Source organism: Stenotrophomonas sp. (assembly GCF_032103445.1).
In the GTDB taxonomy this organism is placed as follows: Bacteria; Pseudomonadota; Gammaproteobacteria; order Xanthomonadales; family Xanthomonadaceae; genus Stenotrophomonas.
In genome coordinates, this window is sequence record NZ_DAMDFR010000036.1 from 1 (window position 1) to 43,557 (window position 43,557).

Annotated in this window: 42 protein-coding genes; 20 read left to right on the forward strand and 22 right to left on the reverse strand. The window is 65.5% G+C overall.

Annotated elements, in window-relative coordinates; all coding sequences use genetic code 11:
* Positions 1-898, forward strand: an 898-nt coding sequence (gene sucB, locus RT551_RS13490; RefSeq protein WP_313459521.1) for a dihydrolipoyllysine-residue succinyltransferase, incomplete at its 5' end; no start/stop codon positions are given.
* Positions 899-960: 62 nt separating this feature from the next.
* Positions 961-2,397, forward strand: coding sequence for a dihydrolipoyl dehydrogenase (gene lpdA, locus RT551_RS13495; RefSeq protein WP_313459524.1), 1,437 nt, complete (start codon positions 961-963; stop codon positions 2,395-2,397).
* A gap of 201 nt (positions 2,398-2,598) precedes the next feature.
* Here the strand turns inward: lpdA and RT551_RS13500 are convergent, their stop codons facing one another.
* The 6 genes from RT551_RS13500 to RT551_RS13525 all read right to left on the reverse strand — a co-directional run bounded on the left by RT551_RS13500 (position 2,599) and on the right by RT551_RS13525 (position 10,367).
* On the reverse strand, positions 2,599-2,811 hold the full coding sequence (locus RT551_RS13500; protein ID WP_313459527.1) for a hypothetical protein: 213 nt from the start codon (positions 2,809-2,811) through the stop codon (positions 2,599-2,601).
* A 104-nt stretch (positions 2,812-2,915) separates the two neighbouring features.
* On the reverse strand, positions 2,916-4,340 hold the full coding sequence (locus RT551_RS13505; protein WP_282298589.1) for a replicative DNA helicase: 1,425 nt from the start codon (positions 4,338-4,340) through the stop codon (positions 2,916-2,918).
* A gap of 129 nt (positions 4,341-4,469) precedes the next feature.
* Positions 4,470-5,021 carry an NAD(P)H-dependent oxidoreductase gene (locus RT551_RS13510; RefSeq protein ID WP_313459529.1) on the reverse strand — a complete coding sequence of 184 codons (552 nt, stop codon included), beginning with the start codon at positions 5,019-5,021 and terminating at the stop codon, positions 4,470-4,472.
* Between the two features lie 139 nt (positions 5,022-5,160).
* Complete coding sequence (gene asnB / locus RT551_RS13515) at positions 5,161-7,098, reverse strand: asparagine synthase (glutamine-hydrolyzing) (RefSeq protein ID WP_313459531.1); 1,938 nt, start codon at positions 7,096-7,098, stop codon at positions 5,161-5,163.
* Positions 7,099-7,101: 3 nt separating this feature from the next.
* Positions 7,102-9,381: a thiamine pyrophosphate-dependent enzyme gene (locus RT551_RS13520; RefSeq protein WP_313459533.1), complete on the reverse strand. Its 2,280-nt coding sequence runs from the start codon at positions 9,379-9,381 to the stop codon at positions 7,102-7,104.
* 170 nt (positions 9,382-9,551) lie between these two features.
* A complete protein-coding gene (locus RT551_RS13525; protein ID WP_313459540.1) occupies positions 9,552-10,367 on the reverse strand; it encodes a glycine zipper 2TM domain-containing protein in 816 nt (271 codons plus the stop codon).
* Positions 10,368-10,528: 161 nt separating this feature from the next.
* Between RT551_RS13525 and RT551_RS13530 the strand changes: the two genes are divergently transcribed.
* Both RT551_RS13530 and RT551_RS13535 read left to right on the forward strand, forming a co-directional pair.
* Positions 10,529-10,753, forward strand: a complete 225-nt coding sequence (locus RT551_RS13530; RefSeq protein WP_125359283.1) for a DUF6116 family protein — start codon at positions 10,529-10,531, stop codon at positions 10,751-10,753.
* Entirely contained in the window at positions 10,750-11,523 is a 774-nt protein-coding gene (locus tag RT551_RS13535) for a TatD family hydrolase (RefSeq protein ID WP_313459544.1), read from the forward strand. Before RT551_RS13530 ends, RT551_RS13535 begins: the two co-directional genes overlap by 4 nt.
* Before the next feature lie 63 nt (positions 11,524-11,586).
* Here RT551_RS13535 and RT551_RS13540 read toward each other — a convergent pair whose 3' ends face one another.
* Positions 11,587-12,378, reverse strand: coding sequence for a tRNA threonylcarbamoyladenosine dehydratase (locus tag RT551_RS13540; RefSeq protein ID WP_313459546.1), 792 nt, complete (start codon positions 12,376-12,378; stop codon positions 11,587-11,589).
* A gap of 149 nt (positions 12,379-12,527) precedes the next feature.
* Between RT551_RS13540 and RT551_RS13545 the strand changes: the two genes are divergently transcribed.
* A complete protein-coding gene (locus RT551_RS13545) occupies positions 12,528-13,022 on the forward strand; it encodes a glycine zipper 2TM domain-containing protein (protein WP_313459548.1) in 495 nt (164 codons plus the stop codon).
* 76 nt (positions 13,023-13,098) lie between these two features.
* On the opposite strand, the gene RT551_RS13550 is transcribed toward RT551_RS13545, so the two are convergent.
* Positions 13,099-13,311 (reverse strand): cold-shock protein, encoded by a 213-nt coding sequence (locus RT551_RS13550; protein ID WP_313459551.1) that lies wholly within the window; start codon positions 13,309-13,311, stop codon positions 13,099-13,101.
* Positions 13,312-13,543: 232 nt separating this feature from the next.
* Between RT551_RS13550 and RT551_RS13555 the strand changes: the two genes are divergently transcribed.
* The 3 genes from RT551_RS13555 to arsC all read left to right on the forward strand — a co-directional run bounded on the left by RT551_RS13555 (position 13,544) and on the right by arsC (position 15,737).
* The gene (locus tag RT551_RS13555) at positions 13,544-14,029 is read left to right on the forward strand and encodes a DUF456 domain-containing protein (RefSeq protein ID WP_313459553.1); all 486 of its coding nucleotides are present in this window, start codon (positions 13,544-13,546) and stop codon (positions 14,027-14,029) included.
* 203 nt (positions 14,030-14,232) lie between these two features.
* On the forward strand, positions 14,233-15,396 hold the full coding sequence (locus RT551_RS13560; protein WP_313459555.1) for a phospholipase A: 1,164 nt from the start codon (positions 14,233-14,235) through the stop codon (positions 15,394-15,396).
* Entirely contained in the window at positions 15,396-15,737 is a 342-nt protein-coding gene (gene arsC, locus RT551_RS13565) for an arsenate reductase (glutaredoxin) (protein ID WP_313459557.1), read from the forward strand. The genes RT551_RS13560 and arsC overlap by 1 nt, the downstream gene beginning before the upstream one ends.
* 129 nt (positions 15,738-15,866) lie before the next feature.
* On the opposite strand, the gene RT551_RS13570 is transcribed toward arsC, so the two are convergent.
* From RT551_RS13570 to RT551_RS13580, 3 genes are all read right to left on the reverse strand, one after another.
* Positions 15,867-16,208 carry a hypothetical protein gene (locus tag RT551_RS13570; protein ID WP_313459560.1) on the reverse strand — a complete coding sequence of 114 codons (342 nt, stop codon included), beginning with the start codon at positions 16,206-16,208 and terminating at the stop codon, positions 15,867-15,869.
* A 173-nt stretch (positions 16,209-16,381) separates the two neighbouring features.
* Positions 16,382-17,017: a glutathione S-transferase family protein gene (locus RT551_RS13575; protein WP_313459562.1), complete on the reverse strand. Its 636-nt coding sequence runs from the start codon at positions 17,015-17,017 to the stop codon at positions 16,382-16,384.
* 174 nt (positions 17,018-17,191) lie between these two features.
* Positions 17,192-18,709: a fumarate hydratase gene (locus tag RT551_RS13580; protein ID WP_125359291.1), complete on the reverse strand. Its 1,518-nt coding sequence runs from the start codon at positions 18,707-18,709 to the stop codon at positions 17,192-17,194.
* A 184-nt stretch (positions 18,710-18,893) separates the two neighbouring features.
* Between RT551_RS13580 and RT551_RS13585 the strand changes: the two genes are divergently transcribed.
* From RT551_RS13585 to RT551_RS13595, 3 genes are all read left to right on the forward strand, one after another.
* Positions 18,894-19,337, forward strand: coding sequence for a carboxymuconolactone decarboxylase family protein (locus RT551_RS13585; protein WP_313459566.1), 444 nt, complete (start codon positions 18,894-18,896; stop codon positions 19,335-19,337).
* Between the two features lie 54 nt (positions 19,338-19,391).
* Positions 19,392-21,248: an ABC transporter ATP-binding protein gene (locus RT551_RS13590; protein ID WP_313459569.1), complete on the forward strand. Its 1,857-nt coding sequence runs from the start codon at positions 19,392-19,394 to the stop codon at positions 21,246-21,248.
* A 68-nt stretch (positions 21,249-21,316) separates the two neighbouring features.
* A complete protein-coding gene (locus RT551_RS13595; RefSeq protein WP_282298522.1) occupies positions 21,317-22,096 on the forward strand; it encodes a ferredoxin--NADP reductase in 780 nt (259 codons plus the stop codon).
* Positions 22,097-22,225: 129 nt separating this feature from the next.
* On the opposite strand, the gene RT551_RS13600 is transcribed toward RT551_RS13595, so the two are convergent.
* Positions 22,226-22,708 (reverse strand): glutathione peroxidase, encoded by a 483-nt coding sequence (locus tag RT551_RS13600; RefSeq protein WP_313459572.1) that lies wholly within the window; start codon positions 22,706-22,708, stop codon positions 22,226-22,228.
* Between the two features lie 204 nt (positions 22,709-22,912).
* Here RT551_RS13600 and RT551_RS13605 point away from each other — a divergent pair, with 204 nt between their 5' ends.
* Positions 22,913-25,078 (forward strand): M3 family metallopeptidase, encoded by a 2,166-nt coding sequence (locus tag RT551_RS13605; protein WP_313459573.1) that lies wholly within the window; start codon positions 22,913-22,915, stop codon positions 25,076-25,078.
* A 216-nt stretch (positions 25,079-25,294) separates the two neighbouring features.
* Here RT551_RS13605 and RT551_RS13610 read toward each other — a convergent pair whose 3' ends face one another.
* From RT551_RS13610 to RT551_RS13625, 4 genes are all read right to left on the reverse strand, one after another.
* The gene (locus RT551_RS13610) at positions 25,295-26,842 is read right to left on the reverse strand and encodes an MASE1 domain-containing protein (RefSeq protein WP_313459576.1); all 1,548 of its coding nucleotides are present in this window, start codon (positions 26,840-26,842) and stop codon (positions 25,295-25,297) included.
* 356 nt (positions 26,843-27,198) lie between these two features.
* Entirely contained in the window at positions 27,199-28,422 is a 1,224-nt protein-coding gene (cfa, locus tag RT551_RS13615) for a cyclopropane fatty acyl phospholipid synthase (protein WP_313459607.1), read from the reverse strand.
* A complete protein-coding gene (locus RT551_RS13620) occupies positions 28,331-29,194 on the reverse strand; it encodes a DUF4163 domain-containing protein (protein ID WP_313459579.1) in 864 nt (287 codons plus the stop codon). The genes cfa and RT551_RS13620 overlap by 92 nt, the downstream gene beginning before the upstream one ends.
* A 64-nt stretch (positions 29,195-29,258) precedes the next feature.
* Positions 29,259-29,564: a GNAT family N-acetyltransferase gene (locus RT551_RS13625; protein ID WP_313459581.1), complete on the reverse strand. Its 306-nt coding sequence runs from the start codon at positions 29,562-29,564 to the stop codon at positions 29,259-29,261.
* Positions 29,565-29,887: 323 nt separating this feature from the next.
* On the opposite strand from RT551_RS13625, the gene RT551_RS13630 reads away from it, so the two are divergent.
* Positions 29,888-30,064: a hypothetical protein gene (locus tag RT551_RS13630; protein ID WP_313459584.1), complete on the forward strand. Its 177-nt coding sequence runs from the start codon at positions 29,888-29,890 to the stop codon at positions 30,062-30,064.
* Positions 30,065-30,106: 42 nt separating this feature from the next.
* Here RT551_RS13630 and RT551_RS13635 read toward each other — a convergent pair whose 3' ends face one another.
* Complete coding sequence (locus RT551_RS13635; protein WP_311191843.1) at positions 30,107-30,733, reverse strand: rhomboid family intramembrane serine protease; 627 nt, start codon at positions 30,731-30,733, stop codon at positions 30,107-30,109.
* An 8-nt stretch (positions 30,734-30,741) separates the two neighbouring features.
* The gene (locus tag RT551_RS13640; RefSeq protein ID WP_313459585.1) at positions 30,742-32,304 is read right to left on the reverse strand and encodes an oligopeptide:H+ symporter; all 1,563 of its coding nucleotides are present in this window, start codon (positions 32,302-32,304) and stop codon (positions 30,742-30,744) included.
* A gap of 202 nt (positions 32,305-32,506) precedes the next feature.
* On the opposite strand from RT551_RS13640, the gene RT551_RS13645 reads away from it, so the two are divergent.
* On the forward strand, positions 32,507-33,301 hold the full coding sequence (locus tag RT551_RS13645; RefSeq protein ID WP_313459587.1) for an endonuclease/exonuclease/phosphatase family protein: 795 nt from the start codon (positions 32,507-32,509) through the stop codon (positions 33,299-33,301).
* A gap of 125 nt (positions 33,302-33,426) precedes the next feature.
* Here RT551_RS13645 and RT551_RS13650 read toward each other — a convergent pair whose 3' ends face one another.
* The gene (locus RT551_RS13650) at positions 33,427-34,038 is read right to left on the reverse strand and encodes a superoxide dismutase (protein WP_313459590.1); all 612 of its coding nucleotides are present in this window, start codon (positions 34,036-34,038) and stop codon (positions 33,427-33,429) included.
* Between the two features lie 190 nt (positions 34,039-34,228).
* Here RT551_RS13650 and RT551_RS13655 point away from each other — a divergent pair, with 190 nt between their 5' ends.
* Positions 34,229-34,681 carry a ribonuclease domain-containing protein gene (locus RT551_RS13655; RefSeq protein WP_313459592.1) on the forward strand — a complete coding sequence of 151 codons (453 nt, stop codon included), beginning with the start codon at positions 34,229-34,231 and terminating at the stop codon, positions 34,679-34,681.
* The gene (locus RT551_RS13660; protein ID WP_313459594.1) at positions 34,678-35,109 is read left to right on the forward strand and encodes a barstar family protein; all 432 of its coding nucleotides are present in this window, start codon (positions 34,678-34,680) and stop codon (positions 35,107-35,109) included. The genes RT551_RS13655 and RT551_RS13660 overlap by 4 nt, the downstream gene beginning before the upstream one ends.
* 85 nt (positions 35,110-35,194) lie before the next feature.
* On the opposite strand, the gene RT551_RS13665 is transcribed toward RT551_RS13660, so the two are convergent.
* Positions 35,195-37,171, reverse strand: coding sequence for a hypothetical protein (locus RT551_RS13665; protein WP_313459596.1), 1,977 nt, complete (start codon positions 37,169-37,171; stop codon positions 35,195-35,197).
* Positions 37,172-37,180: 9 nt separating this feature from the next.
* Positions 37,181-37,780 (reverse strand): NfuA family Fe-S biogenesis protein, encoded by a 600-nt coding sequence (locus tag RT551_RS13670; RefSeq protein ID WP_313459599.1) that lies wholly within the window; start codon positions 37,778-37,780, stop codon positions 37,181-37,183.
* 91 nt (positions 37,781-37,871) lie between these two features.
* Here RT551_RS13670 and RT551_RS13675 point away from each other — a divergent pair, with 91 nt between their 5' ends.
* From RT551_RS13675 to zupT, 3 genes are all read left to right on the forward strand, one after another.
* Entirely contained in the window at positions 37,872-38,213 is a 342-nt protein-coding gene (locus tag RT551_RS13675; protein ID WP_313459601.1) for a 4a-hydroxytetrahydrobiopterin dehydratase, read from the forward strand.
* An 11-nt stretch (positions 38,214-38,224) separates the two neighbouring features.
* The gene (locus tag RT551_RS13680) at positions 38,225-38,635 is read left to right on the forward strand and encodes an energy transducer TonB (protein WP_313459609.1); all 411 of its coding nucleotides are present in this window, start codon (positions 38,225-38,227) and stop codon (positions 38,633-38,635) included.
* A 96-nt stretch (positions 38,636-38,731) separates the two neighbouring features.
* The gene (zupT, locus tag RT551_RS13685) at positions 38,732-39,541 is read left to right on the forward strand and encodes a zinc transporter ZupT (protein ID WP_282298447.1); all 810 of its coding nucleotides are present in this window, start codon (positions 38,732-38,734) and stop codon (positions 39,539-39,541) included.
* A gap of 538 nt (positions 39,542-40,079) precedes the next feature.
* Here zupT and RT551_RS13690 read toward each other — a convergent pair.
* Positions 40,080-41,057: an RluA family pseudouridine synthase gene (locus RT551_RS13690; RefSeq protein ID WP_313459604.1), complete on the reverse strand. Its 978-nt coding sequence runs from the start codon at positions 41,055-41,057 to the stop codon at positions 40,080-40,082.
* Positions 41,058-41,460: 403 nt separating this feature from the next.
* On the opposite strand from RT551_RS13690, the gene rne reads away from it, so the two are divergent.
* The coding region (gene rne / locus RT551_RS13695; protein WP_313459605.1) for a ribonuclease E at positions 41,461-43,557 on the forward strand (2,097 nt) is incomplete at its 3' end.

A 43,557-nucleotide genomic window follows, 5' to 3' on the forward strand; every position in this document is an offset into this window, starting at 1 on the left:
TGCCCCGGCGGCCGCCGCCGCTCCGGCTCCGGCTGCCAAGTCGGCTGCCGATGCCCTGCCCCCGGGTGCCCGCTTCACCGCCATCACCGAAGGCGTGAACCCGGCCGACGTCGACGGCACCGGCCGTCGCGGCGCGGTCACCAAGGAAGACATCGTCAACTTCGCCCGTAACGGCGGTGCCGGCAAGGCCGGTGGCGCACGTCCGGAAGAACGCGTGCCGATGACCCGCATCCGCAAGCGCATTGCCGAACGCCTGATGGAGTCCAAGAACTCCACCGCCATGCTGACCACCTTCAACGAAGTCGACCTGAGCAAGGTGTCGGCCGCGCGCAAGGAACTGCAGGACGAGTTCGTCAAGGCCCACGGCATCAAGCTGGGCTTCATGAGCTTCTTCGTGAAGGCCGCCGCCAACGCGCTGCAGCGCTTCCCGCTGGTGAACGCTTCGATCGATGGTGACGACATCATCTATCACGGCTACGCCGACGTCTCGATCGCCGTGTCGACCGAAAAGGGCCTGGTGACCCCGGTGCTGCGCAACGTCGAGCGCATGTCGTTCGCCGACATCGAAAAGACCATTGCCGAGTACGCCAAGAAGGCGCGCGACGGCAAGCTGGGCCTGGACGAACTGCAGGGCGGCACCTTCACCGTGACCAACGGCGGCACCTTCGGTTCGCTGCTGTCCACCCCGATCATCAACCCGCCGCAGAGCGCCATCCTGGGCATGCACGCCATCAAGGAGCGTCCGATCGCCCAGAACGGCCAGGTCGTGATCGCGCCGATGATGTACCTGGCGCTGTCCTACGACCACCGCATCATCGACGGCAAGGACTCGGTGCAGTTCCTGGTGGACATCAAGAACCAGCTGGAAAACCCGGGCCGCATGCTGTTCGGCCTGTAAGACCTTCCCGCCCCTCCGTGCTCCGCCCGGAGGGGTTCTGGTAAAGCAACAAGGAATTATCAATGGCTGAACAATTCGACGTCGTCGTCATCGGTGCCGGCCCGGCCGGCTACCATGCCGCCATCCGCGCCGCCCAGCTGGGCCTGAAGACTGCCTGCATCGACGCCGCACTGGGCAAGGACGGCAAGCCGGCCCTGGGTGGCACCTGCCTGCGCGTGGGCTGCATTCCGTCCAAGGCGCTGCTGGACTCCTCGCGCCAGTACTGGAACATGGGCCACATCTTTGGCGACCACGGCATCAGCTTCAAGGACGCCAAGATCGACGTCGAAGCGATGGTGGGCCGCAAGGACAAGATCGTAAAGCAGTTCACCGGCGGCATCGGCATGCTGTTCAAGGCCAACAAGGTCACCGCCTACTACGGTTTCGGTGAGCTGCAGCCGGGCAAGATCGTCAAGGTCACCCAGCACGACGGCACCGTGGTCGAGCTGGCCGGCACCAACATCATCATCGCCGCCGGTTCGGATTCGATCGAACTGCCGTTCGCCAAGTTCGACGGCGAGACCATCGTCGACAACGTCGGCGGTCTGGACTTCACCGAAGTGCCGGCCCGTCTGGCCGTCATCGGTGCCGGCGTGATCGGCCTGGAACTGGGCAGCGTGTGGAAGCGCCTGGGTTCGGAAGTGACCATTCTGGAAGCGCTGCCGGACTTCCTGGCCGCAGCTGACGCCGAAGTGGCCAAGGTCGCTGCCAAGGAATTCAAGAAGCAGGGTCTGGACATCCGCCTGGGTGCCAAGGTCTCCAAGGCTGAAGTCACCGGTAAGGGCAAGAAGAAGGAAGTCGCCCTCACCTACGCCGACGCCGAAGGCGAAAAGAGCCTCACCGTCGACAAGCTGCTGGTCGCCGTGGGCCGTCGTGCTGCCACCAAGGGTCTGCTGGCCGAAGGTACCGGCGTCAAGATCAACGAACGCGGCCAGATCGAAGTGGACGCCCACTGCCACACCGGCGTGGACGGTATCTGGGCGGTCGGCGACTGCGTGCGCGGCCCGATGCTGGCGCACAAGGGCTTCGAGGAAGGCATCGCGGTGGCCGAGCTGATCGCGGGCCTGCCGGGTCACGTCAACTTCGACACCATTCCGTGGGTGATCTACACCGAACCGGAACTGGCCTGGGTCGGCAAGACCGAACAGCAGCTGAAGGACGAAGGCATTCCGTACAAGGCCGGCAGCTTCCCGTTCGCCGCCAACGGCCGTGCCGTCGCCATGATCGAGCCGGCTGGCTTCGTCAAGGTGCTGGCCCACGCTGAAACCGACCGCATCCTCGGCATGCACCTGGTCGGTGCCAACGTCTCCGAGCTGGTGCACGAAGGTGTGCTGACCATGGAGTTCAGCGGCTCGGCCGACGACCTGGCCCGCATCTGCCACGCGCACCCGTCGCTGTCAGAAGTGGTCCACGACGCCGCCATGGCCGTCAGCAAGCGCGCCATCCACAAGGCCAATTGACCGGTCATTGTGTGAGGTAACAAAAAACCCCGCCTCGGCGGGGTTTTTTGTGTGTGATTGATGGCCCCGGATTGAGCGTAGAGCCACGACCTGCGTGGCTTCGCGGCGCCAGATCTCCCGTAGTGACGCGCCATGCGCGTCATCGCGGTGCCCGAACAGGGTCGAAGCCACGCAGGGCGTGGCTCTACGGCACGCTATTCGTCACGCCATCGCGCGCCCGCCACCCAGCATCCGTGCCGGCAGCATGAACAGCGCGCGCAGGAAGGCGAACAGCGCCGAGAAGGTGATCCCGACCAGCCGGAACGGCAGGCTCAGCAGCCACACAAACGGCCAGGCCATCAGGGCCAGGATCGCCAGCGGCCAGCACAGCACGAACAGCAGGCACCACACACCGAGCGCGAACAGGGTCTTCATGACGGGGGCTCCATGCGCGGCACCATGCCGCATGGAAACAAAGTGCCGCCCTGCCCCGCCCGGGGCAAGGGGTTTGCGACGAAACCCCGGATACGGGCGATGAATTATTCGAACGAACCCACCGAATCGTGGGACAGGTTGTCGAACCGGGTGTACTCGCCAAAGAACTTCAGCTTGCACGAGCCGGTCGGGCCGCCTCGGTGCTTGCCGATGATGATCTCGGCCAGGCCTTTGTCCGGCGAGTTTTCCTTGTTGTAGTAATCGTCGCGGTAGATGAACACGATCATGTCCGCGTCCTGCTCGATTGCGCCGGATTCGCGAAGGTCAGCCATCACCGGGCGCTTGTCGGTTCGTGTTTCCAGCGAGCGGTTCAACTGCGACAGCGCGATCACCGGCACGTTCAACTCCTTGGCCAGGCCCTTGAGCCCTCGCGAGATCTCCGAAATTTCGGTGGCGCGGTTTTCACTGTTGCCTGGCACGCTCATCAGCTGCAGGTAGTCGATCACCACCAGGCCGAGGTCGTGCTCGCGCTTGAGGCGGCGGCACTTGGAGCGCAGCACTTCCGGCGACACGCCCGGGGTGTCGTCGATGAAGATCTTGGTTTCCTTCAGCATCCGGATCGCGCCGGTGACACGGCTCCAGTCTTCATCTTCCAGCTGACCGGTACGCAGGCGCTGGGCGTTGATGCGGCCGTTCGAGGAGATCAGACGCATCGCCAGCTGCGACGCCGACATTTCCATCGAGAACACCGCCACGCCCTTCTTCGACTTGATCGCCGCGTACTCGGCGATGTTCAGGGCGAACGTGGTCTTGCCCATGGCCGGTCGCGCCGCCAGGATGATCAGGTCGGTCGGCTGCAGGCCGGCGGTCATCGCGTCGAAGTCGGCGTAGCCGGTCGGCAGACCGGTGATGTTGCCGCCGTTCTCGAAGCGGTTGCGCAGCTCCTCGAAGGCGTCCTTCAGCGCGCCCGGCATGGCCACGAAGTCGGTGCGGCCACGTGCGCCCTGTTCGGCAATGGCGAACACGGACTTTTCCGCGGCCGACAGCAGCTCGGAGCTGTCTCGACCTTCCGGCTGGAAACCGTCGTTGACGATATCCGTGCCAACCTGGATCAGCTGGCGCAGCACCGCCTTGTCGCGCACGATCTCCGCGTAAGCGGCGATGTTGGCCGCCGACGGCGTGGTGCTGGCCAGTTCAATCAGATAAGCCCCGTCGCCGACCAGCTCCAGCTTGCCCTGCGATTCAAACCACTCGCCCAGGGTCACCGCGTCGAACGGGCGGTCGCGCTCGGACAGCTCGCGGATCGCCCGGTAGATCATCTGATGGTCGCGACGATAGAAGTCCGTCTCGTTGAGCTGGTCATTGACCCGGTCGTAGCTTTCCGGGGCCAGCATCAGCCCGCCCAGCACCGCCTGCTCGGCTTCGATCGAATGCGGCGGCACGCGCAACTGGTCCATGCGCGATTCATCGCGCTCGAAGCGGTCGCCGCGTTCTTTGCGGTCGTTACGGAAGCCGGAGCGGGCAGACATGTAGGACGGGGTTCCTGCGGCGTGGAGCGTGCTACATGGTACCGCCAACCGCCCGGCACAACCGGAACAACCTTGTGGATAAGCCGTGGACAATCGCACGCGGGTGCCGGCACGACCAACGGTCGTGCCCTACCGGTGCGTGGCGATCCACGCCAGGAACTTGTCGGTGAACCCCTGCAGGAAGCCGCGGGTGCTGTCATTGCCGATTTCACCGTCGGCGTCGATCAGGCCTTCCTTGAAGTGCAGGAACACTTCCGGCTGGCCCAGCACCGGCATGTCCAGGTAGGCCAGCACATTGCGCAGGTGCTGCTGGGCCAGCGCGGTGCCGATCACCCCGATGGAGGCACCGACCACAGCGGCGGGCTTGCCGGCGAAGGCGCTGTCGCCGTAGGGGCGCGATGCCAGGTCGATGGCGTTTTTCAGCACGCCCGGAATGGAGCGGTTGTATTCGGGGGTGACGAACAGCACCGCGTCGGCGCTGCGGATCTGGTCTTTCAGGCGCACGCCTTCCGCCGGGTAGTGCTTGTCGAAGTCCTGGTTGTACAGCGGCAGGTCGCCGATCTGCACATAGTCAAAGGTCGCCTTGTTGCCGGCGAGTTTTTCCAGCGCGTGGGCCAGGGCGAGGTTGTGCGAGCCGGTGCGCAGGCTGCCGACGAGGACGGCGATTTTGGGGGTGGCCATGGGGGGCTTCCTGTCGAGGGAATCCCCAGCGTAGAGCCACGCCCTGCGTGGCTGCGTGAACGGGTCCAGCACCGCGCAGCCACGCAGGGCGTGGCTCTACGTCTGTTTCCTGCACCGCGAAGCCACGCAGGGCGTGGCTCTACCGAACCTGGGCCCGCACCTGCTTCCAATGCGCCTGCCAGGCCTGGAACATCAACACATTCCACAGATGCGTGTGCCACTTGCGCTCGCCCTGCTGGAACTGCTGCCACAGCGGGGCGACCGCATTCACCTGGAACACGCCCTCGCCCGCCAGCCGCGCCGGGTCCAGCAGATCGTCGGCCCAGCCGCGCAGGTCGCCCTTCAACCACGCACTTACCGGTGCGCCAAAGCCACGCTTGGGCCGGTGCACCATGTCCTGCGGCACATACCGCCCCAGCACCCGCTTGAGCAGGTACTTGCTGACGCCATCGCGCTGCTTCAGGTGCAGCGGCAGCGACCACGCAAACTCGGCCACCCGCCAGTCCAGCAGCGGTGCACGCGCCTCCAGGCTGACCGCCATGCTGGTGCGGTCCACCTTGCACAGCAGATCATCGGGCAGATAGGTGCTGAAGTCGGCCAGCATCATCGCGTCGGCCGGTGAACCGGCTCCGTGCAGCGGATCGGCCAGGTCATAGAAGCTGCCCGCGCCCTTGGCACCAATCACCGCGGCGACCGGGTCGCGCCAGCGCGAAATGCGGTTGCGGTACACATCGCCGATGCCACGCGCCCCGGTTTCGGCCAGCAACGCGGCCAACCCTCCTGTGCGCGAGGCCTCGCCCTGGGTGTGCGCATGGGCGGCCAGCCAGCGCCGCAGCGGGGCCGGCACGCGGCCGAGCAGGTTCCAGTTGCGCAGCGCACGCTGGTAACGGCTGTAGCCGAAGAACAACTCGTCGCCGCCATCGCCCGACAGCGCCACCGTCACCGAACCGCGGGCCAGCTTCGCCACCAGCGCGGTCGGCACCTGCGAGGCGTCAGCGAACGGTTCGTCAAACATCGACGGCAGCTGCGGCACCACCGCCAGCGCGTCCGCGCCACTGACATACAACTCGGTGTGGTCGGTGCCCAGGTGCCCGGCCAGCGCCTTGGCCAGTGGCGCTTCGTCGTGGTCCGAGCCCTCAAAGCCAATACTGAAGCTGTGGATGGGCGTGGACGACTGCGCCTGCATCAGCGAAGCCACCACGGACGAGTCGGTGCCGCCAGAGAGGAACACGCCCACCGGCACATCCGCCACCATGCGCAGCCCCACCGCGTCGCGCAGCAGGCCGTCGAGCTGGAATTCGGCGTCGTCGTCGCTGCCGGCGAAGGGGGCGGCCAGTGCATGCTGCATACGCTCACGTGCGTTCCAGAACGGCACCTGCTGCTGGTCCGGACGATGCGCGGCGGCACCGGCGGCGACCGCCGCCGCGTCCAGGCGCAGCACCCGCCCCGGCATCAGCTTGAAGCAGCGCTCGTGGATGCAATGCGGGGCCGGAATGTAGTCCAGCCGCATCAGCAGGGTCAGCGCGTCGCGGTCGACGTCATTGTCGAACTGCGGGTGCTGCCACAGCGCTTTCAGCTCCGAGCCGAACACCAGCGTGTCGCCGGCCCAGCCGTAGTACAGCGGCTTCTTGCCAACCCGGTCGCGGGCCAGCCACAGGCACTGTTCGGTGCGGTCCCACAGCGCGATGGCGAACATGCCGTTGGCCCGCTGCAGGGTCTCGTCCACGCCCCAGGCGACAAACGCGGCCAGCAGCACCTCGGTGTCCGAATGGCCGCGGAAGCCGTGGCCGAGCGCTTCCAGTTCGGCGCGCAGCGCGGCGAAGTTGTAGACCTCACCGTTGTAAGCCAGCACATATCGGCCGTCCACCGAGGCCATCGGCTGATGACCCAGCGGCGACAGGTCCAGGATGCTCAGCCGGCGATGCGCCAGGGCGATGCCGGCAGCGGCATCTGCCCATACCCCGCGATCATCCGGCCCGCGGTGCAGCAGGGCGTCGCCCATCTGCCCTGCCCGGTGTTCCAGTGCGCCCTGTTCCGTTCCCGGGGCCGCCAACAGCATGCCTGCCAATCCACACATCAGTCAGTGTTCCTGCGCCAACACCCGCGCGGCGCTTACCAGTGCATTGTCGCTTGGAAGCACGCACATTGCTGCCCCTGCGAGCGGGGTATAGGTGTCAGCCCCACTCACCCGCTGCAGCGGCAGGTGGCCCAGGCCGGCCTCGACCAATGCGGTGATCACCCCCTCACCCACCCCGGCGCTGTGCCGGCCCTCGTCCACCACCAGCACCCGCCGTGCGTCGGCGGCCTGTGCCGCAATGAAACCGGCGTTGAGCGGCACCAGCCAGCGCAGGTCCACCACCCGCACCTGCCAGCCCTGCTCTTCTTCAATGCGAACCGCAGCGCGCAGGCTCATCGGCACGCCGTTGCCATAGGTGAAGATCACCAGGTCGCTGGCGTCGGGCTGGTACACCCGGCCCTCGCCCAGCACCAGCGCCTGGTCCGGTGGCGGGTACGGGAACAGCCACTGGCCATCGCCCGGCGCATGCAGATCCTTGGTCATGTACAACGCAATCGGCTCCAGAAACACCGCGACGCGGCCATCCACCTGCGCCAGTGCGGCCAGGGTGCGCAGCATCATCGCCGCATCATCACCGCGCGAGGGGCAGCCGACCACCAGCCCGGGAATGTCACGCAGCGCGGCAATCGAGTTGTCGTTGTGGAAGTGCCCGCCGAAGCCCTTCTGGTAGCCCAATCCGGCAATGCGTACCAGCATCGGATTGCGATACTGGTTGTTGGAGAAGAACTGCAGCGAACAGGCCTCGCCGCGCAGCTGGTCGGCGGCGTTGTGCAGATAGGCCAGGTACTGGATCTCCGGTATCGGCAGCATGCCCAGGTTGGCCAGCCCCTGCGCCATGCCCAGGATCATGGTTTCATCCAGCAGCGTGTTGAACACGCGGCGCGGGCCAAAGGCTTTCAGCAGGCCCTTGCTCACAGTGTAGACCCCACCCTTCTGCGCCACGTCCTCACCGAACAGCAGCGCGGCGGGGTATTTGCACAGCAGATCGTGCAGGGCCTGGTTGATCTGCACGGCGAGGTGGCGCGGTGGCTGCAGTTCGGGCAGTGCCGCTGCGCCGCCGAACGCCTGCTCACGCTCCTCGGCCGCTGCCGGTCGGGTGGCTTCGGCATGCACGGCGGCCGGGGTGTACGGAGCCAGTGGCGCGACGATCTCCTCCAGCGTGTCCAGCTTGGGACGTGCGTCCGCCGCTTCGGCGGCGGCGAAACAGCGCGCGCGGATCGCCTCATACCGCTCCAGGATGCCGTCGGCGCTGAGCCAGCCTGACTGCAGCGCGATCTGCGCCGAGCGCAGCAGCGGGTCGGTGGCCTCGGCCGCGCACAGTTCCGCCAGCGGCCGCCACTCGATCTCGAAATCGGTCCCGGCATGGCCCATCAAGCGCGTGGTGCGCAGATGCAGGAAGGTCGGCCGGCGCGTGTAGCGGCAGTGTTCCAGCGCGCGCTCGACCTGGGCGTGGCCGTCGGCCAGATCCAGGCCATCGGCGTGGAAGTAATCCAGGCCCGGGCGGTGGCGGAAGCTGTCGGCGATCCAACCGGTGGGCGTTTTTACCGAGATGCCGATGCCGTTGTCCTCACACACGAACAGAATCGGCGCGGGTAAGCGCTGGTAGGCCGCCCAGGCGGCGGTGTTGAATGCCGTCTGCGCGGTGGCGTGGTTGGCCGAGGCATCGCCAAACGAGCAGATCACCACGCTGTCTTCTGGAATCGGCAGCGCGTGGCCGATGCGGCGTGCGCTTTCGATCGCCAGCGCGGTGCCCAGCGCCTTCGGCAGGTGCGAGGCGATCGTCGAGGTCTGCGGCAGCACCCAGAGCGGCTTGCTGCCCCAGACCTTGTGGCGGCCACCACTGGCGGGATCGTCACGACTGGCGGCGAATGACAGCGCCGAATCCATGACCGGATCCATGCCCGGCAGCTTGCGGAAGCGTTCTGCCATGAACGCGCCCGAGCGGTAATGCAGGAATGCCGGATCGGTGTGCCGCGCCGCGCGTGCGACCAGCGCATTGCCTTCGTGTCCGGACGAGCCAATGGTGTAGAACACCTTGTTCTGCACCCGCAGCACCCGCGCCATCAGATCGAGATGGCGGCTGATCAGCTGCGACTCGAACAGGGCGTCGAAACCGGCCGCGTCCAGCGTGCTGCCGGGCAGGATCGGTTCGTGGGGTGCCGGGCGGGGAGCCGGCTGCCCCTGCCAGTGGCGGACAAACTCGATGAAATTGGTGTCGCAGATTTCAGCGCGGTTGAGGCCCTTCATGCGGGCCGGAATCGGATCGGGAACCACGGCAAACATCCATCACCCTCCGTGACGTGTTGCGGACGTAGACGACCTTTCGCCGCATCAGGCCATAGGGGATTCGGATTTGCCAAGAGCAGGCGCAACAAAAAAGGCCGGGGGCGGTTGCCCCCGGCCTCTGGTCTCGATCATTGATTCCTGGTTGCCGGGCATGGCCCGGCACTACGTTACTGGTTGACCGCAGCGGTCTGGGTGACCAGCTGGCCATCCACCACCGGCAGGCGGTCGCTGGCCGGCTTGTTGTCCATCTTCACGGTCTTTTCGACACCGTCGTAGCGGTAGGTCACGTTGTAACCGGTGACCGCATCGGTGGTGCCCATGGCAATGCGGGTGCCCGGCTTGCTGGCCATGCGCATGGTGCCGGTGGTGCCATCTTCATTGCGGTAGGTCACGTTGTAACCGGTGACCTTGGTCGACTCAGACGTGGCGGTTTCGGTGTGGCACTGGCGCTCGGTGCGGTTGACCACACGGCCACCGACGTGGCGCTTGTCGACCTGGTTGCCGATCAGGCCACCGGCCACGGCACCGGCTGCGGTGGCGGCCTTCTTGCCGTTGCCGCCGCCGACCTGGTTGCCGAGCAGGCCACCGATGACCGCACCGGCCACGGTGCCGCCGACATTGCCGTCGCGCTCAGGCAGGCGCTCCTGCACCACCACGTCCTGGCAGACCTCATGCGGGGTCTGGGTGGTGGAGGTTTCGCGCACCGGCTCGGTGCCGATCACGGTGGCGTAGGCCTTTTCCTTCTTGGTCAGCGGATCGACCTTGACCACGTCGGCATATTCCAGCCCGCGCGGCGCGTCCACCGGCACCGCGTCAGAGGCAGCCCCGTCATTGGCCAGCGGCGTGGTGTCCAGGGTCGGTCGGGTCTGCGCGGCGGTCACCGGGTCAGCGGAGTTGCCGCTTTTCATGAAGGCAGCGGTGGCGATGCCGCCCACCAGCAGGGCACCTGCAGCGACCAGAGCAGTAGTAGTTGTGCTTTTCATTTCCGACTCCCTGCGGACGATCCGCAACGTTCTTGGTGAGGATTCCAGCATGCAACACCTGAACGGAATCTCCACATGACGCTTACAGCCGCATCGCCCATTCAGGTTCTGTCATTCTACGGCGCGTGATAGCGTTTACAGCATTACTGGAGGACTCCGCGATGGCCAATCCCCTGCTGCTTCCGATCGTCAACTGGGCGCGTCGGTTGCGCTACCCCACCCTGTTCAAGATCACCGCCGCGTTGTTCGCGCTGACCTTGTTCATTCCTGACCCGGTGCCGTTCGTGGACGAGATCCTGTTCGCGCTGGGCACGTTGCTGCTGGCCAACTGGAAGCGACGCAGCGACGATCTGCCGCCCACCCTGCCGACCCCGCCGCGCGCGTGATCCTGTTCGACAGCCACTGCCATCTGGATGCGGATGAGTTCGATGCTGACCGCGCCGAGGTGATTGCGCGCGCGCAGGCTGCCGGCGTGCGTGCGCAGGTGCTGCCGGCGGTGACGGCGGCGAGCTGGCCCAAGCTGCGCGACAGCTGCGGGCTGGCCGAGGGTCTTTATCCGGCGTATGGCCTGCACCCGATGTTCCTGGACCAGCACCGGCCGGAGCATCTGGAACAGTTGCGCGAATGGATCGCGCAGGAGCATCCGTGCGCGGTTGGCGAATGCGGCCTGGACTTTTTCGTGGAAGGGCTGGATGTCGCGCAGCAGCAGTTCTACTTCGTCGAACAGCTGAAGATCGCGCGCGAATTCAACCTGCCGGTGATCGTGCACGCACGGCGCGCGGTGGATGCGGTAATTGCCGCGATCAAGCAGGTGGGTGGGCTGCGTGGCGTGGTGCACAGTTTTCCGGGCAGTCCCGAGCAGGCCGAGCAACTGCACAAGCTGGGCTTCCTGCTGGGGCTGGGTGGGCCACTGACCTATGAGCGGGCCCAGCGGCTGCGGCGGCTGGTGGCGCAGATGCCGCTGGAACAGCTGCTGCTGGAAACCGATGCGCCGGACCAGCCGGATGCCGGTATTCGCGGGGAACGGAATGAGCCGGCACGGTTGGCGGTGATTGTGGAGACCGTGGCGCAGTTGCGCGGGGAGCCGGCGGAGGTGATTGCGGCGCAGACCACGGCCAATGCAAAGCGGTTGTTTGGCATGGCTGACCGGATGTAGGGACACGCCATGCGTGTCCGCGCGGTGATGGGTTACGTTGGACACGCATGGCGTGTCCCTACGTCAATCGCGCTTCTTCAGCAGCATCTCCAGCGCCTTGCCCACGGCGGCAAACGCAAACGCCCCTGTAATGTGGGTGGCCGCGCCCAGGCCGGCACCGCAATCCAGTTTCAGCGCGGCATCGGCCCCCAGCTGTGGTCGCAGCCCGCACACGCTGCCATCGGCCTGCGGGTACTTCACGTTTTCCAGCGAATAGATCGCCGGTACACCGAAATAGCGCGACGCGTTCTTGGGGAAGTTGAAATCACTGCGCAGCTTCTTGCGGATCAGCGCCAGCATCGCATCGTGTTCGGTGCGTGAGACATCGCGCACCCGCACCAGGGTCGGATCGGTACGCCCGCCTGCAGCGCCCACGGTGATGATCGGCAGCTTGCGCCGGCGGCACCAGGCGATGGTTTCGACTTTCACCCGGAAACTGTCGCAGGCATCAATCACCAGATCGAAGCCGCGGTCCAGCAGTTCTTCCATGTTGCCCACGGTGAGGAACGCCGCCACCGGGTCGACCGAGATGTCCGGGTTGATCGCGCGGCAGCGCTCGGCCATCGCCTCGGCCTTGTTACGGCCATACATGCCGGCCAGCGCCGGCAGCTGCCGGTTGGTGTTGGACACGCAGATGTCGTCGGCGTCGATCAGGGTCAGGTGCCCCACCGCCGTGCGGGCCAGCGCCTCGACCACCCACGAGCCGACCCCGCCCATGCCGACCACCGCCACCCGGCGGCGCGACAACTGGTCCACGGTGCCTACCCCATACAGCCGGTCGATGCCGGCAAAGCGCTCACGCAATACGTCGTTCATGGGCGGCATTTTAGACGCCCGGATGCCCTGATTCATCTGCCAGCCACGAATCCACGTCTGGATTGGCGTCCTGTTCACACTCGGCAGGACAGGATCGCCCCATGCGCACCAGACGCATGCAACCACCCGATCTGGCCAGGAGAACCCTCATGAAGATTCAACTCATTGCTGCCGCTGCCGTGGCCACTGTCGCACTGGCCGGCTGTGCCACCTCGCCGGGTTATGGCGGTGGCGGTTACAACAGTGGCGGCTACAACAACGGCTATGGCAACAGCGGCGGCTACAACGATTCGCGCTGCGCTGACTGTGGCATCGTCACCCGCATCAACACCGTGGCCTCCGGCCGTACCGCCCCCGCCGCCACTGGCGCGATCCTGGGCGGCATTGTCGGCGCGGTCGCCGGCCACGAGATTTCCGACCACACCGGCGGCAGCAAGGGCAACCAGAATGTCGCTGCAGCGGCCGGTGCCATCGGCGGCGCGCTGGCCGGCAACCAGATCCAGAAGAACGTCACCAGCGACACCTTCGACATTACCGTACGCATGGACGACGGCCGCACCATCGTGGTCAACCAGCGCGACCTCGGCGGTATCCGCGAGAATACCTATGTGCGCGTGGTGAATGGCCGGGTGATTCTGCGCTGAGTTTCAGGCCCCATGGCAGATAACGAAGAAGGCCCGCTTGCGCGGGCCTTCTTTTTGAAACAGGGGAAAAACGGTTTTACAGCGGTTCCACCGCGTCCGCCTGCAGGCCCTTCTGGCCCTGCACCACGGTGAAGGAGACCTTCTGGCCTTCCTTCAGGCTCTTGAAGCCCTGGCTCTGGATCGCGCGGAAATGCACGAACACATCTTCGCCGCTTTCGCGGCTGATGAAACCAAAGCCCTTGGCATCGTTGAACCACTTCACGGTACCAGTTTCTTTACCTTCAGCCATCTCACTTACTCCCTGGGGATCTGCTATGTCGTTGGATACGCCGGTTACGGCGGCTGACAGCAAGGGGGGAAGCGAGGTGCGTAGATGCATCTGGACGAATCTAGCATCATCAGGCCACGATCCACGGTGACCTTGCCAAGCTCAGCGCCTGCAACTTAACCCGGGCAAAATGAAAAAGCAACATACCAAATTCGAATAAGTCAACCCTATTTCCAAAACCGTACGGTACAGAATGGACCCTTCATTCATCTTTTATCTGCTAGCGGTTGTGCTGGTGCTGGTGGGCATCGCCGGCATCATCCTGCCTGCTCTGCCCGGTATTCCGCTGGTGTTCGCCGGGCTGCTGGCGGCGGCGTGGACCGGCGGCTTCCGTCATGTCGGCTGGGTGCCGCTGACGGTCCTGGGACTGCTGACCCTGACCTCGTTCGCGGTGGATATCCTGGCCACCGTGGTGGGAGCCAAGCGGGTCCAGGCCAGCAGCAAGGCGCTGTGGGGCACCTTCATCGGCAGCATCGTCGGGTTGTTCTTCATGCCGATCGGGCTGTTCGCAGGCCCGCTGCTGGGGGCGCTGGCCGGGGAGTACTGGCATACCCGCGAGCTGGGTCGCTCGACCAAGGTGGGGCTGGCGACGTGGATGGGTATCCTGCTCGGGGTGGCGCTGAAGCTGGCGATCGTGATCGCGATGCTGGGGATCTTTGCGTTTTCGTGGTTTTTCTAGACCGCCGCACGGGTCCTCATGCGCACTGATTGGACCGGCTGCTGTTGACGGTTGAGGTCTGACCCGTAGAGCCGGGCTTGCCCGGCTGCTGTTGGCGGGAAACATCAGGCGAAGAGCAGCCGGGCAAGCCCGGCTCTACGACGACTTCGCCACATCTGGTGCAGAATGTGCCCGTTTTCCCCCTTACCGTGCGGCCCGCCCCCATGACCACACCCCGTCCCCGCTCCGCGTTGTTCTGCGCATTAGCCTTGGCTTGCGCCAGCACGGCCGCCGCACAGGAAGTCGCCCCAACCCCGGCCACGCCGGAAGCCTGCGCACTGGTCGGTTCCGATGCCGCCCGCCTGGCCTGCTACGACACCCTGTTCCGGCGTGGCGTGCAGACCACCCAGGAGGCCGATGCTGCCGCCATCGCCGCCCAGCAGGCGCGCCGCGAGGAACGCCAGGCGGCGCGCGAGGCACAGGCCGACGCGCCGGCCGGTGAAAAGGTGAAGCACCGCCTGGGCGAGCTGTTCAAGAACGACGGTCATGAGCAGGCCCTGGCCAACGCCGGCAAAGGCTCGCTGCTGGACAGCCGCTGGGAACTGGCGCAGGACTCCAAGCTGGGCGCGTTCCAGTTACGCGCTTACAAACCTGTGTATCTGTTGCCGGCGTTCTGGACCAGCGACAAGAACCAGATGCCGCAGTCACCCAATCCGGACAACACCGTCACCACACCGCAGCAGCTCGACAGCAACGAGCTGAAGTTCCAGCTCAGCTTCAAGACCAAGGTGTGGGAGAACGTGTTCGGCGACAACGGCGACCTCTGGGCCGGCTACACCCAGAGCTCGCGCTGGCAGGCCTACAACGCTGACAACTCGCGCCCCTTCCGCGAAACCAATTACGAACCGGAAGTGATGATGATGTTCCGCACCGGCTACTCCATTGGCGGCTGGCGCGGGCGCATGGCTGGCTTGAGCCTCACCCACCAGTCCAACGGCCGCGCCGACCCGCTGTCGCGCAGCTGGAACCGGGTCATCCTCAACGTCGGCCTGGACCGCGAGAACTGGGCACTCGTGCTGCGCCCGTGGTACCGGCTGCCGGAAGACCGCGAAGACGACAACAACCCGGACATCGAGGACTACATGGGCCGCGGCGACGCGGTACTGACCTGGAACCGCAACGGTCACGAAGTCTCGCTGATGGCGCGGCACTCGCTGCGCGGTGGCGACCGTTCGCACGGCGCGCTGCAGCTGGACTACGGTTTCCCGATCAGCAACCTGCTGCGCGGGCACATCCAGGTCTTCGATGGCTACGGTGAAAGCATGATCGACTACAACCACAAGGCCACGTACGTGGGCGTGGGCGTGTCACTGCTGGAGTGGTACTGATGACGGTGACGATCTGGCACAACCCGCGCTGCGGCAATTCGCGCGGGGCGTTGGAACATATCCGCGCCGCGGGTATTGAACCGGTGATCCGCGACTACCTGACCGATGTGCCCAGCGAGGCGGAGCTGCGCAAGGTGCTGAAGGATGCCGGCTTGCAGGTGATCGAGCTGGTGCGCAGCAAGGAAGCGGTGTTTGATGAGCTGGGGCTGGAGGGGGCGGATGATGCCACTCTGCTGGGGGCGATGCAGACGCACCCGATTCTGATCAACCGGCCGGTGGTGATCACGCCGAAGGGTACCAACCTGTGCCGGCCGCCGGAGAAGGTGCTGGCGTTGTTGTAACGCCCGATCCGGCGTAGAGCCACGCCCTGCGTGGCTTCGACCAAGTCCGGCACCCCGAAGCCACGCAGGGCGTGGCTCTACGGCATTGCGAAGTCGTACAGGGACACGTCATGCGTGTCCAGCGCGTCCTCAGCCGCCACAGCGGGAGGAACACATGCTCAGCTGTTCACCACACCCCAGTTCCGGCATCCGGTCGGCGCAGCTGTTGGCGCTCATGTCGCAATAACGCCGTTGCTCCGGGTCTTTGAGCTCCGAACAACGGCTTGCATTCCGGGCCACCTGCGATTCGCATTGTGACAACCGGGTGGAGCGCGGCTCTGCCGCACAACGGCGGTAGGTTTCCTGGCACTGGATCGCGCACTGGGCGCTGGCGGTGAAGCCAACGCCGCCGTCGTAACCGGTGTCGGTGCTGCGGCAGGAAGCCAGGCTGAACAAAATGGCGAAGGCGGCTGCAATGCGGATTCCCTGCATGAGATGCTCCTTGTGTGCTTATGCAGCCTAACAGATCGCGCTGACACGCATGGCGTGTCACTACCACAAGGCCGCCCGACCATGGATCGTAGTGACACGCCATGCGTGTCAAAGCCATGATCCTGCGTTCGCGGACACGCCATGCGTGTCATCGCGCACTGAAACGAAGACCGTCACAGCCAATCAGTGATGTCCTCGCGCCGATACACCTCGGCAAATGCTGGACGCGCTTTCAGGTGATCCGCATACGCCTTCAACACCGGCCACGTATCCGTCGGCCGTGGCATGTTGCGCGACCAGCGCATCAGCATCACCAACATGAAATCGACCATGCTGAGCTGCTCGCCCAGCACGTACGGGCCTGCACCCTCGATATGCTCGGCAAACTGCTGCCAGGCATTTTCAAGCTGCTGGCGGGCATGTTCGCGCACCGCTTCCACGTTCTCAGGCCCCGCCACTTCATCGGCGTAGAACCACGCCCGATATGCCGGCTGCAGGGTATTGGCGCACCAGAACATCCAGCGATACGCCACGCCGCGCGCTGGCGTTCCAGGTGCCGGCAGCAACCCTGCCTGCGGATGGCGGTCGGCCAGGTACAGCGCGATGGCGGCGGCTTCGGTCAGGACCTGCCCATCGATCAGCAGCGTGGGGACGCGGCCGGCTGGGTTGAGGGCCAGGTAGTCGGCCGCCTTCTGTTCGCGGGTGTCGAAATCGAGCAGGACGAGTTCGTGTTCGATCTGCAGTTCCAGCAGCAGCCAGTGCACCACCAGCGAGGCGGTGCTGCGGGAACCGTAGAGGGTGGTGGTCATGGGCGCGGTGGGGGTCGGGATGGGAGCCCGATTATGTGGTTACGGCGCGCACGCCGGTAGAGCCACGCCCTGCGTGGCTTCGATGACGTCGGGCACCGCGAAGCCACGCAGGGCGTGGCTCTACATCTGCGTTCGGCACCGCGAAGCCACGCAGGGCGTGGCTCTACGTCGGGATTACGCTACGACAACCGGAATTCCGGCGATGCGGGCCTGCCACTCGCGCGGGCCGGTGGTGTGCACCGACTCACCGGTGGAATCCACCGCCACGGTGACCGGCATGTCCTGCACGGTGAACTCGTAGATCGCTTCCATGCCCAGGTCGGCGAAGCCCACCACCTTGGCGGCCTTGATCGCCTTGGACACCAGGTAGGCCGAACCACCCACCGCCATCAGGTAGGCCGACTTGTTGTCGCGGATCGCCTCGATCGCGGCCGGGCCGCGCTCGGCCTTGCCGACCATGCCCAGCAGACCGGTCTGTTCCAGCACCTGGCGGGTGAACTTGTCCATGCGCGTGGCGGTGGTCGGACCGGCCGGGCCCACCACTTCGTCGCGCACCGGATCAACCGGGCCGACGTAGTAGATGAAACGGCCCTTCAGGTCGACCGGCAGCGGCTCGCCCTTGTTGAGCATGTCGACCATGCGCTTGTGCGCGGCGTCGCGGCCGGTCAGCAGCTTGCCGTTGAGCAGCAGGGTCTGGCCCGGCTTCCAGCTGGCCACATCCTCCGGGGTGATCGTGTCCAGGTCCACGCGGGTGCCCTTGGACGCGTCATAGGTAATCTGCGGCCAGTCTTCCAGCGACGGCGGGTCAAGCATCACGGGGCCGCTGCCATCCAGGGTGAAGTGCGCGTGGCGGGTCGCCGCGCAGTTCGGAATCATCGCCACCGGGAGGTTCGCGGCGTGGGTCGGGAAGTCCTTGACCTTGATGTCCAGCACCGTGGTCAGGCCGCCCAGGCCCTGCGCGCCGATGCCCAGCGCGTTGACCTTGTCGTACAGCTCCAGGCGCAGTTCCTCGGCGCGGTTGGACGCGCCACGGGCCTTCAGTTCGTTGATGTCGATCGGCTCCATCAGCGATTCCTTGGCCAGCAGCATCGCCTTTTCAGCGGTGCCACCAATGCCGATGCCGAGCATGCCGGGCGGGCACCAGCCGGCCCCCATGGTCGGCACGGTCTTCAACACCCAGTCGACGATGGAGTCGGACGGGTTGAGCATGGCGAACTTGCTCTTGGCTTCCGAACCACCGCCCTTCGCCGCCACGATCACCTCGACGGTGTCACCCGGCACGATCTTGACGTTGACCACGCCCGGGGTGTTGTCCTTGGTGTTGATGCGCTTGCCCGCCGGGTCAGCCAGCACCGAGGCGCGCAGCTTGTTGTCCGGGTGGTTGTAGGCACGGCGCACGCCTTCGTTGGCCATGTCTTCCACGCCCATGGTGGCGTCGTCCCAGCGCACGTTCATGCCGATTTCCAGGAACACGGTGACGATGCCGGTGTCCTGGCAGATCGGCCGGTGGCCTTCGGCACACATGCGCGAGTTGATCAGGATCTGCGCCATCGCTTCCTTCGCCGCCGGCGACTCCTCGCGCTCGTAAGCGGCGGCAAGGCTCTTGATGTAGTCGACCGGGTGGTAGTACGAGATGTACTGCAGCGCGTCGGCGATGGACTGGATGAGGTCTTCCTGCTTGATCGATGTCACGTAATGCTCGCTTGCTCGGGGCTGGCGGGGGAGTTAGCCAACCATTTTACCTGTCCGGCCCGGCGCAGATGGGAATGAGTCCCGACAACGCCCGGACAGACCGTTGCGCCCCTGTCACAGCCGCCTGCCCTGCCCCGTCTATTACGATGAAGACGCCCGATCCGGACGTCATGGAGTTCCTGCAATGTCTGCTTCCCCCCGTGTTCCGTATGCCCGCCTTGCCCACGAGGCCTTCAAAGCCCTGCTGGCCACCAGCAAGTCCGTGCATGACAGCTCCGTCGACCCGACCCTGATGGAACTGGTGTTCCTGCGCGTTTCCCAGATCAACGGCTGCGGCTACTGCATGGACATGCACGGCACCGCGCTGCGCAAGGGCGGGATCGAGCCGCGCAAACTGGACACCCTGCCCGCCTGGCATGAGAGCCGGTTCTTTGATGAGCGTGAGAAGGCGGCGCTGGGCTGGGCTGAGGCGCTGACCCGACTGCCGAGTGGTGCGCCGTCCGATGCGGCGTTTGACGCGCTGGCCCCGCATTTTGATGAGAAGGGCATCAGTGACCTGAGCATGGGCATTGCGGTGATCAATGCCTGGAACCGGTTGGGTGCGGGGCTGCTGCCGCCGTTGCCGTAAAGGCGTGCCGACCAACGGTCGGCACCTACCGGCGGGGCTGGCACAATGACCCCCATGCCTGCCCCTACCCCCAGCAAAAACCCGAGCCTGCGTGAGCGCTTCCAGGCGCTGCGCAACCTGCCGCCGTTCCTGCGCCAGATCTGGCAGGCCAGCCCCTGGCTGGCCACCGCCAGCCTCGGCCTGCGCGTCATCCGCGCCCTGCTGCCGGTGGCCATGTTGTACGTGGGCAAGCTGATCATCGATGCCGCCCTGCTGCTGAGCCGCCATGAAGCCGGCTTCCCACCGTTCAGCGAAGCACTCTCCAGCGGCTTGCTCAACCCCCTGCTGGTGCTGCTGGCGCTGGAATTCGGGCTGGCCATCGCCTCGGACCTGCTGGGCCGCATCGTCAGCTACGCCGACACCCTGCTGTCGGAGTTGTTCACCAACGCCACCAGCGTGCGGTTGATGGAACACGCCGCCGAGCTGGACCTGGAGGACTTCGAAGACCCCGACCTGCAGGACAAGCTGGACCGCGCCCGTCGCCAGACCATGGGCCGGATGAACCTGATGAGCCAGCTGTTCGGCCAGGTGCAGGATGCGATTACCGTGGCCAGCCTGGCGGTGGGCCTGCTGGTGTATGCGCCGTGGCTGATCCTGCTGCTGGCGGTGGCACTGGTGCCGGCGTTCATCGGCGAATCGCACTTCAATGCGGCCGGGTACAGCCTCAACTTCCAGTGGACGCCCGAGCGCCGTCAGCTCGACTACCTGCGCCAGATCGGGGCCAGCGTCGAAACCGCCAAGGAAGTGAAGATCTTCAACCTGCACCGGTTCCTGATCGACCGCTACCGGTTCCTGGCCGACAAGTTCTTCCAGGCCAACCGCCGGCTGGCACGCAAGCGCGCGTTCTGGGGCACGCTGCTGGCCGCGCTGGGCACGCTGGGCTACTACACCGCCTATGCCTACATCGCCTGGCGTACCGTGCGCGGCGACTTCTCGATCGGCGACCTGACCTTCCTGGCCGGCAGCTTCCTGCGCCTGCGCCAGCTGCTGGAAGGCCTGCTGATCGGCTTCTCGCAGGTCGCCAGCCAGGCCCTGTACCTGGACGATCTGTTCTCGTTCTTCCAGATCCAGCCGGAAATCCATTCACGCACCGACGCGGTGCCGGTGCCGCAGCCGATCACCCAGGGCTTCGTGTTCGAGAACGTCGGCTTCCGCTACCCGGAGGCGGAGCGTTGGGCGGTGCGTCACCTGAGCTTTGAGCTGCGCGCCGGCGAAGTGCTGGCCCTGGTGGGCGAGAACGGAGCCGGCAAGACCACCCTGGTGAAGCTGCTGGCGCGCCTGTACGACCCCGATGAGGGTCGCATCCTGCTCGACGGCCGTGATCTGCGCGATTACGACCTGGACGACCTGCGCGCCAACATGGGGGTGATTTTCCAGGACTTCGTGCGCTACAACCTGACTGCCGGCGAGAACATCGGCGTCGGCCTGGTCGGGGCGATGGACGACAAGACCCGGATCCGCGACGCCGCTCGCCGAGGCATGGCCGACGAGGTGATCGCCGGGCTGCCGGACGGCTACGACCAGTTGATCGGGCGGCGCTTCAAGCAGGGTGTGGACCTGTCCGGCGGCCAGTGGCAGAAGATCGCCATCGCCCGTGCCTACATGCGCGATGCGCAGGTGATGATTCTGGATGAACCGACTGCCGCGTTGGATGCACGTGCGGAGTTCGAGGTGTTCCAGCGCTTCAAGGATCTGTCCGACAACCGGACGGCTGTGCTGATTTCACACCGGTTCTCGTCGGTGCGCATGGCCGACCGGATCCTGGTGCTGGCTGAAGGGCGGCTGGAGGCCAGTGGTACCCATGCGGAGCTGATGGCCCAGGGCGGGCGCTATGCGGAGCTGTTCGAGCTGCAGGCGGCGGGGTATCGGTAACGGGTTCAATGAGAATTTATCTCATTTGAGCTAGAATAGCCGCGACGAACCAGATCAGACCCACCCCCATGTCTTCCGCTTTTGGTGCCGAAACGGTGCTTGAAGTCCGTCACTGGACGGACGCCTACTTCAGCTTCACCACCACCCGTGACAGCGGTTTCCGCTTTGAAAACGGCCAATTCGTGATGATAGGCCTGGAAACCGAGGCGCGGCCGCTGCTGCGTGCGTATTCCATCGCCAGCGCGAACTGGGAAGAGAACCTGGAGTTCTTCAGCATCAAGGTGCAGGACGGTCCGCTGACCTCACGCCTGCAGCACATCAAACCCGGCGACAAGGTGCTGGTGGGCAAGAAGCCGACCGGCACCCTGCTGATCAGCGACCTGCATCCGGGCAAGCACCTGTACCTGCTGGGCACCGGTACCGGCCTGGCCCCGTGGCTGTCGGTGATCAAGGACCCGGAAACCTACGAGCGCTTCGACAAGGTGATCCTCACCCACGGCGTGCGCTTCGAAAAGGACCTGGCCTACCGCGACCTGTTCGAAAAGGAACTGCGCGAGCACGAATTCCTGGGCGAGATGATCGGCGACAAGCTGCTGTACTACCCGGCCGTCACCCGCGAACCGTTCCCAAACCAGGGCCGCCTGACCTCGCTGCTGGAAAGCGGTGAAATGCAGCGCACCCTGGGCCTGCCGGAACTGAGCCCGGAGAACGACCGCGCGATGATCTGCGGCAGCCCGCAGATGCTGGCTGATCTGCGCCAGGTGCTGGACGCGCGTGGTTTCCAGACCTCGCCGCGTATTGGTACCCCGGGGCATTACGTGTTCGAGCGCGCGTTCGTCGAGAAATAATCACCGCCGGGCGCATACGCGGGGCACCGACGCGTAGAGCCACTCCCTGCGTGGCTTCGCGGTGTCAGACGAGGTCGCAGCCACGCAGGGCGTGGCTCTACGGGGCTCGATCATCCATTGTTGGCGCGGTTACGCCAGCACCTTCTCGATATCCCCACGCAGGCTTTCCGGCTTGTCGGTCGGCGCATAGCGTTCCAGCACCTGCCCATCGCGGCCCACCAGGAACTTGCTGAAGTTCCATTTGATGCCCTTCGTGCCGAGCAGGCCGGTCTTCTCGGCCTTCAGCCACTGCCACAGCGGGTGCGCCTTGTCGCCGTTGACGTCGATCTTCTCCGACAGCGGGAAGTCCACCTCGTAGGTCAGCGAACAGAAGTTCCGGATCTCCTCGGCATTCCCCGGCTCCTGGTGGCCGAACTGGTCACAGGGGAAGCCCACCACCACCAGCCCGCGCGGGCCGTACTCGCGCCATAAGGCTTCCAGACCCTCGTACTGCGGGGTGAAGCCGCATTTGCTGGCCACGTTCACCAGCAGCAGCACCTTGCCCTTGTACTGCTCCAGAGCTTGCGGCTGGCCCGCCAGGTCCACGAACGAGAAATCGAAGGCGGTGGTCATGGCGGGTCTCCGTAAGGTGGAAAGCCCGATTGTGGCACCCCGCGGACACGCATGGCGTGTCCCTACACCCATTCCCGCCGTAGGGACGCGCCATGCGCGTCCGACGCCGCCCCGCCCGCCCCCTGTCGCACATGCCTTTTGACACAAGCCGCCCCGGTTCCCCCCGGGTTACCCTCGGGCACTTGTCTGACCGGAGATTTCCCCTTGACCACCCGTCTTGCCCTCGCTGTCGCCGTGACCCTCGGCCTGGCCCTGCCCGCCTACTCCGCCGTTGCTGCCACCCCGGCCGCCACCGCCGCCCAGCAGGCCAACCCGTTCTTTGCCGACAGCCCGCTGCCGCTGCACTTCCCGCAGTTCGACAAGATCAAGGACAGCGACTTCGCTCCCGCCTTCGACGCCGGCATGGCGCAGCAGCTGAAGGAAGTCGAAGCAATCGCCAACAACAAGGCCAAGCCGACCTTCGACAACACCATCATCGCCCTGGAAAAGAGCGGTGACACCCTGGACCGCGCCACCACCGTGTTCTTCTCGCTGGTCGGTGCCGATACCAACGACACCCGCAAGAAGCTGCAGGCCGATTACTCGGCCAAGTTCGCCGCGCACAGCGACGCCATCGCGCTGAACGGCAAGCTGTTCGCCCGCATCCAGGCGCTGTATGACACCCGTACCCAGCTGGGCCTGGACGCCGAAGGCGTGCGCCTGGTCGAGAAGTACTACGAAAGCTACGTCCGCGCCGGTGCCAAGCTCAACGACGCCGACAAAGCCAAGCTGAAGGAAATGAACGCCGAGCTGGCCAACCTGGGCACCAAGTTCAGCCAGAACGTGCAGAACGAAGTGAACGCCTCGGCCGTGGTGGTTGACGACGTCAAGCAGCTGGACGGCCTGTCCGCCGAGCAGATCGCGGCCGCCGCCGAAGCGGCCAAGGCACGCAAGCTGGACGGCAAGTACGTCATCGCCCTGCTCAACACCACCGGCCAGCCGCCGCTGACCAACCTGACCAACCGCGACCTGCGCAGGAAGATCTTCGAAGCGTCGACCACCCGTGGCAGCCGCGGCGGTGAGTTCGACAACACCGCCTTGGTCTCGCGCATCATGACCCTGCGTGCGGAGAAGGCCAAGATGATGGGCTTCCCGAACTTCGCCGCCTACAACCTGACCAACCAGACCGCGAAGACCCCGGAAGCGGTCAACGCCATGCTGGGCCAGCTGGCCCCGGCCGCGGTGGCCAACGCCAAGCGCGAAGCCGCCGACCTGCAGGCGATGATCGACAAGGAACAGAAGGCCGCCGGCAAGCCGACCTTCAAGCTGGAAGCCTGGGACTGGGCGTTCTACAGCGAGAAGGTGCGCCAGGCCAAGTACAACTTCGACGAATCGCAGCTGAAGCCGTACTTCGAAATGAAGAACGTGCTGGAAAACGGCGTGTTCTTCGCCGCCAACCAGGAATTCGGCCTGACCTTCAAGCAGCGCACCGACCTGCCGGTGTACCACGAAGACGTCACCGTGTATGACGTGTTCGATGCCGACGGCAGCCAGCTGGCGATCTTCATCTTCGACCCGTATGCGCGCGCCTCCAAGCGTGGCGGTGCCTGGATGAACTCGTATGTGTCGCAGTCCGAGCTGACCGGTTTCAAGCCGGTGGTGGCCAACCACCTCAACATTCCCAAGCCGCCGGCCGGCCAGCCGACCCTGCTGACCTGGGACGAAGTGACCACCACTTTCCACGAATTCGGCCACGCCCTGCACGGCATGTTCTCGAACGTGAAGTACCCCTACTTCTCCGGCACCTCGGTGCCGCGTGACTTCGTCGAGTTCCCCTCGCAGGTCAACGAGATGTGGGCCGACAACCCGCTGATCCTGAAGAACTATGCCAAGCACTACCAGAACAGCACCGCCATGCCGCAGGAACTGCTGGACAAGGTGATTGCCGCAGCCAAGTTCAACCAGGGCTTCGCCACCACCGAATACCTGGGTGCCGCCATGCTGGACCAGCGCTGGCACCAGATCAGTGCCGACCAGGTACCGGCTGCCAAGGGTGTGATGGACTTCGAACGTGCCGCGCTGGAGAAGGACGGCATCTTCTTCGCCCCGGTGCCGCCGCGCTACCGCACCCCGTACTTCAGCCACATCATGGGCGGCTACTCGGCCGGTTACTACGCCTACATCTGGTCGGAAGTGCTGGACGCCAACACCCAGAAGTGGTTCCGCGACAACGGCGGCCTGAGCCGCAAGAACGGCGACCACTTCCGCCAGACCCTGCTGTCCAAGGGCGGCAGCGTGGACGCGATGCAGCTGTTCCGCGACTTCGCCGGCCACGAACCGCAGATCGAGCCGCTGCTTGAAAAGCGTGGGCTGACTTCGGAAACGAAGTAACCCTCAAAACCGCCCGGTAACCCCGGGCGGTTTTTTGTTGGGGCGACGATGCATCCTTCATCCGGATGGCTTTGACACGCATGGCGTGTCACTACGACCCTTGGTCGCCCGACCGTAGGGACGCGCCATGCGCGTCCGCGCGGTGCCCGAACGCTCATCGCACTGCAACGCAACCGTAGAGCCACGCCCTGCGTGGCTGAATCTCCTCACGGCTCATCAATGCGGCACGGAATCGACTTCATCCATGTCAATCAAAGACATGCGCACCCTGTTCCCTTGGTACTCGATTCTCCCCCCGTACGTTGCAATGACTGCCGCCACGCGCTTCATGTAAGCGCTTCTAAACTCCGGCGTCAGACAAGCACTCACGTCGAGCAATCCAATCACGATGACAACGCCGCGCCTTCCCCCAATGCAACCGCATCTGGCACGCAGGCGCACCGGGCCGCGCTCCTTGTCCAGCATCAATGACACCGTCTCCGTGATCGTCCGGTACGCTGCCAACTGAAGCGGAATGCTCAGCTGACAGGGATCGCCACTGAGCTGATGCTCGGCCACGCGATGACTGCTGCGCCACTCCTGACCGATTCCACCCACCTGCAGCGCCAGGTACAACCCGACATGTTCCAGCGAGGTCGGATAGATCAGGCTCGACCTGTCACGCATCTCCCGTGAGCTGATAGTAGCGAACTGCCGCATGACCTTCGCCATTTCCGGGTGCTTCCGCTCCTCAAGCCAATCCGCTAGATCGCATACCGAGCGATCTATGTCCTCGTAGATCTTTCTGATGCCAAGAACGTGCCTTTTGAGTGTCATCTCCAAGGCATGTTGGGAGAAACGGAACGCCCGGTGGTCTCCGGTCGCCAACGGCAGCAGCTTCGCTGACGCACCCTCATCGCGTCGAACCACCAAGCCGAACAGAATCAAAGTGGCCGCGACGAGGGCAACACCCACCTGATTCGTGAATGTCGATGGATCGAACGATCCTGGAAGCCCGGTGGTCGCAGTCGAAAGGTGAATCGCGAAGTTGAGTGCTGGCACCCCTATGGCGACGCCGCGCCAACCATGCAGTAATGCAAGACCGATAACAGGAAGAGTCATCAACAGCTGTATCGGCACATCACCCAGGTACCGCGTGGGCACGTAAAAGGCAAACCCGGTCATCGAAGCCAAGGCCAGAACCATGATGAGCGTTGGCGCATGCAGCCAGCATCCCAACGTGCGTAGCGGGGCTGGCCGCAGCCAGAGCATTGCAAGCGGGACCACCGTCACAATCGCAAGAAACTCACCGATTGTGTATCGAACCCCGAGCACCCAGTAATCACCCTGTGGGGGCTCCGGCCAGAGAAGATGCGCAGCTGTGACGTTGAGAAAGTTGATAGCCAGGGCGGAGATGAGCGAGATGGGGAGGAAGCTCGCGTAGTCACCGCTGCGCACTTCGCGGCGGCATATGTGAACCAATGAGGCAACCAGAGGAAACGGATAAGACGAAGCGATCAACGCCCACGTCAAGCCGTACCTCTCGACCATGGGTGCACGGACGCACGCGAAGTAGGCGTAGTCCCCCAGAAGCAGATACGGCCACATGCGTGGCCGACATACCAGGAGCGCTGCAATGCGGATACCAGCAGGCAGGAAGAATTGGTCAACGGACACCTGCCGCGAAGCCCAGCACGCCGCCGCGTACAGCGCAGCAACCAGTAATCCTTCCGGCAGCTCCAGCAACCGTGCTTGAAATCCCCGTACCAGCTTGCTGTCCGACATCCCTACCCTCCTTAGGTGGGCCGTTGTCGCGATTCGTCTGCGACGCCTGCCTGTTGCGAGGGCGGGAAAGTAGCGGGTGCGATGCGGGGGAGCAATGCGATTTATGGGGATTTGAGCAAAGTTGAAACAGTTCCTATGGGGTGGTCAGGCGGGGTTTGGGGTGCGCGCGGTTCAAGCGTGTTGTGACGGGGTGTGGGGATGTCGTAACGGACACACGCGCAATTCCGATTTGGGTCCATGCGTTAATGCGGTGATTGCCGTTATCGGCAGTCGTCTTGCGACCGACTCTACCGGTCCGACATTCATGTGCACGGGCAGGTTGTCCATCGAGGAAGCATCCCGCCCCGCATCCCTTTTTATCGGGGGGCTATGTAGCCACCGGGCACCCCATTGGGGGAAAGCACCAGCTGCCACAGCTGTGCGTGGCGGCAGCGGAAGCTGGCCATGGAGCCGGCGAGATAGAAGCGCCACATGCGCTTGAAGCGTTCGTCGTAACGCTGCGAGTCGAGGCGCGGCCACGCGGCTTCCACGTTCGCGCGCCAGGCCTGCAGGGTGCGGTCGTAGTCCGCACCGAAGCTGTGCCAGTCTTCCAGCACGAACAGGCCTTCATAGGCTTCGGTGATCTGCGCGGCCGAGGGCAGCATCGAATTGGGGAAGATGTAGCGCGCGATCCACGGGTCGGTGCGGTGGCGCGAGATGTTGCTGCCAATGGTGTGCAGCAGGAACAAGCCGTCGGTTTTGAGGCAGCGCCGTGCCATCTCGAAATACGTGCGGTAGTTCTTGTCGCCCACGTGCTCGAACATGCCGACCGAGAGAATGGCGTCGAAGGGTTCGTCCAGCTCGCGATAGTCCTGCAGGCGGATCTCCACCGGCAAGCCGGCGCAGCGATGGCGTGCGAATTCGGCCTGTTCCTGCGAGATGGTGATACCCACGCCGGACACGCCATAGCGCGTGGCGGCGTACTCCAGTGCTTCGCCCCAGCCGCAGCCAATGTCCAGCACGCGTTGGCCCGGGCGCAGCCGCAGCTTGCGGCAGATCAGGTCGAGCTTGGCTTCCTGCGCGCTGTCCAGGTCCAGGGCGTCGGCCCAGTAGCCGCAGCTGTACACCAGCCGGCGGCCGAGCATTGCCTGGTAAAGGTCGTTGCCGAGGTCGTAATGGCGCTTGCCCACTTCCAGGCCGCCGCTGCCGGCTTGCAGATTGAACAGACGCGCCTTGAGCGCATCCGCCAGCTCACGCCAGCCGTGCACGCGTTCGTCCAGATGCGCCTGCATAAGGTGCAGCAGGAAGCCGTCCAGAGAAACGGCATCCCACTGACCGTCCATGTAGCTTTCACCCAGGCCGAGCGAGCCGTGGGCGATCACCCGCGAATAGAAATGGTCGTCGTGGACCTGCAGGTCATGTGGGCGACTGCCGCCCACGATCACGTCTGCTTCGAGCAGCAGTTCGGCAACCCGATGCTGCAGCCCGACGTCCATGCACGACTCCGCCTCAGCCCTTCGCGAACAGGCCGGCGTACGCCGGTGCCACGTGCGGAACCAGCAGGCTGGCCGGCACGTCCACGGTCTGGGTGCCGTCCGAATACGGCCCGACCTGGTACGGCGGGAACACGAAGCGCAGCGCGGTAATCAGCCCCTGCGGGTCGGTCACCGGCTGGAACTGGCTGAAGTTGTCCGCGCTGGCACCTGTGCCGTCGGCGATCGTGCGGCTGGCGCTGCGCAGCGATTCCTGCAGCTGGCCGGGCTCCATGTCTTCGGCGCTCAGACGGGTGGCCACGCGCTCGCGCAACTGGTCGGCCACATAGTCGCTGACCGCCGCCCAGCCCTTGCTGTCGGGAATGAGCGTCTCTGCGGTGAGCAGCTTCTGCTGCTCCGGCAGCCACACGAAGCGGGCGACCAGCGGTTCGCCGTGGGCACCGCCGGTGTAGCGGCTGCCGTCAGCGCTGATCACCACCAACTGCGGTGTTTCCAGCAGCTTTTCAAAGCTCAGCGACAGCTCGTACGGCATGGTCGGGGTGTCATTGCCCAGCCCATCGACCGCCTGCTGCAGTTCGCCGCGCGCGGCGGTGGCGTAGTCCGACAGCGCTTTGGCCAGGCCCGGGTACTGACTTACGTCCTGCGGGTAGCTGATGCCGATGACGGCTTTGGGCGAGTTTTCGATCACATCGCGCAGTTCCACCGGGGCCTCGGGTGCCGCCGGCGCATCGACATTTTCCGGCAGCGCGGCGGTCGCGTCCTGCGCCGGCGCATCCGCCGGTGCTTCCGCGTCGCGTTTGCAGCCTGCCAGCAGTACCACGCCCAGTGCCAGCACCCAGCCGCCGTAACCCAGTGCCCGGCGGTTTCCTGCGATCTTCATTGCAATCCCCTTGTTGAATCCACGCATGATGATCTTTCTTCCGTGAAGCACAACTCATCGTCGTTCAGCCGGCCAGCAGGTCCTGGTATTCGTCGTGGTGACGCTCGAGAAACGCCTCGGCATATTCGCAGGCGGGTACCACCTTGTAGCCCTGCTCGCGGGCAAAGCGCAGGGCCACCTTGGTCAGTTCTCCGGCAATGCCACGACCACCGATCTCCTCCGGCACACCGGTGTGGAGAATGGTCATCCGCTTGCGCTTGACCTGGTAATCCAGCACCGCCTCATGCCCCCTCACCCGGGCCTTGAACCGATGGTGGACCTGGTCGTGTTCGACCTCGTAAGCCAATCCGGGCGGGGTTACAGAAGCCATGGGCGACGTCTCCTGCGGCGACTGCCGCGATAGTGCGGAGCCGCCCGCCACGGCCGCGTGAAGCCTGAATCGGGGCAGTTGTGGACGTTTTGCGTCACATCTGTCCTGCGCGGCCGGGGGCGGAACGTCTGGCCCTTGTAGAGCCACGCCATGCGTGGCTGGGGTGCCCCGGCTTGGTCGAAGCCACGCATGGCGTGGCTCTACGAAGGCCCTCCCCCTAAAGTCTGGCCGGCTCAAGCCGATACAGGGAACTGACAGGCCGCAAAAGCTGGCACGAGCCTTGCGATATCTGCCTGCCCTCTCCGTGTCATAAGGAGTCGTACATGGACCACATCCCCGCACCTTCGCTGCCCGTCGACGCCGACAGCTCGCTGCTGGAAGGCCTGTTCCAGCTGGCCCTGAACGGCCAGACCCAGGGGTCGGAATTCGACCTGATCGACCATGAGGTGTACGCCCGGCTGCTCAGCGCCTACGGCGTCGACGGCCGCATTGCGGCCTGATCCGGCACAGGTCACGCCCATCGGGCGTGACCTGCATGGCCATCACCCGCCCATCAGATTGAAGCGCGGGTTGCTCAGCTCGGCCAGGAAGTGCTGGAAGATCTCCGGGCGCATGGCCAGCAGGAACAGCACACCGAACGCGGCACCGGCCAGGTGCGCGCTGTGGTTGATGCGGTCACCGCCGCGGCGGTCCATCCAGATGCTGTAGCCCACGTAGAACGCGGCGTAGATGATCGCCGGCGCGGGAATGAAGAACACGAAGATGATGCTCCACGGGCTGAGCAGGATGAAGGCGAACAGCACCGCCGACACCGCGCCCGACGCGCCCAGGCTCATGTAATTCGGGTTCTTCTGGTTCTTCAGATAGCTGGGCAGGATCGAGACCAGCAGCGCGCCCAGATAGAACGCCGGGTAGGTCAGGTAGCTGCCGGTCAGGCCCAGCATCACCCGTTCGATCTGCCCGCCGAAGAAGAACAGGGTGATCATGTTGAACGCCAGGTGCGCCAGATCCGCATGGATGAAGCCATACGTGATCAGGCGGTCGTACTGGCGCTTGCGGTCCACCGCCGGCGGCCACAGGATCAGGCGGTCGGCGAGTGCACGGTTTTTGAACGCCATCCACGACACCAGGACGGTGATGGCGATCAGCAGCAGGTTCACGGGGGTCATCGGGGTACTCAGGCAGCGCGGTAGTTATCGACCATACGATAACGCTTGGCATACCAACCGAAGGCCAACGCCGCGACAAAGGCGAAACCGGCGAAGAAGAACATCAGGAACGCGGCCTCGCTGAGGCCGGTACTGGCGATCTTGTGGGTCACCGTCTCATTGCGCACGGCGGCGTTGGACAGCAGCACCCACAGGTTGCCGATGGTGGTGGTGAGGTTCCAGAAGCTCATCACCACGCCCTTCATGGCCTGCGGGGCCTGGCTGTAGGCGAACTCCAGCCCGGTGGCCGACACCAGCACCTCACCGAAGGTCAGCAGCGCGTACGGCAGCACCTGCCAGAAGATCGACATGGCGTCGCCACCGTCCATCATCACCTGGATGCCGCCCACCACCACCCAGGCAAGGCCACTGAAGGCGATGCCGGCGGTCATGCGGCGCAGCGCGGTTGGCTCGAAGCCGAAGCGGCGCAGGGCCGGGTACAGCACCAGGTTGTTGAACGGAATCAGGATCATCACCAGCAGCGGGTTCAGCGCCTGCATCTGCGAGGCGGTGAACCAGCTGGGCATGCTCATCTGCTGGCCCTGCAGCACCCAGGTGGAAGCCTTCTGGTCGAACAGCGAGAAGAACGGTGTGGTCAGCGCGAAGATCACCAGCACGCGCAGCACCGAGCGCACGCCTTCCACGGCTTCGGCCGGGTGCGACGCGCGGGCGCGGTCCAGCTGGATCCAGGTGCCACCACCGACACCGGCCAGCACCAGCACCAGCGCGATGCACAGGCAGATCACGATGCCCAGGGTGCCCACCAGGCCCATCGAGGCCACTGCCAGCACCAGGCCCAGCACGGCCAGGGTCAGGCCCGGACGGGCCTTGCCCGGCACCTGCGCGGTCAGCGCGGTGCGCACCACGTTGCCGAACGAATGCGGGTCCTTCGGCGGCAGCGGTACCAGCACATAGCGCTTGCGGCCCAGCCAGAACACGAAGGTGGCCACGAACATCAGGATGCCCGGAATGCCGAACGCCCACTGCGGGCCCAGGTTCTTCAGCGCCAGCGGAATCAGCAGCGAGGCGAACAGCGAACCGAAGTTGATGATCCAGTAGAAGGCGTCGAATACCACCTTGGCCAGATGCTTGTTGCTCTGGTCGAACTGGTCGCCCATGAACGAGGCCACCAGCGGCTTGATGCCGCCCGCGCCCAGCGCGATCAGGCCAAGGCCCAGGAAGAAGCCTTCACGGCTGTTCTCGAACACCGCCAGACACGCATGGCCGGCGCAGTAGACCAGGCTGAACCACAGAATGGTGTGGTACTTGCCGAAGAACTTGTCGGCCAGCCAGCCGCCCAGCAGCGGAAAGAAATACACGCCGATCATGAAGCTGTGCATGATGTCCTTGGCCTCGCCCGCCCGTCCTTCGGCGGTGATCTCCTGCAGCAGCAGCGAGGTGATCAGGAACTGCACCAGGATGTTGCGCATCCCATAGAAACTGAACCGCTCGCAGGCCTCGTTGCCAATGATGTACGGAATCTGGCCTGGCATTTTTCCCTTGCCAGCGCTGGCGGCTGCATGCGTGCTCATTCGATGGGGCTGTCCTGCGTGTATAAAGGGTGAAAGGGTACCGGAAGGGCCGCAGTGGCGCACGTTGCAGCCGGACGTGACAGGCGGCCCTTTCCATGGCAGGCCGACCGAGGTCACGGCACCTCCACGGCATAAGCGTAAACTTATCGTTATGCCCCCCCTCCCCTCGCTTGGACCGGGACGCTGGCCCTGCTGGCTCCTGATGCTGCTGCTGGTGACACCCACCGCCCTGGCCCACGCCCGCCAGGGCGAGGCTGTGCCGCGCCTGCTGAAGGTGGCGACGCTGGAGCTGCCTGAACAGGACGACAGCCAATGGCAGCAACGCCGCGAGCAGGTGCTGAAGCTGCTGGAGGCGTTACAGCCGGATGTCATCGCCGTGCAGCGGGTGGCGCAGGACAAGAGCCGCAACAATCGCGCCTGCTGGCTGGCGGTGCGGCTGCGCTACAGCTGCGATTTCGTCACTGCCGACCCGCCCAGCCAGCCCCTGCGCCAGGGCAGCGCCATGCTCAGCCGGCTGGAAGTGGTCGAGGACGGCGTGACCCTGCTGCACCCGCCCGGGCGCTACAGCGCGGCGGGGATGCTGCGGGTCAAGCAGGGCGAGGACCTGATCAACGTCTATGTGGCCCGGCTGTGGCCCGAGCCGGACGAAGCGGCGATCCGCCGCCACCAGACCAGCGACCTGATGACCTGGATCGGGGCCACCGCTGATGGCCTTCCCTCGCTGATTGCCGGGGCCTATGCGGCCAGCACGGATGAGCTGGTGAGCAGTTCGCCCGGGTTCCAGCCGGCGCGGAAGAATCCGGGGGAACGGGTCGAGCCGCCGTCGGTGGCGGGCAGCGCGACGCGGGCGCATGGGCTGGATGTGCTGTTCCAGGTGAAGCATTTCAGCGGGGTAAGCCTGGAGGCGGTGAAGCTGCTGCCGGCTGATGAAGCGGAGGGTCCGGCGGTTCGGCTGGGGGTGATGGCTACATTGCAGTTGCAGGACGGCACCCTGTAGGGACGGGCCGTGCCCGTCCGCACGTGGATGCCGACACCCCGCGCAGACGGGCATGGCCCGTCTCTACGCACAAACAAAAACGGCCGGGCAATGCCCGGCCGTTTGGCGTCACACGTACCCTGCGATCAGGCGATCGCTTCCTGGTAGCGGCGCTCCACTTCGTTCCAGTCGATCACGTTGAAGAACGCACCGATGTATTCCGGACGACGGTTCTGGTACTTCAGGTAGTAGGCGTGCTCCCACACGTCCAGACCCAGGATCGGCGTGTTGCCTTCCATCAGCGGGCTGTCCTGGTTGCCGGTGCTTTCGACCACAACCTTCTTGTCCGGGGTGACGCTCAGCCAGGCCCAGCCGCTGCCGAAGCGGGTCAGCGCGGCCTTGGTGAACGCTTCCTTGAAGGCATCGAAACCGCCCAGCTGGGCGTCGATGGCCTTGGCCACGTCGCCGACCGGCTTACCGCCGGCGTTCGGGGCCATCACGGTCCAGAACAGCGAGTGGTTGGCGTGACCACCGCCGTTGTTGCGCACCGGACCCTGCAGGTTCTCCGGCAGCGACTTGAGCTTCTTGACCAGCTCTTCCACCGGCAGGTCGGCATACTCGGTGCCTTCCAGCGCAGCGTTGACGTTGTTGATGTAGGTCTGGTGGTGCTTGGTGTGATGGATTTCCATCGTCTCCGCATCGATATGCGGTTCAAGCGCGGTGTAAGCGTAAGACAGCTTGGGGAGGGTGTAGGCCATGTGGTTCTCCTGGTAGCTCACTCACCCGGTGGAACCCGGGCGTTGCGTGACGATGATGGGGATGGTCCGCCAGCTTACCAAGCCCTGCGTAAACAAATCTGAGTTCCAGGTGGCGCGCATGTTATGCAGCGGTGATGAGACCCTCACACCACGCGTTACAGTAGCCGCGGTTTTCCCTGCCTCTCTATCCATGCGCAAGCCCCTTCTTCTGCTGGTTGCCATCGTGCTGCTTGTTGGCGGTCTGTTCGCCATCAAGGAATCACAGCGGCCACCGCCGCCGCAGTTCGCCCCGTCACTGACCGGCGGCGCAACCCCGGCTGACCCCGCACCGCCCACGGCGGCCCGCGATCCGCTGCCGTCATTCCTGCCGCCCGAGGCGCGCCAGACCATCGCCCTGATCCAGCGCGGCGGCCCCTACCCGCACCGTCAGGACGGCAGCGTGTTCGGCAACCGCGAAAAGCGCCTGCCCGAGCGACCGCGCGGCTACTACCGTGAGTTCACCGTGGAGACGCCCGGCGCTTCCAACCGGGGTGCGCGCCGCATCGTCACCGGTGGCAACCCGCCGACCGGCTGGTTCTACACCGATGATCACTATGAAACCTTCCGCAGTTTTGATGTCCCCCCGGCCGGGAGCTGGCAATGACCCATGATCCGTTCGACCTGGGGTTGCATGACCTCAACAATGCTGGCGTGTACGCCATTGGCAACGACGACGTAGGCCCGCTGTCGGCGGCCATGCGCGATGCCGGACTGAAGGTGCTGCGGGTGGACCTGGACGGCTGCGGCGACAAGCGCACCCTGCTGGCCCGTCTTGGCGCACAGCTGGATTTCCCGCAGGGCACGGGTGGCAACTGGGATGCGCTCTCGGACAACCTGCGCGACCTGGGGTGGCTGAAGTCGCCGGGCGGGTACGCGCTGTTTTTGAGCGATGCGGATGGATTGCGCGAGGGCGGTGCGTCTGATTTCGAAACGCTGCTGGATCTGCTGGACGAAGCCAGTCAGGCCTGGGCGCAACAGGACGTGCCGTTCTGGGCGTTTGTGGCGTTGAAGGATGTGCCGGCCGAAGGTTGAGGTGGTTTGGTAGTGCCGGCCGCTGGCCGGCAACCACGCAATACCTGGCACCGCTTGGTTGCCGGCCAGCGGCCGGCACTACCGGTCATCGGCTGCCGTTATCTTCCTGAAGTTCCTTTTTGAACGGGATATCCGGCGGCGGCCTTGCCACCGCCGGCTGGTCCTGCATGTTCGGGTCGGTCAGGCCGCAGCCGCCGCCGAACTGCAGCACCGAAATCACGCAGGAAATTTTCGAGCTGGTCCCGGGGATCGGAATCTCCATGGACTTGATGCCGCGGCGTACCCACTCGGCCAGCAGCGACTCGTTCGGGGCCCAGTACTTGTCGAACGAGGTCGGGGTGTAGTCATACGGCGGGCGCTTGAGCCACGTGCCGGACTGGGCAATGCGCTCGCGGCTCCAGCCGTCATTTTCGCCACCGGGGGCACCACGTTCGCTGTTGCCACTGCCGTCCTGGTTCGGCACGCGCACGCTGCCATCCGCGTTGAACAGCCCATCACCGGTGCGACCGGTGCCCTGGTTGGCCTGCGCGGTACTGCCTGGGGCGTTGCGCGAGGCTGCACCCCAGTCGTCACCGCGTGCGGGGGTGGACCAGTCGCCTGGATTGGGAGCCGGGCGCGCGGCGGGTGCCGTTGACGGCTGTGACGATGCGGCGCTGCGCGCGGGCGACGGGGATGACGCTGCGGTGGACGTAGAGCCGGGCTCTGCCCGGCTGGCCGACGGCGACGGCGCGGACGGCAGCGGGGCAGAGCCCCGCTCTACAACAGCGGGTGTCGGTGTCGTTGAAGGCGCGGATGCGGGTGCGGGTGTTGGAGTCGCAGATGCTGAGGTGGCCGTTTCCGGAGCGGGACGCGGCGGCGCATTGGGAATGGTGCGTTCGCGCACCGCTACCTCGGGGCTGCGTGTCGGCGGGCGCACCGTGACCTCGCGCGACGGCAGCTGCGGAATGGTCACATCCACCACCGGCACGGACGGCACTTCGCGCTCGCGCACCTGCACATCGCGCTGCGGCAGGGTCACTTCCACACGCGGTGTCGCAACGGGGACGACGGGCGTCGGCGCGGTCACCACGGTGACTTCGCGCTCGCGCACGGTGATCTCACGCGGGCGCAGCTGCGGTTCGATCGGACGCAGTTGCGGCGTGGTCGGCGTGACCTGCGGTGCTTCCACCGTGGTGACCGTGCGTTCGCGCACCGTGACCTGCGGAGCCTCGCGTGGGACGACCCGGATTTCCGTGCGTGGCACGGTGGTGGGCGGCACCACGAAATCGGTGGTGGCCTCGGCGACGTCGGTGGCCTGGATCGGTTGCTCCACCGTGGGTGCCGGCGTGGGGGGCGTCGGCTGCGGTTCGGGCGCGGGGGTGGGTGGAGGTGGGGTTGCGGCGACCGGGGTTGGCGGCACGGGTTCCGCCGGGGTCGGCTCGGCTGGCGTCGGCACCGGGGGAGCGGGTTCGCTTGGCGTAGAGCCGGGCTCTGCCCGGCTGGCCGTTTGCGGTTGGTTCGACGGCAGCGGGGCAGAGCCCCGCTCTACATTGGAGCGCGCAGCGGCCGTAGTGCCCGGGCGCGCGGATTCTGCGTTGTTCGGTTGCGCACCACTGGCTGCGGCTGGCTGGCCACCGCCCTGCTCTGCCGGGGTGCCCTGGCCAATGAAATCCACCCGCATGCGCCCGCCATCGCCGCCCTGCTGCGGCTCGACCGGCGGGCGGATCACTGCCACCCACACCAGCAGCAGCGCGAACATCACGTGCAGCAGCACGCTGATGGCCGCCGAGGTCCAGCGCATCCAGCGCTGGTCGCGCGGGGCCGGGTCCCAGGTCTGCCACGCCAGACGGCGCAGCGCCTGCGGAAGGCTCAGCGCGGGCAGCCGCCCCGGCGAGCCGGGCAGCGGACGCTGCATCAGCTGCGCGACCATCTCGGCGGCTCGCGCCGAGTAAGGCAGCGGATTCAGCGCGCGCAGCCACAGGCCCCAGCCGTACGGCAGGCCCGTGGTCTTTTCCACAATGCGCTTGTCCGGCTGGCGTGCCAGCAGCCAAGCGAGAATGTCGTCAGCCCGGCGCAGAGGCACGCAGCGGAATCAGGCTGCCGTACCGCGGGGGATATACGGGGCGTGACCGCTGTCGTGGTCGGTCGCGTCACGCACAGCGGTAATCCCGGGCACACGGCCCATCAGCGTTTTCTCGATACCCTGCTTCAAGGTGACGTCGGCCATGCCGCAGCCCTGGCAACCGCCGCCGAAGCGCAGCAGCACCACGCCATCGGCCGAGACTTCCTGCACCGCCACGCGGCCACCGTGTGAGGCCAGCTGCGGGTTCACTTCGTTTTCCACCACCCAGTGCACGCGCTCGACCAGCGAGGCCGAATCGGCCGGCGCTTCGCCCTTGATCTTCGGGGCCTTGATGGTGAGCTGCTGGCTGCCGGCGCTGTTGTTGACGAAGTCGATTTCCGCGCCATCCAGCCAGCCGACGCTGTCGGAGGCCACGTACAGGGTGAAACCGTCGCAGTCCACCGCCCATTCGTCGCCGAGCAGGTCGGCCGGTTCGGCAAACTCCAGACGCGCATCGGCGCGCGGGGTGCCGGCATCCACGGCGCTGAGGCGCACGCCCATGCCGGGCACGGATTCGCGCTCGATGAGTTTGCGGAAATAGGTCTGGGCAGTGTCGGAGATCTGGATCATGCGGCTATTCTAGCGGCTTACATGTTATGCGCTCATTCGGTTTATACACTGTCCGGCGCATTGTTCAGGCATACAGATGGTGGAGGATTCCATGACCGACCTCATTCCCCTGGCCCAGGCCCGCTGCGTGGCGCGCCGGGGCAGCGACCACAAGCTGGGTCAGGCCCGCATCGCCGAGCTGCTGCCGCAGGTGCCCGGCTGGGAGCTGGCCGAACAGGGCCAGGCGCTGACCCGTACGTTTACCTTCAAGAACTACTACCGCACCATGGCTTTCGTGAACGCCCTGGCCTATGTGGCCCATGCCGAGGACCATCACCCGGACCTGGGCGTGCACTACGACCGGGCGGTGGTGCGCTTCTCCACCCATGATGTGGGCGGTTTGAGCGAGAACGACTTCATCTGTGCAGCCAAGGCTTCGGCCCTGACGGAGTGATACCCATGAAAATGATCCATGCTGCCCTGCCGGCGGTTGCGTTGTTGGCATTGACCGCGTGCTCGGGCTCCTCCGAGCCCGCCGCCCCCGTGGCGGCCCCGACCGAAGTGGCCGCAGTGAAGACCCCGCCGCCGCAGTACCCGATCGAACTGGCCTGCCAGGGCGTGGGTGGCACCAGCACGTTGAAGGTGGTGATCGGCCCCGATGGCAAGCCCAGCGACGTGGCGCTGGCGACCAGCAGTGGCAACGGCACGCTGGATGAGCAGGCGCGCACCGCGGTGCTGGGCTGGCAGTTCAAGGCCGCGACCCGTGCCGGCCAGCCGGTGTCGAGCACCATCCAGGTGCCGGTGACCTTCAACCCGCCGCAGCCCAAGCCGGATGAGTGTTTCGCGATTGAAGAGCGGCTGCGCCGCGGCGGTTGATCTATCCGTTACGGAAGCAAGCCTGCGCCAGCTTCACCCCCCACCCGCGCCGCATGACCTGCGGCGCGCTGCACATGTACAAGGATGCATTGGCGCATGCCTGATTTTTCCGCTGAAAACGTAATCGTTGCCCTGCTGGTCACCCTGGCCGCAGGCCTCGCCACCGGGCTGGGCAGCCTGATGGTGTTGTTCTCCCGCCGTCCGAATCCGCGCCTGTTGGCCTTCGGCCTGGCCTTCGCCGGTGGCGCGATGGTGTTCGTTTCGCTCACCGAGATCCTCAACAAGGCAATCGACTCGTTCACCCTGGCCTATGACGCTCGGCTGGGCTTCGCCTACGGCACGGCGGCGTTCCTGGGCGGGGTGCTGCTGATCGTGCTGATCGATCATCTGATCCCCAATCCGCACGACAGCCTGGACAAGCAGGACCCGATGTACCGCGACAACAACCGCGCCTACATCAAGCGCGTGGGTCTGCTGACGGCGGTGGCGATCACCGCGCACAACTTCCCGGAAGGCCTGGCCACGTTCTTCGCCACGCTGGAAAGCCCGTCGGTGGGCATGCCGCTGGCGTTCGCGATTGCAATCCACAACATTCCCGAAGGCATCGCGATTGCGGTGCCGGTCTACTTCGCCACCCAGAACAAGGGCTACGCTTTCCTGGCCAGCCTGGCCTCGGGCCTGGCCGAGCCGGTCGGCGCGATCATCGGCTACGCGGCGCTGTCGAACGTGCTCACCCACGCCACCTTCGGCTGGGTGTTCGGGCTGATTTCGGGCGTGATGGTGTTCCTGGCCCTGGATGAGCTGCTGCCGGCAGCCAAGCGCTACGCCAAGGGTCACGAAACCGTGTACGGCCTGGTGGCAGGCATGGGCAGCCTGGCGATCAGCCTGGTGTTGTTCAAGTGGTGATGCCGCGAACAGCTGCAGTTGCGGACATGCCGTAGAGCCACGCCCTGCGTGGCTGCTGTTGGTTTTGGGCGAACAGCCGGTGGTCATCGGCTCCCGTGTTTGGCGTCTCGGGATGGGATTGCGGGACACGCCGTGAACCCGTCCATGGGGGCTCGTCAAAAACATCCATGTTTTTGACGGTCCCGCAAACCCAACCCGAGACGCCCCAGACAGATGGCCGGTGGCCTCTGGGAAACGCCAAATCAAGGGCGATGTCGATTTGGGGTCATGCGTTACCGGATGGTGGGGATTTCACGGCCGTCGTCTGTCGACCGACGCTACCACCCCCTTGGCCACCGATAGCCTGTCGATGGCGGGTCGGGGTGGGCTGGAGGGGGCGTGAGCCGCATGGATGCGGCGACCGAGCTTACAGGGACGTACTTGCAGCGTCCCCCGGAACGCCCATCCCGACCCGCCAAACCAGGGAGCCAATGGACGCCGGCTGTTCGCCCAAAACCAACAGCAGCCGGGCAGAGCCCGGCTCTACGGAGATCGCGGATCAGCCCAGGCGATCGAGGGCTTCGGCCAGCTCGTCGGCGAGCGGGGCGTTGAGGACGTAGGGGGTTTTGCCGTTGTCCAGGGCGAACTCCAGCGAGGCGGCGTGCAGGAACAGGCGTTTCAGGCCGATCTGCTCACGAAGACGCTTGTTGACGTCCGGTTCGCCGTATTTGTCGTCGCCGGCGACCGGGTGGCCGAGGTGCTGGGCATGCACGCGGATCTGGTGGGTGCGGCCGGTTTCGATCCGGACCTCGCAGTACGAATGCCCGCCCCGGCGCTCCAGCACCTTGAAGTGGCTGATCGACTCCTTGCCGATCGCGTTCACCTGCACGTGGCGCTCGCCGCCCTGGCGCAGACCCACGTGCAGCGGCGCGTCCACCGTCATCGTGCCGTCCGGCATGCGGCCCACCAGCAGGGTCAGGTAGCGCTTGCGGATGCCCGCGCCGTGGTCTTCACGCAGCAGCGCCTGCAGCTCGCTCAGCGCCGAACGCTTCTTGGCCACCACCAGCAGGCCCGAGGTGTCCCGGTCCAGCCGGTGCACCAGCTCCAGGGTCTTGCCCGGACGCAGGGCGCGCAGGGTCTCGATCGCCCCGAAGCTGATCCCGCTGCCACCATGGCTGGCCACCCCGGACGGCTTGTTCAGGGCCAGCAGGCGGTCGTCCTCGAAGACGATGGCTGCCTCCAGTCGCTTCATGAACGCCTCCGGTGGCGCTGCCTTGTCTCCCTCTTCGGTGAGACGGACCGGCGGCACACGCACCTCGTCGCCCGCTTCCAGCTTGCGCTCGGCCTTGGCGCGGCCGCCGTTCACACGGACCTGGCCACTGCGCACCAGCTTGTACACCAGGCTGCGCGGAGCCCCTTTCAGCTGGCCCAGCAGGAAGTTGTCCAGGCGTTGCCCGGCGCGGTCGGCCGGAACTGTGATCATGCGCACGCTGGTCTTGGTGTCAGCGGACTTGGGGGACGGCTCGGAGACGGTCATTGGCCTTTTATTCTGTTACACTCGGCGGGCGAGATAAGGGATTGATTTCGTTGGAAGTTGTTCTGGGCCAGAAGCCCGGCTTCCTTCGATTCCGGCACAGTGCGCAGCCACCGCCCCCGGGGCGGCCATGTTAGCGGCTCACCGGCGGTCCCGGCCATCGCCGGATGCCTGACAAGCGTCTGTGCTGAAAAAATGACCCTGTGGCGCTCCAGCCTGGCTGACAGCTGCCTCCGGCCCGCAACACCCAAACCATAAAAATGTAGCGCTCCCGCGGCCTGCCGTGGTGTTGAAGCGCTGGAAGCCCAAGCCGCCCTCCCCGCGCATGCGCGATGGGCGAGCAAGCGTGACCAGAAGCGAAACCCCATGGCGTTCCGCGCGGTAGCAGCGCGCGAGGAACGCAACAATGAAGCGAATGCTGATCAATGCCACGCAGGCTGAAGAGCTGCGGGTAGCCATCGTGGATGGCCAGACGCTGTACGACATCGATATCGAACAGCCGTCCAAGGAACAGAAGAAGTCGAACATCTACAAGGGCCGCATCACCCGCCTGGAGCCCTCGCTGGAAGCAGCGTTTGTTGAATACGGCGGCGACCGTCACGGCTTCCTGCCGCTGAAGGAAATCTCCCGCGATTACTTCCAGGCCGGGGTCGACCACAACAAGGCGACCATCCGCGAACTGTTGCGCGAAGGCCAGGAAGTGGTTGTCCAGGTGGACAAGGAAGAGCGTGGCAACAAGGGCGCTGCCCTGACCACGTTCATCTCGCTGGCCGGCCGCTACATGGTGCTGATGCCGAACTCGCCCACCGCCGGTGGCGTGTCGCGTCGCATCGAGGGCGAAGACCGCGCCGCGCTGAAGGACGCGCTGGACAAGCTGAACATCCCCGACGACATGGGCGTGATCATCCGCACCGCCGGTGTCGGCCGTGACGCCGAAGAACTGCAGTGGGACCTGGACTACCTGCTGCAGGTCTGGAAGGCCATCGCCGAAGCGGCGCTGACCAAGCCGGCACCGTTCCTGATCTACCAGGAATCGCGCCTGATCGTGCGCGCCCTGCGCGACTACCTGCGCGCCGATGTCGGCGAGATCCTGGTCGACACCGAGGAACTGTACGAAACCGCCCGCGAGTTCATGCAGCAGGTGATGCCGCAGACCCTGCGCAAGCTCAAGCACTACAAGGACGACATTCCGCTGTTCAACCGCTTCCAGATCGAATCGCAGATCGAAGGCGCGTATGAACGCAATGTGCGCCTGCCGTCGGGCGGCTCGATCGTGGTCGACCAGACCGAAGCGCTGACCGCCATCGACGTCAACTCCTCGCGCGCCACCAAGGGCAGCGACATCGAAGACACCGCCTTCCAGACCAACCTGGAAGCGGCCGAGGAAGTCGCCCGCCAGCTGCGCCTGCGCGACCTCGGCGGCCTGGTGGTGATCGACTTCATCGACATGTCGTCGAACAAGCACCAGCGTGAAGTGGAAAACCGCCTGCAGAACGCACTGAAGTACGACCGTGCGCGCGTGCAGCTGGGCCGTATCTCGCGCTTCGGCCTGATGGAAATGAGCCGCCAGCGCCTGCGTCCGAGCCTGGGCGAATCCAGCCAGATCATCTGCCCGCGTTGCGACGGCCACGGCCGCATGCGCAGCGTGGAGTCGCTGTCGCTGTCGATCATCCGCGTGGCCGAAGAACACGCCATGAAGGAAAACACCGGGCAGGTGCTGGTCCAGGCCCCGGTGGAGATCGCCAACTACCTGCTCAACGAGAAGCGCAGCGCGCTGCGTGAAATCGAGCAGCGCCACGACGCGCCCATCGTGATCGTCGCCGACGAGCAGCTGCACACCCCGCATTACGAAGTGACCCGCCTGCGTGAAAACGAACTGGGCGAGGAAAGCGGCAAGCCGAGCTACCAGCGCGGCACCCCGCGCAAGCTGCCGGTGCACGCCCTGACCAAGGCCCAGCTGAACATCCCGGCGGCCCCGGCCGTGACCCACGTCAAGCACAGCGCCCCGGCTCCGGTGCGTGAAGTGGCTGAAGCAGAGGCCGCACCGGCCCCGGCTCCGGTCGCCCCGGCACCGGTAGCCGCGCCGGCTACCGGCGGCGTGGTCGGCTGGTTCAAGCGCATCTTTGGCGGTGAACCGGCTCCGGCCGCTGCCCCGGCTGCGCCGGCACGCCCGGCCCAGGACGGTAACCGCAACGGTCGCAACAAGGACCGCAACGGCAAGGACCGTCGTCGCGACGAGCGCGGTGGCAATGGCCAGGCCCAGGGCCAGGGTCGCAACAAGGACCGCCGCGACGAGCGCGGTGACCGCAGCGGCAAGGGCGAGCGTCGCGACGACCGCCGCCAGGACCAGGCTGCCAATGCCAACGCCGGCCAGGCCCAGCAGGGCCAGGGCAAGCCGCGCAATGAGCAGCAGCAGAAGCCGCGCAACGAACAGCAGCCGCAGCAGCAACAGCCGAAGCTGAAGCAGCCGCAGAAGCAGAACGGCCAGAAGCCGCAGCAGAAC

Bases quoted from the DNA above. Each gene is read 5' to 3' on its own strand.
- lpdA (WP_313459524.1), top strand. From the start codon at position 961: ATGGCTGAACAATTCGACGTCGTCGTCATCGGTGCCGGCCCGGCCGGC.
- RT551_RS13500 (WP_313459527.1), bottom strand. From the start codon at position 2,811: ATGAAGACCCTGTTCGCGCTCGGTGTGTGGTGCCTGCTGTTCGTGCTG.
- RT551_RS13505 (WP_282298589.1), bottom strand. From the start codon at position 4,340: ATGTCTGCCCGCTCCGGCTTCCGTAACGACCGCAAAGAACGCGGCGAC.
- RT551_RS13510 (WP_313459529.1), bottom strand. From the start codon at position 5,021: ATGGCCACCCCCAAAATCGCCGTCCTCGTCGGCAGCCTGCGCACCGGC.
- asnB (WP_313459531.1), bottom strand. From the start codon at position 7,098: ATGTGTGGATTGGCAGGCATGCTGTTGGCGGCCCCGGGAACGGAACAG.
- RT551_RS13520 (WP_313459533.1), bottom strand. From the start codon at position 9,381: ATGTTTGCCGTGGTTCCCGATCCGATTCCGGCCCGCATGAAGGGCCTC.
- RT551_RS13525 (WP_313459540.1), bottom strand. From the start codon at position 10,367: ATGAAAAGCACAACTACTACTGCTCTGGTCGCTGCAGGTGCCCTGCTG.
- RT551_RS13530 (WP_125359283.1), top strand. From the start codon at position 10,529: ATGGCCAATCCCCTGCTGCTTCCGATCGTCAACTGGGCGCGTCGGTTG.
- RT551_RS13540 (WP_313459546.1), bottom strand. From the start codon at position 12,378: ATGAACGACGTATTGCGTGAGCGCTTTGCCGGCATCGACCGGCTGTAT.
- RT551_RS13545 (WP_313459548.1), top strand. From the start codon at position 12,528: ATGAAGATTCAACTCATTGCTGCCGCTGCCGTGGCCACTGTCGCACTG.
- RT551_RS13550 (WP_313459551.1), bottom strand. From the start codon at position 13,311: ATGGCTGAAGGTAAAGAAACTGGTACCGTGAAGTGGTTCAACGATGCC.
- RT551_RS13555 (WP_313459553.1), top strand. From the start codon at position 13,544: ATGGACCCTTCATTCATCTTTTATCTGCTAGCGGTTGTGCTGGTGCTG.
- RT551_RS13560 (WP_313459555.1), top strand. From the start codon at position 14,233: ATGACCACACCCCGTCCCCGCTCCGCGTTGTTCTGCGCATTAGCCTTG.
- arsC (WP_313459557.1), top strand. From the start codon at position 15,396: ATGACGGTGACGATCTGGCACAACCCGCGCTGCGGCAATTCGCGCGGG.
- RT551_RS13570 (WP_313459560.1), bottom strand. From the start codon at position 16,208: ATGCAGGGAATCCGCATTGCAGCCGCCTTCGCCATTTTGTTCAGCCTG.
- RT551_RS13575 (WP_313459562.1), bottom strand. From the start codon at position 17,017: ATGACCACCACCCTCTACGGTTCCCGCAGCACCGCCTCGCTGGTGGTG.
- RT551_RS13585 (WP_313459566.1), top strand. From the start codon at position 18,894: ATGTCTGCTTCCCCCCGTGTTCCGTATGCCCGCCTTGCCCACGAGGCC.
- RT551_RS13590 (WP_313459569.1), top strand. From the start codon at position 19,392: ATGCCTGCCCCTACCCCCAGCAAAAACCCGAGCCTGCGTGAGCGCTTC.
- RT551_RS13595 (WP_282298522.1), top strand. From the start codon at position 21,317: ATGTCTTCCGCTTTTGGTGCCGAAACGGTGCTTGAAGTCCGTCACTGG.
- RT551_RS13600 (WP_313459572.1), bottom strand. From the start codon at position 22,708: ATGACCACCGCCTTCGATTTCTCGTTCGTGGACCTGGCGGGCCAGCCG.
- RT551_RS13610 (WP_313459576.1), bottom strand. From the start codon at position 26,842: ATGTCGGACAGCAAGCTGGTACGGGGATTTCAAGCACGGTTGCTGGAG.
- RT551_RS13620 (WP_313459579.1), bottom strand. From the start codon at position 29,194: ATGAAGATCGCAGGAAACCGCCGGGCACTGGGTTACGGCGGCTGGGTG.
- RT551_RS13625 (WP_313459581.1), bottom strand. From the start codon at position 29,564: ATGGCTTCTGTAACCCCGCCCGGATTGGCTTACGAGGTCGAACACGAC.
- RT551_RS13630 (WP_313459584.1), top strand. From the start codon at position 29,888: ATGGACCACATCCCCGCACCTTCGCTGCCCGTCGACGCCGACAGCTCG.
- RT551_RS13635 (WP_311191843.1), bottom strand. From the start codon at position 30,733: ATGACCCCCGTGAACCTGCTGCTGATCGCCATCACCGTCCTGGTGTCG.
- RT551_RS13640 (WP_313459585.1), bottom strand. From the start codon at position 32,304: ATGAGCACGCATGCAGCCGCCAGCGCTGGCAAGGGAAAAATGCCAGGC.
- RT551_RS13645 (WP_313459587.1), top strand. From the start codon at position 32,507: ATGCTGCTGCTGGTGACACCCACCGCCCTGGCCCACGCCCGCCAGGGC.
- RT551_RS13650 (WP_313459590.1), bottom strand. From the start codon at position 34,038: ATGGCCTACACCCTCCCCAAGCTGTCTTACGCTTACACCGCGCTTGAA.
- RT551_RS13655 (WP_313459592.1), top strand. From the start codon at position 34,229: ATGCGCAAGCCCCTTCTTCTGCTGGTTGCCATCGTGCTGCTTGTTGGC.
- RT551_RS13660 (WP_313459594.1), top strand. From the start codon at position 34,678: ATGACCCATGATCCGTTCGACCTGGGGTTGCATGACCTCAACAATGCT.
- RT551_RS13670 (WP_313459599.1), bottom strand. From the start codon at position 37,780: ATGATCCAGATCTCCGACACTGCCCAGACCTATTTCCGCAAACTCATC.
- RT551_RS13675 (WP_313459601.1), top strand. From the start codon at position 37,872: ATGACCGACCTCATTCCCCTGGCCCAGGCCCGCTGCGTGGCGCGCCGG.
- RT551_RS13680 (WP_313459609.1), top strand. From the start codon at position 38,225: ATGATCCATGCTGCCCTGCCGGCGGTTGCGTTGTTGGCATTGACCGCG.
- zupT (WP_282298447.1), top strand. From the start codon at position 38,732: ATGCCTGATTTTTCCGCTGAAAACGTAATCGTTGCCCTGCTGGTCACC.
- RT551_RS13690 (WP_313459604.1), bottom strand. From the start codon at position 41,057: ATGACCGTCTCCGAGCCGTCCCCCAAGTCCGCTGACACCAAGACCAGC.